Raw genomic sequence first — 57671 nt, 5'->3', positions numbered from 1 at the left:
AAAAGCTCCAAAAGATAATAATGAGAGAGATATAGTAATACTTGAAATTAAATCGAAAATCCAATTATTATTTCTCATGTAATTTTTTCTTTGATACGGATTTAAAAACCAATCCGAGACAAGCGTCATTCCAACAGCAAATGCTAATGACCAGGACAATGCTTGTGTATTAGCTAAAAGTCCTATACAAAGAGCGAAAGGTATGTATGTAGTACGTCTTAAATGATAAATAGAGCAAAAAATAAATATTATTAATTCCGCAATTACATAATGCCGACACACAAAAAAATATTCCCAGAAAGGATAATAACCAAAAGTAAATAATGCTTTGGTTGTTAGATTAAAAGGACTAAATCTCCAAAAAATCAAGATCGCTGAGCTACCTAAAAGCCAATGCATCAGTTGCATGCTTACTGGTGTTCCAGTAATATTTTTCGAAAAATAAATTAATAATGACCAGAGAATAGGATGTCCAGATGGTGCGTTATTTTTCCATAAATCTATTAAGTTATTGCTTTGCCAAGCCACGAGCCATCCTTGCATCTCATCTCTCCAAAGAGCATGATTAAATGCACCAAATAAACCTATTATAATAAATAAAATAGGTAAAAATATCTCATAAAAACGCTGACCCGGTAATTGTATTTGACTGATTCTTTTTAATTCCATTTTAATTGATGCAGAATGTCGATCTATATAATTTGAATTAATTAAAATTGTACTGTTAATTTGTACTCAAAATTGATGCAAGCCCAAAAAAACATAACAAGAAAAATAATATGAAGTCAACTCTCTTTCATTAGCAAAACTGTTGGAGGCTTAACAAAGTTTTTAAAGGAAACTGAGTAAGGGCAAACTGCAATCAGCAAGGTCCTTACCAATTTGTAGAAATTCCAATCTCCTTGAAACGCATTTATAAAGTCCTTCAATATCCAGTCCTGAATCTGATAATTGAAATTTTTTTAATCTACCTAATGCTTCTCCGTAAAGTATCGTCGCCCCATTTATATTGCTATTTTCTAAATGAACTTGAGCAACAGCTACTTGCAAAATACCCTGTAATAACTGCCTTTCTGGCCCGCCAGTCTCATGCCATATTTCTTCAAAAACATCATGAGATTTATACCACTGACCAGAATTAAATAGTTTCATTCCTATTTCAAAACGATAGTCATTTATAAATAAATCATCTTGTTTATCTATAAAAGTCATTATTTTTTCATATTTTTCTTTGCATTAATTTTTCTCAGCCTTATAGATTCAGGAGTAACTTCCAACATCTCTCCTGGTCCAATGTATTCAAGAGCTCTTTCTAATGTCATTTCAATTGGAGATTGCAATTGATCTAGCTCATCTGCACCAGCTGATCGCATATTGGTCAGTTGTTTTGCCTTACAAATATTTAATTCAAGATCTTGTGGGCGATTATTCTCCCCAATAATCATCCCTTTATAAACTTTAGCTCCAGGAGTAATAAAAAATTGTCCGCGGTCTTCTGCATTTTTTAAGGAATAAAAAGTAGCGACACCCTCTTCAAATGAAATAAGGACTCCATTTCTCCTTTGTTCAAAATCTCCTACAGATGGTCTGTATTCGAAAAACGAATGACTCATAATCCCTTCACCTCTTGTTGCACGAATAAATTCCCCTCTGAATCCAATCAAGCCTCTTGATGGGATGACAAATTCAAGTTGAGTTCGATGATCAGTACCCGTTTCCATATTTTGCATCTCACCTTTTCTTACACCAAGACTTTCAATACAAGCACCAATAGAAGCTTCAGGGACATCAAGGACTAGGGTCTCAACGGGTTCGCATTTGATTTCATCAATGGTCCTAAAAATGACTTGTGGTTGAGAAACTTGAAATTCATACCCCTCTCTTCTCATTGTCTCAATAAGAATTCCTAGATGTAACTCTCCTCTACCGCTTACAGAAAAACGATCAGGTGAATCTGTATCCTCAACTCTTAATGCAACATTCGTAAGAAGTTCTTTATTTAAACGATCCTTCAACTGACGACTGGTTACAAACTTGCCCTCTTTCCCTGCAAATGGGGAATCATTTACGACAAAAGTCATCTGCAATGTAGGTTCATCTACCTTTATTAGAGGTAAAGGCTTCGGTTCATCAGGGCAAGCTACGGTTTCTCCAATAGAAACATCTTCAAATCCAGCCAAGGCAACTATATCTCCAGCATTTGCTTCATCTATTTCAATTCTTTTTAATCCCTTAAATCCTAATAATTTATTAATCCTTCCTTTTTTTAAACTCCCATCTTCTTTTATTAAACAAGTCCTTTGACCATTTTTTATTACACCATTATGTACTCTTCCAATAATAATCGTTCCTAGGAAATCAGAATAATCAAGAGTGGTGACTTGTAATTGTAAAGGCTTATTTTGATCGCCAACTGGAGGAGGAACTTGCCTAATAATTGATTCAAATAACGGTTTCATGTTATCACTTTCGCTTTTTACTTCAGTCTTTGCGAAACCACCTAATCCACTCCCAAATAGATAAGGAAAGTCACATTGATCATCATCAGCTCCTAATTCCAAAAATAGATCTAAAACTTTGTCTACCGCAGTTTCAGGTTCAACTCTTGCACGATCAATTTTATTAACAAAAACGATAGGTCTTAAACCCTGCTCTAAAGCTTTTTTTAAAACGAATCGAGTTTGTGGCATTGGTCCCTCGTTAGCATCAACAACAAGAAGACATCCATCTACCATTCCCAAAACCCTCTCGACTTCGCCTCCAAAATCAGCATGCCCTGGTGTGTCAACAATGTTTATTCTTGTGTCGTTATATGTAACAGCTGTGTTTTTCGAAAGAATTGTTATTCCTCTTTCACGTTCCAAATCATTTGAATCCATTGCACAAGTCGGGACCTCCTCGTTATCTCGAAAAGTCCCAGATTGATTTAAAAGTGCATCAACCAAAGTTGTCTTGCCATGATCAACGTGAGCAATTATTGCGATATTCCTTATGGCTTGTATATCAAAACTCATAATTTAAAAAATTAAAATTTCTTTGTTTAATAGAATTACAAACATTATCTCACCATGACTTCATTTAACTGTTTTAAATGCCAATTAAAATATCGAATAAAAAATCAGAAGTGAAAGAAATCAAGTCAAAATTATTTGAATTTTATAATTTTATTAGCATCCTCAAATTTTCTTAAAGCATTAACAGTCCCTTCAAATCTCCAATGCCAAGGCTCATAAGTTACACCTTGTTTATTATTGGGTGGAAAAGAAAGAACAAAATGATATTTAGGGGCATGCCTCTTCATCCATTTAAAAGCAGGTGTTTGTTCAAAATCAACCTCAAAATGAGTATCTGGATAATTCCCATCGCCAACATCGATTGCATATCCTGTGCTGTGTTCGGAATAGCCAGGAGGAGCTGAGACCATAGAACGCTCAACAGCAGTTTGATTTCTAATAGATTTATTTTCATAAAAAATATCTCTTTGCAAATCAATTGATCTATAACCACTTAACAGTTGTAAAGAAATTCCTCTTTGGGAAGCCATAAATTGCATTTCCTTAAAACTTTCATAAATTTCTTTATGAACGTAAATACCAGGAGAGAAAAGAATTAACTCATTTTTTGAAGCCTCAGGATAAGGAAGATGGCCTAACAAACTTTTATTTTGATTTATCTCAGTAGAATTAATCGAATCATCTAAAGATTTTGTTTGGCGAAAATTTGATTTATTAGCTAAAAACGTCAACGATATACCAAGTCCAAAAAAAAGAATTCCAAACCGTAAAAAAGACCTGCTAGTAAGGGTTTTAATGGACCTAATCCTTTTGGCCAAAGGGATGTCATCATGATAATTCATACGATCTGCTTATGGTCAAAACAATTGAAATTCACAAAAATGATGTTTCGATAGTAACGAGTATCTCCAATCTTTATACTTTCTATGAGATAAGGATGTAAGTTTTATATATAGAGAACTAAATTTTTCATCCAAAGATGTTAAGAGTTGCTGTTATTGGTGGTGGTCCAAGTGGATCATGCGCTGCAGAAATTTTGGCCAAAGCGGGAATTAAAACTTGGATATTCGAGAGAAAGCTAGATAATGCAAAACCATGTGGAGGAGCGATTCCATTGTGTATGGTTTCTGAGTTTGATCTTCCTGAATCAATAATTGATAGGAAAGTCAGGAACATGAAAATGATATCCCCTTCAAATAGAGAAGTAGACATTATTTTGGATGATATTTATCCAGGAAGCGACAAAGAATATATAGGCATGTTGAGGCGTGAAGTGATGGATTCATTTATGAGAAATCGTGCTGCAGAACTTGGTGCCACATTAGTAAACGGATTGGTATCAAAAATAGAAACTGGTAGTAATAGACAAGGTCCATACACACTTCATTACACCGAAGTCCTTAACGACCAATCTGAAGAGAAAGGTAAACAACTTGAGGTGGATCTAATTGTTGGGGCAGATGGTGCAACAAGCAGAGTTGCTAAAGCAATGGATGCTGGTGATTACAACTATGCAGTAGCAATTCAAGAAAGGATAAAGCTTCCTAAAGAGGAAATGAAATATTACGAGGACAGGGCAGAAATGTATGTAGGCACAGATGTATCACCAGATTTCTATGGTTGGGTCTTTCCAAAATACGACCATGTAGCAGCTGGAACAGGAACAATGAAACAAAATGGTGGTTTAATAAAAAGCCTTCAGATTGGTGTCAGAGAAAGAGCTAAGAAGAGACTCGTAAATGGAGAAGTCATCAAAGTAGAAGCTCATCCAATTCCTGAACATCCAAGGCCAAGAAGAGTTGTTGGAAGAATGGCTCTGGTTGGAGATGCCGCGGGTTATGTAACCAAAAGCTCAGGAGAGGGGATTTATTTCGCTGCCAAAAGTGGAAGGATGTGTGCCGAGCAAATTGTCGAATCAAGTCAAAATGGAAAAATAATACCTACAGAAAATGATCTCAAAAAATACTTAAAAAAATGGGATAAAAAGTATGGAACTACTTATACCGTATTAGATATTCTCCAAAGAATTTTCTATACCAGTGATGGAGCAAGGGAAGCTTTTGTAGAGATGTGTGGTGACATGGATGTGCAAAGACTTACATTTGATAGTTATCTCTACAAAACTGTAGTTGCCATGAAGCCACTTCAACAATTAAAGCTTACCCTATTAACAATTGGTTCTGTTTTAAGAGGAAAGGCATTAGCACCAAGCACATACAAGCCAGTGCCAAGTGCAGTTAGAGATGATAAAGAAGTAAATAAAATGTTAGCTGTTAGTTCAATCAAAGGTGGTATAAAAACCAGTAAAAAATAATACCAACAACAGTTAAAATAATTAAGTAAGTTTGCTGAAATCAGCGAGCTTTAAAGACTGATTTCTGAGGACTGTCAATAGATTAAGCCTGTTATTTCTTAAATTAATATCATCCGTCATAACCATTACACTTCCTTCTCCATCAAAAAAGTTGGCTAAAGTTTCTGCACTTGAGACTAAGCCATCAGCCAACAACTTATATTTAACACGATCACCATTTATAGCTAGAGGCTTTAATTTCTCCAAAACATTAAACATTTCACTTTCACAACCCTTTTCAAATAGTGACTTATCAACAAAAGTGGAAGGATCTATAATATCGTTTGATATAGAACTTTTAGCTGCCAACTTTGAGGCTCGAGTTACTACAGCTTGCAACAAATCAAGTGTATTATTTTTCCTCATATCCATTAATAATGAAGAGCGAAAATCAACATCTGTTGGATCATCTAATAGTTTTGATGTTGAGGTTGTATTTCCCGCAATTGCATTAATAATATCAAAATCTATACCTTTTTCTTCTAATAAACTAATAATTCTTTGACGGAAAAACTCCATCAACTCGCTCGAAAGACTGCTTATATCAAAAGGAAGAGAAGGGAAAATTTGCTGCCAATAAGTTAAAGAATAATTTAGTATTTCATTGATATTTAATTTCCAATCTTTTTTCCATAAAATTAGAAGTATTCCATTAGCAGCCCTTCTCAAAGCATATGGATCAGATGAACCAGAGGGTCTTTCTCCCTTTGCAAAAATACTGAAAAGCAATTCAAAACGTTCAGCTAATGATACTGCATTACCAAAGTTGTTTGAGGGAAGAGAATCTGCAGAGCCTTTGGGCTTGTAATGTTCCAAAACTCCTAGGCATACATCTTTTTCTTCACCCTCATGAAGTAAGTATTTTGATCCAACAATTCCTTGCAACTCTGGAAATTCGTCAACCATATTGCTGACCAAGTCATGTTTTGAAAAATGTGCAACTTTCAAAGATTTTTCAATATCCGCTTGGTCAAATTTAAGTTTTGATGTTAATAATTTAGTAAGCCATTCAATCCGATTTACACGGTCATATAGAGAACCTAATCCTTCAGCAAAGGTTACATCTTTTAATTTATTAATACGTGAAGCGCTAGTGATTAATAAATCTGACTTTATAAAAAATTTAGCATCAGAGAACCTTGCTTTTAATACTTTTTCATTTCCTAAAATAATATTTTCCTTTGCTGAAGATAATCCATTACTAATACACAAAAAACTAGGAAGTAGAATATTTCGAGAATCAAGTGATAAAGGATCAAAATCAACGTTATCTTTATATAAAGGTATGTACCTTTGATGGACCTTCATCACAGTGGACAAAACCTCTGGGGGTAAATCGAGGAATGCTTCATCAAAATTCCCAGTTACGAGTAAAGGAGACTCAACTAAATCTGTCAGCTCATTTAAAAGTGGTTCAGTCAGATCTGGCTTAACTTTTTTATTTTTTTCATGATTAAGAACTAAATCGTTTATGCATGAAAGGCGACTATTCCTATCAACTGTTACTCCGACATCCTGCAATTGATCAAAATAAGTTTTTGCATTCTTTATTTCTAATTTTGATCCATGCAACCTATGAGGTCTTGAGAGATTGCTAATTTGAATTTCTGGATCGCACCCTGAAATTCTAAAAGGTAAAATTTCTGAATCAATCAAAGAAACAATCCATCGTATAGGTCTCGAAAAGCGAAAATCACCTTTGCCCCATCTCATAAACCTTCTTCCTTGAATTTTGTTGATCCATCCAGGTAAATGATCAGCCAATAAACTCTCAACGGGCCTGCCTTTCTCAACTGATTTAGCGAAAACGAATGAGCCCTTTACCGTTTCACGGATCTCTAATTTTTCAGGAGAAAGATTGAATCTTTTAGCAAAACCAATTGCTGCTTTTGTAGGTTTTCCATCATGAAAAGCTTGATCGACAGGAGGGCCTTTTCTTTCTGAGATATTGTCTTCAGAAAATGGAGCAATTCCTTCAATCTTTAAGGCAATTCTTCTTGGGGTAGTAGAAACTTTAATTTCACTAAATTTTATGTGAGAAGAATTCAAGTCATTATTTACGTTTAACTCAAGTTGGGAAATAACAGATTCAGCCAAATCAGCTGGTAATTCCTCAGTGCCGATTTCTAAAAGGTAAGTAGACAAAAAAATTTCCTTATGTTCTATACAAGATTAGATCTAAAATAGAATTACTTCTACATTCTGTGTCCTAGAAAAAATTTAAAATGAAAGGAACGCATCTTTTATTACTCATGGCTTGATTTGAACAATTAAGCACCAACTAACAAGAAAAATGATACAGTGTAGGTACCAGTGTAGGTACCATTGCCCAAGATCATAGAAATACCTGGAAGATCTGGTTTTTACCTCAGGGTTGCTGTACCAAGAGGTAAATTAAGGGATGCTTTTGGAACATGTGATGTTGTAAAAAAAATAGGTAACACAAAAGAAGAAGCCGAAAAGAATATAAGCTCAGCAGAAATAGCTATTCAACAAAAATTCGATGAAAAGCTCAGAGAAGAAGAAGCAGACCAGATCAATGAATCATTACCTAAAGGAATAAGACTCGAGGCGATTAAAAAAAGTAATTCAATAGAAGCTCCTAAAAATATAGAAAAAGATTTAAAAGATGCTGGATTCAGTAATGCAGCTATTGAAGCTTTGATGAATTTTGAAGAAAATGAAAGTAAAAATTCCTTAGAAAAAGAAGAGACTGTTCCTTCACCTTGCATCGCTAACAATTCCCCTCGAGCGAAATTTGAACAATTTAAAGCCGATAGTAATTACTTAAGTCAGCCTCTTCAAAGTGAATTGATAAACGACAGCGATCACTTTACAAACGATGCAGTACAACTACTAAAATTTCATGGTAGTTATCAACAAGATGATCGGGAACATAGAAAAAGAGGTGGCACAGGTAAAGATTGGCAAATGATGCTGAGGCTAAGAAATCCAGCTGGTTTAGTCCCAGGCCCCCTTTTTATAGCATTAGATGATCTATCTGATCGACTAGGCAATAAAACGCTTAGAGCGACCACACGTCAATGTTTCCAAATGCATGGCATAAAAAAAGACAATATTAAAGAAGTAATAGGAACAATCGTCAAGTCGATGGGATCTACCCTAGCGGCTTGTGGAGACGTCAATAGAAATGTAATGGCTCCAGCGGCCCCTTACGAAAAAGGATCTTATCCCGCTGCGAGAAAATTAGCTAATGATATTGCCGATGTTTTATCACCCCAAAAAGCAGAGAAAACATACATTGATTTATGGGTTGATGGCGAGATGAAATATGCTATTAAGCCATCGCCTGAAGTAAAAAAAAGCAGAAAGCTGCAACGAAATCATGGTGTATTTAGTGGGGACAAAAACGAACCTTTGTATGGTGCAACCTACTTGCCAAGAAAATTCAAATGCGCAACTACAGTACCAGGAGATAACTCTGTAGATATCCTTACTCATGACATAGGTCTAGTGACTTTCACGAATGCAAAAGGAGTTCTAGAAGGATGTAATGTCTACGTAGGAGGAGGTATGGGTAGAACACACAACTTAGATACGACATTCGCGAGGGTCGCAGATCCCATTGGTTTTGTAGAAGGTAAATACATATTAGAGCTTGTTCAATCTATTCTCGCTCTTCAAAGAGATTATGGAGATAGAAAAACGAGAAGACACTCAAGACTTAAATATGTTTTGCATGACATGGGTGTGGATTGGTTTAAGAAGCAGTTAACAACTAAATATTTTACAAAACGAATTGACACTCTTAAGCACGAAGGGGATACAATACTTGAAGATTATTTAGGCTGGCATCGACAATCTGACAAATTATGGTTTGTTGGGCTACCAGTATTATCAGGCAGGCTTACAGGGAAGGTAAAGAAAGGACTTAGAAATATAGTTGAAAAATATGCCTTGGATGTACGCTTAACTCCTAACCAAGATCTTTTATTGTGCAACATCGGAAATTATCAAAAAGCCAGTGTAAAGAATGCACTAATTAAAATAGGTTTTAATGAACCAGGAAGTCCTGATCCATTGGCCAGACATGCCATGGCATGTCCAGCTCTTCCTTTATGTGGACTTGCCATGACAGAAGCAGAGAGATTCTTACCAGAGCTTTTAGAACGGATTAACAATCAATTAAAAATCCTAGAGATAAATAAATCAATCTTAATAAGAGTTACAGGTTGTCCCAATGGATGTGCCCGCCCATATATGGCAGAATTAGCTCTTGTTGGTAGTGGTTTAAATCAATACCAACTATGGCTTGGTGGTAGCACTGATTTACAAAGGTTGGCAACGCCATATTTACAAAAGATGTCTATTAATGAATTAGAGAAAACATTAGAACCATTATTTCTTAGCTGGAAAAATACTGGGGGTTCATCAAGCCTTGGAGATCATGTAACTAAACTTGGATCTAAAAGTGTAATGTCCTTACTTACCTCAAGTGCTGCTCCATAAATAGGATTACCTTTCTTACTTAACCAAGACCATAATTGATCTCCATAGCTAAAATGCCACCATTCGTTTGGGTGTTGAACAAATCCAGCCTGTGACATTGCTGAATATAAAAGGGATCTTCTTTTTTGAAAAACTTGATATTTTGAGCTAGGCGTCATGGAATAGTCTTTCTTATAAAAATCAGGAGTTGATTCAGCGCCAATAAAATCAATTTCTCCGCCAAGATCTAATGGATTACCACTCATATCGGCAAGAGTCAAATCAATAGCTGAACCTGTGCTGTGAGGAGGAGGCGTAAGAGGATTAGATGATGGTTTTGCCCAGAAACGACCAACCTCTTCAATTACATCAGTAATGTCTCTATTAGCAGAGGGATCATTTATCTCAATCCCCTTCAATCTACAATTTTCCTTGATAGTGTGATTAAACATGAATTTTTGGACAGCTATTGGTCTCCAGGCATCAAACAAAGCCAACTGTAATTGAGGATTAATCTCGGAAAGATATTGCTGCGCTTGAATTAATCTTTTCAAAACACTCCTGCGTAAAACCCATGGATCTGCTCCATTAGAATATGGAGCACCTAACGACATATAAGGATGTGGTTTTAATCGAAATATGGTTTCTGGAATTGAAATCAAAGGCTCATTACATTCATTTATTTTTATATTGTTCCAAGGTCTCAACTTCATGATTTATAGAAAAAATGAGTATAAAATTTCAAACGTAAAAAATATTTATTAAATTTTAACCGTAAAAATAAATGAGTTCAATAGTGATAAATAATAAAAAATTAATTTAATTTATTACCAATTTTAAATTTCTCCCACTGTTCTTTTATGAGCAAACGAAGCTTTGAGTTATTTGTAAGCATAGGATCGGAATCTAAAATATTTCGAGCCTCATTCCTTGCAAGTTCAAGTAGGTCAGCATCATCAGCTAGTGATGCCAGAGCAAAATCAGGTAAGCCTGATTGTTTTGTACCTAAAACTTGTCCAGGTCCACGAAAACGCAAATCAATTTCAGAAATTTCAAAACCATCATTAGAATTCACCAAGACTTCCAATCTTTGTCGAGATAATTTATTTTTATTCTGATGACTTAGGAGACAGTAAGACTTGGAGGCTCCCCTTCCCACTCGTCCCCTTAATTGATGCAATTGAGCAAGACCAAAACGATCAGAATCCTCTATTAGCATCACACTGGCATTTGGAACATCTACACCAACTTCTATAACTGTGGTAGAGACAAGTATATCGCTTTTTTTATTGAGAAAATTCTTAATAACTTCTTGTTTTTCTACGCTCTTCATTTTGCCATGAAGTAATTCAACAGTAAAATCTGAAAAAATTTCAGTAGACAAATGATGATGTACGTCAATAGCTGCACTAAGTTCAAGTTTCTCGGATTCTTCAATTAAAGGTAGAACAACATAAATTTGATGTCCTTTATTAATTTCACTTCTGATTAAATCATATGCATAAGTTTTTTCTTTTGGTGATATCAGCTGAGTATTGATAGGAGTTCGGCCAGGTGGAAGCTCATCTAATTGACTAACATCTAGATCACCATGCAAAGTAAGCGCCAAGGTTCTAGGTATGGGTGTAGCAGTCATCGTTAGCAAGTGGGGTTGTAATCCTTTGTTCAAAAGCTTGTTCCTCTGCTTAACCCCAAAACGATGTTGCTCATCTACAACTACAAGTCCAAGTCGCTCAAAGACAACTGGATCTTCAAATAATGCATGAGTTCCCACAAGAATTTTTGTAGAGCCATTTGCTAAATCAGTTAGAATTTGTTTACGACGAGACTTGGGTGTAGAACCAGTTAACAGATCTACATTCAACTCAATCTGTGGAATCCATTTACTGAGTGTTTGATAATGTTGTGTAGCAAGGACCTCAGTTGGGGCCATAAAAGCACCCTGCCATCCTGATTGAACTGCAGTGAGGAGTGCTGAAATAGCAATAACAGTTTTTCCGCTACCAACATCACCTTGTAATAATCTAGACATTGGTTCAGCTTTGACTATGTCTGATTTAATTTCCTTTAAAACTCTTTTTTGAGCATCTGTTAGAGAGAAAGGAAGAGTGCTTAAGAATTTTCCAACTAGGCTATCAATACTTGGCTCGATACTTAATTTAGGGGAATCACTTTTCTTATGTAAATCGCGTCTTAAAAGAAGACTAAGTTGCAATAGTAAGAATTCATCGAATACAATTCTTCTTTTTGCTCTAGCCAAAGTTTTTGAATCCTCAGGATTATGAATATGAAAAAAAGCTTCCTTCTTAGTAGGTAGATCTAGTCTTTTTAAGGTGCCTTGAGGGAGTGGATCATTTATCTCAGACGTCAAATGGAGAATCGATTGTATTAGATCTCTGAATTTATCCGCAGTAATACCTTCGGTTAAAGAATAAACCGGGAAAATTTGACCAATAGTTCTAGACTTTAAAAAACTATTGGGACTATCAATAATTTCTATTAATGGATCATTTAATGATTTTCCATATTTACTTTCCTTAACTAACCCGCTTACAGCAACAGTTGCACCAACAGCATACAAACTTTGTTGAGATTTTACATAGGCAATACTGCTACGACGACGACCTGCAAAAAATTTAGTAACTTTCATTCCTCCTGTTCTATCTTTTATAAATAACTCCAGAATTGAAAGATTTGGGTTTTTAGGGCTTTTAAAAGAACTGCATCGTCTCACTTTTGCGACGATTGTCACATTCTGACCTGCTTGAGTTTTATCTATTGTTTTCAATGAAGTGTAATCAACATAATCACGTGGGAAATAATTTATGAGATCACGAATTAATATAAGACCCAATACAGACAATCTCTCTGCTTGTTTTGGGCCCACCCCTTTAATAGCGGAAATAGAGCTTCCTAAACTTAATATATTTGTCAAAGAACTTCTTTGATAAATAATAGAATCATGTGCTCTTCTTATCTTTAATTTTTTTGACTCTGTTTTCTCTACACCTTCGTCATATTTGTATAGATCATGAAGAGTCTGCCTCGTCTGAACTATTAGTCTACGTCTATCGTCTGTAGACATAGTTGAATATTCCTCATAACGGATAGCCAAATCCTTTAATTTAGAAAAATCAGACTCTTGAAAAAGTGTGGAAGGACCGCGTAATAAATATCCACTTACAAAATAAGAAAATTTGTTTGTTCTCCCTTTAATATCAGTAAACCCGTGATCGACCTCAACTGTTAAAGCTTGTTGTAAAGATCGAATCCAAGCTATTAGTTCACTTCGTTGGCTATAAGGAGTAGATTTTGAATCAGTGTTGCTTATATTTTTGTTGTATCCTTCCACCATTCTTTTTTAACCTCTTCCGCTATTGAGCGACCTTGCCAGTAACGTTGTTGTTTGATCATACCCAATAGTACGTTTTGATAATGTTTAATATTAGTTCTAATTTTTCTTAGTCTGGGATTATCAAATTCCATATCAGAAGGAGTGATTAGCAAGCAATCAATCTCTAACCCTCCAGAGGCTAATGGATTATTCGTTGGTAATTTAAAAGTTAGAATATTGGATATAGACTTAGAGGATATTAATTGACCTGATAAAGCAGCATCTAAAATATTAATTGGAACAAGTGTATTTACCAAGCCAGATTTTAAAAGCTCAGTATTAATAGAATGCGAAAGATCACGCAATCTTCTTACCAAAGCTGTATCGATAGAAATCATCCACTCATATAATCCAATTGGTGATTGTGGTAAAAATCGATTGTTTTTTACATCCTCATAAGAGCTAGGCTCATGAGATGAGTCTTCTGTTTTGGAATCTAAGTCACTTGAAATAGATTCATCTGTCAATGCAAATATAGACTGTAAAATCTCAATATCTTTACTTTTCAAATTAAAAGTATCGGAACTCTTAACATCATCTTTTAATGAATCAAATTCATTAGTTATATCCTTAATTATATCGTCACTTTCTGATATTTTACTTTTCAGATAAGGTTCTTTAACATCTATTGAATATGGAGCTTTTAACTCTCCAGTCCATCCTTCAGTAATTGATAAATTATCCAAAGGCGGCATGAAACTTATATTAACTGAATTAGCATTACTAAATGATTCTGATTTTTCAGAATCATTTTTCATATGTAGTGCATTTGACATTTCATCTTTTACATTATTTAATTGTTGAATATTTTCTTCATCAATTTTCTTAGCCAGTTCATTTAAATGTTCAATTGTTATTAGTGACATATTATCTGAAACTAATTTATCTATTTTCAACTGAAATGTTTTTCTAGAGCTGACTGTTGAAAAGCCAAAATCATCTCCAAGCCTTTCTGTGATGAGCGAGAATAATGAAGTTTTTATAGTTTGAGGTAGGAAGTTTCTTAGTTCATCTAGATAAAAAGAATTTGCCCTATATAAATAAGGAGATATATTATTACATTTTTGTTTAAGTAAACTTATTTGATCTAAAGGATCAAAATCAGATTCAATTGAATAGTTTTTTTCAGACAAGATCAACTTGAAGTCATAGATGCGACCTCTTCTGCAAAGTCAGATCCTTGAACCTCAATCCCCTCTCCGAGAGTATATCTCGTAAACCTACGAACCTTTACATTTTCTCCTATTTTACCGGCGACTTGTTTTACCAACTCTTCAACGTTTATTGAACTATCCTTTATAAATGGTTGTTCTAAGAGAGCCATTTCTTTTAATCTCTTACCTATTCTTCCTTCAACAATTTTAGCTTTTATTTGATCAGGCTTACCGGATAGATCATCTCTTCCCATCTCTATTTCTTTCTCCTTGTTCGCAATTGATTCTGGGATTTGGTCAACGCTTACATACTCGACACTTGGGCAAGCGGCTACTTGCATAGATAAGTCTCTCAAAAGGCCTTGGAATAAATCTCCTCTAGCAACAAAATCAGTCTCGCAATTCAATTCAAGAAGTACACCTACACGAGAACCTGTATGGATGTAACTACCTACAGCGCCCTCAGCAGCAACTCTTCCTGATTTCTTTTCAGCGCTGGCAATACCTTTTTGTCTTAACCATTCAATAGACTTTTCCATATCTCCCTTATTTTCGATAAGGGCTTTTTTGCAATCCATCATTCCTGCGGATGTCTTGTCTCGCAGTTGCTTAACGATTTTAGCTGTTATTTCCGCCATTTTATTTTGTGATAGTGAGAAAAAGTAAATAAGAATTCTATTAAATAAATATACTAACTACTCATTAGGGCCATGTCTGCCTTCATTAATGGCATCAGCTAATCTACCCAAAACTAGTTGAACAGATCGGACAGCATCATCATTACAAGGTATTGGAATTTCACAGAGATCTGGATCGCAATTAGTGTCAAGCATTGACACTAATGGAATATCAAGTTTTCTTGCCTCTAGAACAGCGTTTGTTTCTCGCCTTTGATCTACTAAAACTACTACATCAGGCAAACGTCTCATACCTTTAAGTCCACCCAGATATTTTTGCAATCGCTCTAATTCTCTACGTAAAACAGCACCTTCCTTCTTTGGGCGCATTGCAATAGCACCACTTGATTCCATTCTTTCAAGATCTTTTAATCGATCAATTCTTGCTTTCATTGTTGTCCAATTTGTAAGCATCCCACCTAACCATCTTTGATTGACATAGGAGGCTCCGCACCTAATAGCCTCTTGAGCAACTACTTCTGAAGCTTGTTTTTTAGTACCTACGAAAAGAAATCTTTTACCACTTCTTGCAGCCCCTCTTGTCCATTTGTAGGCGCTGTTCATACAAACAGCAGTTTTTACTAGATCAATAATATGAACCCCATTACGAGCAGAATAGATGTATCGAGACATCTTGGGATTCCATCTTCTTGTCTGGTGTCCAAAGTGAGCACCAGCTTCCATCATCTCTGAGAGAGAAACTACAGCCATGTTTTTTTGTGGGTTCCGGGTTCGCCTCCACCCAACAGGGATAACATAAAAGATGATTAAATAATCAAATTTTATTTATCACCCGAAACAGTCAGGTGTGCGGTTTTAAATTGCTTTATTAATCTAACAAACTATGGATCACCGAAGGCCGATTAATGATGCTTCTCTAAAAATTTGTCTCACTCCAATCAAATTAAGAGGAAGTCTTAACAATTCCATAGCCAAAGCGGATTGACCATTTTTTATTAGAAAAGACAAGAGAGGTCTAAGTGTCTTTGTATTAATAAGTCCACCAAAAGTTAAAAATTCCCAAAGAAAACGATGAAACAAAGTGAATTGGATTATGAATTTTACCCTTAAAGTGGGGTGCTTACGATAAAAAACTAATCCCATCTTTGCTCTCTCTTTTTCAATTTGAATCAACTGAGGAATTTGATCAAGAGCTAATGCTGGATGCCAATGATATCCAATAGCTCTTGGACATTTGACAAGCTTAACTCCCATGTTTCTTAGTCTTTCGCCCAATTCCAAATCTTCCCAACCATATAGACGAAAAGAGGGATCAAAAAGGCCTGATATTTCTAAAATATTTTTATCAATAGCAACATTTCCAGTTGCAAAGTAAGCCCAAGACAAGTCTTGAAGTTTAAAAGGTTCAGAATTTGGATTATTAAAATTGGAAGTATTTATAACAGATCCATAGGTAAAACATTTTCTATTTCCGAGCTTTTTCCAAGCCATGCCCAAGGAGTCAACGTGATTCATTAGGAAATATCTATCTACAACTAGATCACTATCTATAAAAACAATTAGATCACCTTTTGACTTTTCTACTCCAAGATTTCTTCCTAGAGCAGGACCGCCATGGGTTTGTTCAAAAAGTCTTAAATGAGGATAAGACTCAATATTATTCTTTAGCCAATCAACTGTTCCATCTGTTGATCCGTCATCGACAATTACAATTTCGAAATTGTAAATTTCACCATTAAGAATTTGATTTTCCAGTGCATTTAGACACTTTATTAGTATCGGAAGTCTGTTATAAGTTGGTATAACAACGCTAATTAACATCCTTAATTAAAAATAAAATCAAAAGGTTGGTTCAAACACTTTAAATTAAAGGATTTAAAAAGAATATTTCTTAATTTGAATAGCGAATTATTAATCGGCAGCTCCACCATTATTTGCAGTGCCTGTAACACCATTACCTGCACCTTCTCCCCTGCCATCATTGCGAAGCTTGCGTTTTTTAAATTTCCTTGCATAAGCTCGGTTTCTCTCTTGCTTCTCTTTCTTAAGATTTCGTCTTTTGGACATACTAAATTCCTAAAATTTTTGATATATATCTAATTTACTAAACAGAAGGCAATATTTGGCCATCTTCCATTCGCAAGAGACGATCTGCCACATCCAATATTCTTGGATCATGAGTAACCATCAACACTGAACAGGATTGCTCTAAAGCTAGTTTTTTTAACAAATCAACAATTTCTCTACCAGTTGAACTATCTAATGCAGATGTTGGTTCATCAGCTAATAATAATTTTGGTCTGGCTGCAAGAGCTCTTGCAATAGCAACTCGCTGTTTTTGCCCACCTGATAAATCATGTGGCAGCTTAGACAAATGGTCTTCTAACCCAACAGCTCTAAGCCATTCTCTAGATTGGGCCCTTCGAGCCTTATAAGAAAAACCATCTAAAAGGTCAGCACCCATTTGAACATTTTGTTCAGCGGTAAGACATCTCAAAAGATTATGCCCCTGAAAAATCATTCCAATATTTTTTCTAAGATTCTGTCTAGTTTTTCTGCTGGCTCCAAAAAGTTGTTTACCAAAGACTCTAAGATCACCGTCTTGAACTTTACGAAGAGCCCCAATCAGAGTTAAAAGAGTAGTTTTTCCACATCCAGAAGGTCCCGTTAGTAAAACAACCTCGCCACGGGAAATTTCCATTGAGACAGACTGAAGAACATGCCTTTTCATTTCTCCATGCCCATACCAATGATTCAATGAACCAATATTTAAAGTATTATTAATTTTATTTTTCATAGGTTATGTAAATCTAAAACATTCGATTTATTGATCAAAATATTTCTGCAGGATCCGCATCTGCCAATTTTTTCATTGCCGCTAAAGCTGATCCCATACACATAAAAAGTATCAAACAAAATATAATTGATGCTCTACTAAAACTCATTTCAACAGGTAATTTAGTTGAAGATCTAACTAAAGCATATAAAGCTTGTCCTGAAACATAAGCAGGTATATATCCCATAATCGATAAAATAAATCCTTCTCTAGCTACAACTCCTAATAAGCTTCTTAAGTTATAACCCATAGCCATTAAGGTCGCATATTCAGGTAAATGATCACTGACATCACTATAAAGAATTTGATAAACAATAACGCAACCAACAATAAATCCCATTGCAGCACCCAAGGTAAAAATAAAACCAATCGATGTACTACTTTTCCAGTAATTTTTTTCAAATTCTATAAAAGATTTCAAAGACATAACCCTGACATCACTAGGTAAACTAAAATTTAAAGAACGTACAACTTTCTCAATATCAGATCCATTCTTTAGCCTTACTAAACCAATTTCAATACTTCCGTTAGGATTACCTGGAGATAATTCTAAGTATGTCTCACTGCTAGTTATTAAATTCCCATCTGCTCCAAAGGAAGGACCTAAACTAACTATCCCTGAAACTCTTACTCGTTTACCTGCGACTTCAGTTTCAACTAAACGCCCTAATTCAAACCAGGAAGATATAGGCCCAAATTCATCTCTGGAAAGATCATCGAACAAAACTCTTCCTTTATTTTTTAAAGTTTTAGCCTTTCTCTCAAAGTCAGAATCAATTAATAATGGCTTATTCGGCTCAAATCCTAAAGCAAGAATAGATCTTGTAGATAAATTTTCAGGGTTTCTCCAAAGCAGAAAATTCCAATTGACAGCAGTTGTTCCAATAACATCCCTGTGCGCCATTGCTTGAACTAATCTTCTTCGTGGAAACCCACTCATACTTATTGAACTTTTTGAGCGAGGACTAATTAATACCAAATCTGCGTCAAATAACTTATGAACAGTAACACTTGCATCAAACAAACCATCTCTGAAGCCTAATTGCATAAACATCAAGATTCCAGCAAATGCTATTCCTGCAATAGCTACAAATATTCTTAAGGGTTGTCTTGTCAGCAAAAGCCAAGCAAGGGGAATTTTTCTTTTTTTAAAAAAATTATTTAATTCCACTACGGCTGAAAACGAGCAATAACTTTCATTCCAGTTAGGTGAGAAACTTTTTTAGCCGATGAATTATCAAGCTTGACTCTAACCTCAACAATCCTTGAATCAGCATCGCCGGTTGGATCAGTTGAAAGCACTCTTCTTTGCCTGACTTGAGGGCTAATCAAACTCACTTGTCCACTTAAAGACCCAATAAATCCTCCATTCTCACTAATCAAATCAACAGTTTGGTCCAATTGAACTCTATCGATATCGGATTCATATACCTCAATAAGCGCTTCCATTGATTGATTAGCGCCAACATTAATTACACCAGACGAATTTGGTCTCTCTCCCTCCCGAACTAAGATTTGAAGAACAATTCCATCAATTGGACTTTTTAATTGTGTTTGTTCTAAATCAACGTTAATTGCATCGATAGCTGATTTAAGCTTTAAAATCCTGGTCTGTGAAATAAACAAATCGTCTTTCATCTTGTCTAAAACAATTGCAGCGACTGCTCCTTTATCAACAAGGATTTGATATCTATTAATTTCTCTTTTTTTTATACTGATTTCACTCATTAATATATTTAAATTAGCTTCCGCAGATTTCAAATTAGCTTCAAGTTTAGGACGGTTATCAAAAACAGCTAAGATTTGGTCCTTGTTAATAGAGTCCCCTTCTCGAATTAATAATTTAGACAACCTTGGAGTACCGCCCTTTCCACTAGTGGGTGCTGCTAATTTCCTTACTTCGCCGAAAGGATTTAATTGGCCCAAAGCAGCAACACCTTCAATCCTATCGACAACTTCAATATCCTTGAGAGTTTGATTTACTTCTAAATCTTTATTATTACATCCACTAATAAATACTAGGCATAATGGTGTAATACCTAGAAGGAATAAAAATTTTAAAGATGAAAGCTTTGACATAATTAACATTCAAAAAGAATTTTATTGATATATTCATCTGCCCAACGCGAACCAAAAAATTTGGTTAAAATCCCCCTGGTTTTATCATTTCGTTTTTGATTCAAACAATATCGTTTTTGATAATTAAGTCTTTCCATTGAATCCAACGAATTAATTTCGTCTGCATCTACCCTAACTAGTAAAGATAATAGTAGTGACAAATATTGATCAATGAGTTCTAAAAATAATTTTTCTTCGAGAACATCAACTGGACGAATAAAGCATACATACGGAGAAAAGATAAACCCCCATTCTGGCAACTTCCCAGGTTCATTGAATTTAGGGACTTTTAATGATCTCATTTGAGGAATCAGGGAATCAGGCAAATGTTTCCCAACAGGTGACAAATCAACTATGGCAGCGGAAATATTATTTGAATTAACTACCAAATCAGCACCAAATATAGGAAGCTCATAACAAGGATCAGGGAAAAAGACGCAATGGAGTATTTCCAATGATTTTCCAAGCTTTGCAACTTCTAAATGAATTTTTCTAAAGCCTTTTGCTTGAAAAAACTCATTGATAATAAATAATTCCTCCTCATTTAAATTGCTGTAAATCTTGCTCGACTTAGGGTCAATGTATAGAGGTTTTACATCAGTCAACGAATTGATTCTATTCTTGATAATCTCGAAAGCCTCAAGCAAAAGAGGATTCAATTTACTTTGAGTGCAAAAACCTGACTCCAAAACTAATAACTCAAGCTAAACGGATTTGGTTAAGATTCATAGGAAATGTTTATTTATAACTATGCTTACACAATATTATATTATTATTAAGGCTAAAAAGAAATAAATAAGAAATTTTTATCTAAAGACAACTGAATAAGCAAAAGGAATTCAAATATAGAATTCAGAAAAAGAAAAAAACATTATACTAAGAACAAAGCAAGTAAATAAAGAAAACTTAAATATGAAAAAATATAGATATAAAAATTAGATAAATATTAAATGAAATGATTTTAAATATTATCATAGATTAATATAGCACAAAGATTTAACGTGCTTTAAGATATTTAGAATGAAAGTAAATCATTGGTCATTACCTAATGGCACTACATGTGTAGTAGCTGATATAGAACAATCAACTTTGACATGTATTGACTTTTGGTGCAAAGGGGGAAGTCTTTATGAATTGAAAGATGAAGAAGGGATGGCACATTTTTTAGAGCATATGATATTTAAAGGGAGCAAAAACCTTAAAGAGGGTGAATTCGATCTAAAAATTGAATCTCTTGGTGGAAGTAGTAATGCAGCAACTGGGTTAGACGATGTTCACTATCACGTTCTAGTACCCCCAGAAAAAATAGAAGACGGACTAAAATTGATATTAGAATTACTATTATTTCCTAAAATTGAACAAGATGCCTTTGAAATTGAGAAAAAAGTTGTTTTAGAAGAAATCGCACAAAATATTGAGCAACCAGATGAAATTATTTATATGAAATTATTAAATGAATGTTTGTCGCCTCATAGATATTCTAAACCAATACTTGGTAATGAAAAAACTGTTAAAAGCCTTAATCCTAAACAAATGAAATTATTCCACAAAAATCATTATGTAGGTAAAAACTGTACGCTATGTATAGCCGGAGATTTACCTAACGAAATTAATTCGATAATTAACAATAGTAAAATCAAGGAATTAAGAACAATCTCAGAAAAGACCGCTATAACTAACAAAATTATATTTAATAAAGGCTATAAAAAAGAAACTATTCCAAGGCTTGAGGGAGGAAGGATATTGAAAGCCTGGAAACTTCCACCTGCAAAAGAACAGGTCTTAATTTTAGGCGCCGAAATAGTTGCCACAATGCTATGCGAAGGAAAAAGTAGTCTTATTGTTAAGGAATTAAGAGAAGAAAAACGTATTATTGAATCAATAGATATTGATTTACAAATTCTTGAAGAAGGTGGATTAATTCTTTTAGATGTCAGTTGCCCACAGGAAAATCTTAAAATTGCCGAAAGTGAAATTAATTACATTCTTAAAAAATCAATTAGAGAGTTAGTTACTAATAAAAATTTAGAACGTGCGAAAAAATTAGTTATAAATAATATTTATTTTGGTCTAGAGTTGAGTACTCAAATTGCCTCAACATTAGGCAATCAAGCTCTATGGGGTCGACACCAAGCAATATTAAAATCAATAGATGACATCTCTTATTGGACAACTTCCCGCTTAAATGAATTAATTCTTCCATTATTTAATCCAGAAAATGCATTTACATTAATTGCTGAACCTGAGAAGTAAATATGAATATAATTCTAGACAAACTTAATAGCAAAAATATAATGTCCGCAAAACTATGGATAGAAGAAGGTAGCAGAAATGATCCCAAAAATAAAAAAGGAATCCATCAACTTTTAAGCTCAACAATGCTTAGAGGTTGCGGACCATACAATAATAGACAAATTTCTGAAATTGTAGAAAATAGTGGAGCAAATTTAAACTGTGATACCTGCGAAGATGGTCTTCTAATCAGTCTTAAATGTATCGAAAGTGATGCTTATAAACTTCTCCCTATAATTGGTTGGATGATTACAAAACCTGTACTTCAAATAGACCAAATTGAATTAGAAAAAGATTTAACTATAAAAGCCATTAAAAGACAAAAAGAGAGTACATATCAACTAGCTTTTGATGGCTGGAGAAAAATTGTATATGGTGATGGACCATATGGACATGATCCACTGGGGTCCATCAGTGATGTAAAGAAAATCACTAAAGAAGATATATTGCCATTGGCAGATTCATTAATTTATAGAAAAAAAAACTTAGTAATTTCTGGAAAATTTCCAATTAACTTAGAAAGTTATATAGAAAATTCAATTGCATTTAAGGGTATTAGTAAAAACCTTAATGATCAAAATATAAAGTCTAAAAGAAATTATGACATTGATTTAAAAAACAAACAAGAAACCAGTATTTACACACGAGAATTAAATACAAAACAAGTAATTCTTCTACTAGGTAAAGCAACAATTAGATATGATAATAAATCGGATATTTTTCTTAGATTATTATCGTGTTACTTAGGTTGTGGAATGTCAAGTTTATTATTTAAGCTACTTAGGGAAAAGTATGGAGTAGTTTATGAAGCAGGAGTTTATCATCCTATTAGAGAAAATCAAACCCCATTTATTATGCATGCTTCTACAACTGAAGAAAAAGCAATCCTTACTCTTAAATTACTAAAAGAGTGTTGGGGAAAAATTATTAATAGTGAAATCTCTCCTGAGGAATTAGATCTTGTAAAGATAAAATTTCGTGGTCAAATGGCACATTCTTTGCAGAGTATTAGTCAAAGAGCTGAGCATAAAGCTCATCTTTTAGGAATTGGTCTAACAAAGGATCACGATAAAGAAATTCTTCTAAGACTTGAAAGTATAACCAGTAAAGAAATCAAGAATGCTGCTAATAAATATTTAAGGAACCCATTTCTAAGCGTTTGTAGTAACAAAGAAGTTATTCCGAAAATCATTGAAAACTGGAAAACCTAATCAAGTCTCATTTGATTTTCTTCAGTTGTCTTTACCCGAAATCTTAAGTCTTTCAGAAGGAATCAAAAAATTGCCCATTCTAAATTTCACTTCTAGTAAATCATTTGGTCTTATTCCAATAATCATGCCTACCTCATCGAGAGAAACTAGATCTGGCGGTCTCAGCATTGATATTGAATCTGCTGTCTTCAAATATGGCAAAGGAACTTGTAAGGATACTTTTTCTCCAACTGAAAATTTCATTATTACTAAGTAGCTTTAAATGATCTTATTGACATATCAATCAATTTGTAAATAATAATGTATAAGATATGCTAATTAAATTCATTGCATAAATTTAGTAGCGGAGTAAAAGCAATAACAGGCGTAATGTTAATCATAATATGCGCAATGATACCATCATCAATAATTTTTCCTCAAGAAGACCTATCTCTCTCAAATATCCCACTTAATAGCACTTGGCAAATCCAGGGGCTTCTTTTGACGTCATTGGTTTGTGGACCCGAAATAGGAACAATTTCTGCAATTTCGTATTTGATTATAGGTTTATTTTATTTACCTGTTTTTCATGGAGGAGGAAGTGTAGGTTATATCTTAACTCATGAATTTGGGTACTTACTAGGATTTATTCCTGCTGCTTGGACATGTGGTTTTCTAGCTAAAAATACCTCAAAACCTAATTTAATTAATTATTCATTTTATACTGCAATATCATTGTGCATTATACATATTATAGGTATTTTTTATCTTGTTTTTGGTAAAATATTTGGTAATTGGTTAGAATCTTTATCCGATCTTATCTTGGTAAATACTTTAATACCTTTTCCAAATCAATTATTACTATGCATATCAATAAGTCTATTATCAATACTATTAAAACGTGTATTAATAGTAAAATGATTACATTTAATAGTAGAAGTATGAAAATATTAACTTACTCTCTTTTTATTATTTTATTAGATCAATTTAGTAAGTTCTCAGTATTAAGTACACTAGGATTTGAAAGATCTAAAAGTATTATTCCTAATCTATTAAATTTCACCCTAGTAAAAAACAAAGGCGCTGCTTTTAGTCTTTTTATTAACTCAACAAACTCTCTTACTGTTATAAGTATTATTGCCTCATTATTATTAATTACTATTATTTTAAAATCCCCACCAAAATCCTATTGGAATTGTATTGGGCTTGCATATCTTTTAGGTGGTACTGTAGGCAATGGAATTGATAGGTTATTCAAAGGTTATGTTCTAGATTTTTTAGAGCTAGTTCCAATTAATTTTCCTATTTTCAATGTAGCAGATATATCAATAAATATTGCTATAATATGTTTTATAATCGATATGATTAAAGACAATCCAAAAACGAATTATTAAACAGATTTAGTTATTATATGAAAATCTACAATTCAAAAAAAATATTATTTTATATATTTATAATTTTTTTTGGCTTGATATTTGTAGGCTTAGTTGGAGCAATCATTAGATTAATAAATATACCTGCAGTATTAATCACGGTTTTATTAATAGGCGGTTTAGTTTATTCAAAGAAAATAGATTGGTTGCAAAACTTTCTACAATCTATATTTAAAACAAAGGGTAAAAAGAAATTATTAGATTTTTCATTGACAACCAAAAAGGAAGCTGCAGATAAATCATTAAAAAGTATTGATCAGTTAATCAAATTGATTAATGATAAAGTCAAGGCCAAGGCCCTAAAGGATGAAAAGGATAGAGTTTCGTTAGAGTTAGATAGAGGGGATATTATTTTAGTAGTTTTTGGAATTGGCTCTAGCGGTAAAACCTCACTAATAAGAGCTCTTTTAAAAAGAATAGTTGGTAAAGTTAGTCCCGAAATGGGCTCAACACGAGGGAAAGAAACCTTCCGGCTGAAACTTAAAGGACTTCCAAGAGGAATAAGAATCATTGATACACCTGGAATATTAGAAGCTGGGAAAGCAGGCAGAGAAAGAGAAAAGAGTGCGTTAATAGAAGCTCGCAAAGCTGATTTAATGTTAGTAGTAATAGAAGGAGATTTACGTTCTGAAGAAATAAGAACAATTATGAGTTTATCTAAATTGGGCAAAAGACTTTTACTTGTTCTTAATAAAATAGATTTAAGAGGAGAAAATGAAGAAAGAAGATTAATCGAAATTCTAAATTCTAGATGTAATGATTTTATTGAACCAAAAGATATTATCTGTACATCCGCATCCCCTCAGTCAATTGCAATCCCTGGCAAAAAGCCCTTTCAACCAGACCCTGAAATAAACAATCTAATTAGAAGATTAGCAAAAATCCTGCATGAAGAAGGTGAGGAGTTAATAGCAGATAATATATTGCTTCAATGTAGCAATCTTGGGAAAGAAGGTAAGAAATTATTAGTTAAGCAAAGAAGTCAATCAGCTAAAAAATGTGTTGACAAGTATGGTTGGCTCAGTAGCGGAGCATTAATGCTAACACCATTACCTGTTATCGATATGATCGCTGCTGCGGCTGTGAATGCACAAATGGTAATTGAAATAGCAAAAATCTATGGTGTTGAAATAACAAAAGAGAGAGCCAAGAATTTAGCAATTTCAGTAGGAAAAACACTTGCAACTATGGGTTTAGTTCAAGGTGGAGTTTCACTGATAAGCTCAACATTAAGTCTTTCACTTCCAACATTAGTTGTTAGCAAAGTAATTCAGGCTATAAGTGTATCTTGGCTTACTAGAATTTCAGGAGCAAGTTTTATAACTTATTTCCAACAAGACCAAGATTGGGGAGACGGTGGAATCCAAGAAGTTGTTGAATATCATTACAACTTAAATAAAAGAGATGAGTATTTCAAAAGTTTTATTCGAAAGGCTTATGAGAGAGTTATTGATCCTTTAGTTGAAAAAAAATTCAAAAAACTACCACCGAGAGCATGGCCTCCGAGGGAGGAGGGATCATAGGACCTCTAAAATCTAAAATAAAAACTAAAGCCAAATAAATCAGGCCAATCAAAATTGATATTGAAGCTGTTACAAAAGCCAATATATTTTTTTTATTAAAAAAATTCTTATTCATTTTAAATCAAATAATTGAATGGTTAATAAGATTAGCTAAAATTTTTAAATCCTCAAATTTAGTATTAGGGTTTCCCATAACTGCCTTTAAATAATATCTATCTCCATAAATTGGTCTTGAAAGCATAAAATTATTGACTAATAAAGAGTTTCTCGTTTTTATAGACCAATCGGAGGCTTGAGAATAAGTATAATTGATGGGTGTTAAAGCTAGAAGATGAAGGGGTCCTGATATTATTTTAAATTTTGATGAATCAATTATTGATTCTAAATAACATCTTCTTTTGATAGACTCCAAAAGTATTTTTTCAATACCTTCTTCACCTAATTGCCTTAAACCAATCCACAACTTTAATGACTCAGCGGATCTAGTACCTTGAATTCCAAGTTCTCCTCCATGAAAGTCATTGCCTGCAATTGGTTCGGCATAAGGTAGTCCAGTTGAGAAGGTAGAAGAAAGATGGTTTTTATTAGCTACCAGTAATAAAGAGGATGTTTTTGCAATACCCAATAATTTCTGTGGATTAACAGTTATGGAGTCTGCTGAATCTAAGCCTTGAACAATTTCTGAAGTTATTGTTGACAAACCATAAATTCCACCAATTGCGCCATCAACATGAAGCCATATTTTCTCTTTTTTGCATAATTGAGAGATTTCAGAGAGTGGATCAATAGCTCCTCTTACAGTAGTTCCGGCAGTAGCTACTACAGCAAAACATTTCTTCCCTTGAGATTTTATTTTTTTTAAATTTGAGGACAGATAAGAAATATCTAATTTACCTTTTTCATCAGTAGGAACTTTTTGCAAAGATTCTTGTTTAAGTCCCATAATCTTTAGAGATTTTAAAAATGAGACATGACAATCATCACTTGCAAAAAATACTGCACTTGGATCATTTTCTAGACCAGAAATATTTCTTGCAATTACTAAAGCCATTAAATTACTTAAACTTCCCCCGCTAGCAGCCACCCCTCCAGACAAATCACCAAGACCTAATTTCTGACAAAACCATTTACAAAGGTTTCTTTCTAGGCATGTCAAGCTAGGTGATAATTCTTCAGCCAAAAGATTATTATTTAAACCTGCACAAATAAGCTCTCCTACTATTGATGCTGACAGAGGAGGAGGATCTAAATGAGCAAGAGCCCTTGGATGAGATGGTCGGTAAGAGCCATTCATTAATAATTGAAGATCATTCAATAAAACCTTATTGGATACACCTTTTTCATCAGGAAAGGCCTTAGGCAAATCAAATGAATCAGGCATTGGACCTTGACTGCCTGATTCAGCAAACCAATCACAAAGATTACTTGAGGCTTCAGCAAGTAAAGAATGCAGTTCTCTATCTAAATTGTGAGGTGATGCAAAAGGTTCCAATGAAAATAAGTCTCTATTTGTAGTATTTGATGATCCAGTTCAAACCAAAAAAAAAATGATTAATCTCTAGGTAAACATTTTATTTGATAATTCTCCAAACATCTAAAAAATTGTCAAAACCAATCTCACTTAGTCAGGAAGAAAAAATAAAATGGATGACAAGATTGTTATCCAAAGCAAAACTTGTAGGCGAGAGAGGGGAAGTCCCCATCGCTGCAGTTATTCTCGACAAAAGAGGCAGATGTATTGGCTATGGAGGAAATAGAAGGGAAGGAATGAAAGATCCTTTAGGTCATGCTGAGTTAGTAGCGCTAAGACAAGCTTCTTGGATAAATAATGATTGGAGATTTAATGACTGTACATTGATTGTAAATCTGGAGCCATGTCCAATGTGTGCAGGCGCTTTAATACAAGCAAGGATGGGGAGAATTATCTATGGATCGAAAGACCCAAAAAGAGGCGCACTAGGTGGAACAATTAATCTCGCAGAACATAAAAGTGCTCATCATAATCTTCTCATTGAAAAAGGAATAATGGAAGAAGAATCTAGAAAACTAATCGTAGATTGGTTCAAAGACAAAAGACTTTTATCAAGAAAAAGTTTATTATCTAAACTTAGGTAATTCAGTTTCAAAAATATTTATTATCTTATCTACATTAGTAGGGGTTGAGTTATAACCCATCAAACCAATTCTCCAAACTTTACCCGCCAAATCACCAAGGCCACCTCCAATCTCAACTCCAAAATTATTTAGTAGATGCTTAGTAAATGACTTACCATCAATGCCCTCTGGTATTTTTACTGTCGTTAGAGTTGGCAAGCGTAATTCTTCTTTAACGTGTAATTCTAAACCAATATTTTCCAAAGAATTCCAAAGTGATTCCGCATTTTTTCTATGTCTATCCCATGAGACTTCTAATCCTTCTTCTGCTAACAATCTAAGCGCTTCTCTAATGCCAAAATTCATATTTACAGGGGCGGTATGATGATATACGCGATCACTACCCCAATATTTATTTAATAAAGAAACGTCTAGATACCAGTTTGGAACCTTATCTTTTCTATTAGACATTTTATTTTCAGCTCTCTCATTCATTGAGAAAGGACCTAATCCGGGAGGACAACTTAATCCTTTTTGACTGCAACTGTAAGCTAGATCAATTTTCCACTCATCCAAATAAAGAGGAACGCCTCCCAAAGATGTCACTGTGTCTACAAGAAGTAAACAATTATATTTTCTGCACAAATCACCAATTCCATCCATAGGTTGACAAACACCTGTTGAGGTTTCTGCATGAACAATTGCTAATACAGCTGGGTTATGTTCCTTCAGCCCATCTTCTATTTCTTCGAGAGAGAATGCATTCCCCCAATCTTTCTGAATAGTTTCAACATTTGCTTTATATCTTCCTGCCATATCGGCAAGTCGATGTCCAAAATATCCTTTTATTGCAACTAAAACCGTATCTCCTGGTTCAACAACATTTGCCAACGTTGCCTCCATTGCAGCACTTCCGGTACCACTCATTGGAAGCGTTAATCGATTGCTAGTTTGCCATGCATATCTGAGTAACTCTTGGACCTCACTCATCAAGTCCACATAAAAAGGATCCAAGTGACCAATGGGGGGCTGAGAGAGAGCTTTCAACACAGCAGGATCTGCGTTTGATGGGCCTGGCCCAAGCAATAACCTTTCAGGAGAAACAGTTGGACCAAAATCTTTACGATGTTGATTATCAACAGAAGGAAGAATTTGAGTGGCCAAGAAAACAGATCGTTTTGTATATCTACCGAGCCTAAAAGGCAATAGGCAAAGTCGGGGAGTTTTTTTTAGGGATTGCAATAGGAATTAGCTAGATTTCTCCAATAAGACAGCAAATATTCATATTTTTCTGTTAAAAGTCTAAAAAAAGTGCGTGTCGATACATAAAGAGATGCAAACACTTATTACGTTCATAATGAGTATCTAAGTTGCAAATCAAATTCATCATGAGCAAGACCTCTCAAGATGTTCTTCGTCAAATTAAGGATGAGGGCATTGAGCTAATAGATCTAAAATTCACTGACCTACATGGTAAATGGCAACACTTAACTGTAGCTTCAGATCTCATTGAAGAAAGCTCTTTCACAGAAGGACTTGCCTTTGATGGCTCTTCCATCCGCGGTTGGAAAGCAATAAACGAATCCGACATGGCGATGGTCCCAGATCCATCAACAAGTTGGATAGACCCCTTTTACCATCACAAGACTCTTAGCTTGATTTGTTCAATTCAGGAGCCAAGAAGCGGAGAGCCATATGCCAGGTGTCCAAGAGCATTGGCACAAAAAGCATTGGATTATTTAGGCAGCACAAGTGTTGCAGATTCTGCATTCTTCGGGCCTGAACCTGAATTCTTTATTTTTGATGATGTCAGATATAACTCAGGCGAAGGTGGAAGTTTTTACAGCGTTGATACCATCGAGGCTCCTTGGAATACAGGGAGAGTTGAAGAAGGAGGAAACCTTGGATACAAAATTCAACTAAAAGAAGGATATTTTCCAGTCTCTCCTAATGACACCGCTCAAGACATGAGGTCTGAGATGCTTCTACTTATGGGTGAATTGGGAATACCAATTGAGAAACATCACCATGAGGTAGCTGGAGCTGGCCAACATGAATTAGGGATGAAATTTGCCCCCCTAATTAACGCAGCTGATAATGTGATGATTTACAAATACATTGTTAGAAATGTAGCCAAGAAATATGGAAAAACTGCGACTTTTATGCCTAAGCCAGTCTTTAATGACAATGGGACAGGAATGCATGTTCACCAAAGTTTGTGGAAAAGTGGTGAGCCCTTATTTTATGGAGAAGGCACATATGCAAATCTATCTCAAACAGCTAAATGGTACATAGGTGGAATTCTCAAGCATGCTCCTTCTTTCCTAGCATTTACAAATCCAACGACTAACAGCTACAAAAGATTAGTCCCAGGTTTCGAAGCACCCGTCAATTTAGTTTATTCACAAGGTAATAGATCAGCGGCGGTAAGGATTCCATTAACAGGACCAAGTCCTAAAGCAAAGAGACTTGAATTCCGTTCTGGTGATGCATTGGCTAACCCTTATATTGCTTTTTCAGCAATGATGATGGCTGGTATTGATGGAATCAACAATCAAATTGATCCTGGAGATGGTGTTGATGTTGACCTCTTCGAGCTTCCTTCTGAGGAATTATCAAAAATAGACACTGTTCCCTCCTCATTGAATGATGCATTGGAGGCATTAAAAAGTGACAACAAATATTTAACGGAAGGAGGTGTATTTACTGAAGACTTTATTAATAACTGGATAGAGCTGAAATACGAAGAAGTTCAACAGCTAAGACAAAGGCCTCATCCACATGAATTCACTATGTACTATGACGCCTAAAATTTAAATTTCTTTATTAATTTTTAGAATACAAAATTAAGGTCTATGTACAAATATGCATAGACCTTAATTTTTTTTTAGTTAACTCGTCACTAATCAATCAAATCTGTTAGATAATACATAAATTAAATAATGGTTCATGGCAGCGCCAAGCCTTGAAAAAATTGCATATCGTACTCTTCAACAAGGAAAAACACTTGCTGGGTTAGCTCATAAAGAGTTGAGTTCAAAGTTGATGGAAGTGTTTGCACCTGAAGCAGCTCCAGGCAAATTTCCAATAAATCAAGACTTAATAAAAGAAGTTAGAAGATCAATGAAAAATCTAGAAACCATTGATTGGAAAGAAGCAGAGGAAGGAATTTACCCTAAATCACAACTATTCGAAGCTCCATGGTTGGAATGGGCTAAGAAATATCCCTTGGTTTGGCTAGATATGCCCCAAACTTGGCAGAGGCGAAAAAAAAATAAAACCAGAGAAATCCCTAGAAATATAAATGAGAAAGATTACCCTGCTTACTATTTGCAAAATTTTCATCATCAAACAGACGGGTATCTAAGTAAACATTCCGCTGAAATTTATGACATACAAGTTGAGATTCTTTTCAATGGGACAGCCGATTCCATGAGAAGAAGGGTTTTATCTCCATTGAAAAGAGGTCTTAAAAAATATTTATCTGAAGAGTCAAAGAAAGTAAAAATTTTAGATATCGCTACAGGAACTGGAAGAACACTCCAGCAAATACAAAGTGCATTACCTCAAGTTGAACTTTATGGTCTTGATTTATCAAGTTCATACCTAAAGCAAGCAAGTAAATACCTCAGTTCCAGAAATGGTGATCTTGTTCAACTAACTAAAGGAAATGCAGAGAAAATGCCATATGCATCGGAGAGTTTTCAGGCTTTAACCTGTGTTTTTCTATTTCACGAACTTCCTAGAGATGCGCGCCAGAATGTTTTGAACGAGTGTTTTAGGTTGCTAGAACCTGGAGGAACTCTTGTTCTTGCCGACTCCATTCAGATAGAAGATTCTCCAAAATTCATTACAATAATGGAAAACTTTCACAAAATTTTTCACGAACCTTATTACAGAGATTACATAGTTGATAACATAAATTTAAGATTAGAAGAATGTGGTTTTTCCGCAATAACTTCTGAATCTCATTTCATGACTAAAGTATGGAAAGCGAACAAGCCAGCTTAATTTTATTGAAAGGATTTCTTCAAAAAAATCACAAATAAGTATCAAATCATGCTAAAAAAAAATAAATACATATGGCCTGAAAAAGTTCATATACTTACAAAAGAGCTCCATAATGAAATCAGTCTTAATAACCACAACTGGCATAAATTCAGGGGAAATAAACAACGAAGAAGCGCAGAATTAATTATTTCGGCAATTTCACAATTAATTAATGATGGAGATGATGCAGAAATAGAAGACTTACTTAATCAAGCAATATTATGGATAAATGAGGGAATCAAAGATACAGGATGTAAAAGTCATTAAATACTTATTTCTTTAGTGATAACTGAAGTCTATTTCCTTTCCTACTCCATCTAACATCATCAAAACACTTATGAATTAAATAAATTCCTCTCCCACTATCAACATCAATTTTCAAAGGTAATGAACTTAGCCTTTTATTTTTAACTATACCTAATCCTTCATCTTGAATTTGCCAAACAAACCAGTTTGGAGTAAGAATTCTTCTAACACGAATAACTTTTTTAGGATTAGATAAGTTCCCATGTACTACTGCATTAACAAGCGCCTCGTGCAAACCTAATTCAATTTTTTTTGCAGTTTCTTTACATATAACAGGCTCTAAAAGGGTTTCAATAAATGCTGATAATTTTAAAGTAGAGGGATGAATAAATACAGCCCAATTTTTAGAATTCTCCACAATTAATTAAAACATTCTTTGTAAATTGCTCATCTGATCAAAGAATTAGACTATAAATTATTTTAACTTAAGTCATAAAAACTGTTCTAAGAGAAAAAATTAAGCATTAATAATTAAATGTTTAGCTTTTAGCTTTAAATCCTTGATGGTTCAACAACGCGTCCATCAATCGAACACCCCTCAGCTGATTAACCAACGGCATATGTCCATTTGGTGCTTCAATAGACCAATTAAATGCTTTTGGATATCTAGTCCATATTCCATCTTTTTTCCAACCTATTCGAGGCCAAAGCTTGTCATATCTTCCACCTAAGGAATCTAATATTTTTGCTTGAACAGTAAAGCCAAATTTCCCTCTTGAATAAACAACCCATAACTTGTCCAAAGTTGATAAGTCAATGGAAGGTATTGATTCAACCTCAGAAAAATAAACATATCCTCTTTTTACTGCCTTTTCTCCTGCCAGCTCTCTAAGTTTTGAGCTGGTGAAGCGGTCAGCATCCTCATAGCATTCATTCAATAAATACCTCTGAAGAGGTGAGTAATCAAAACCAACATCTGATGGGGCATCAAACCAAGAAAGATCATCACACTTGAGTGTATTTCTTATGAAGTTTTCATCTGTTTTATGAATGAGCTGCAAAATGAAGCCAGGAGTCCAGTCGCAAATACGAGGATCAAAACCAGACATTAGATTTACACCTAGGCTAAGAAGCTCCTCAGCCCTTTCTTCTAAACCATCTAAAAGCCCTAGTCGTTTCCTTTCTGAAGCCATCTTAAAAGACTCCAAAAAAACCTCTATGCTCTCTTTATTTGGATGTGATTTTTCTTCAGTCATAATCTACCGCAGGCCTAAAATGACCTAAGCACTAATACTATGTCAGAGAAACCTACCAATTCGAGCTATCACGTAACGGATTTTCGGAATTTAACAAGTCCAATTGTTGATGTAAGAAGTCCAAACGAATTTCGCCAAGGACATTGGCCGGGTGCTATCAATATTCCTTTATTTTCTGATAGCGAAAGAGAGACTATTGGTAAAAGCTATAAAAAAGAAAGTCGCTTAACAGCAATACTTAAGGGTTTAAAAGTAACCATTCCTAACACCACAAAACTATTACAAAAAATCGTTCAAACAACTAATTTAGAAAAAAGTGTTAATAAGTCATTACGAATATATTGCTGGAGAGGTGGCATGAGATCTAGTTCTTTTGCCTGGCTTGCTAGAACAATTGGCATTGAGACATCTTTATTAAAAGGTGGCTATAAAAGCTATCGAAAATGGGTTTTAAATCAATTTGAGGCTGATTTACCAATAAGACTGATAGGAGGTAAAACGGGTACAAGAAAAACAGATTTACTAAATTACATCAATAAAGAAAATATATATGTAATTGATCTAGAGGGGATTGCTAATCATAGGGGTAGCAGTTTTGGTTCATTAGGTATGGGCAATCAACCTACAACACAACAATTTGAAAATATTTTAGCAGAATCTGTTTATAACTTTTACAGAAATAATGCCGTTGAGATATGGCTTGAAGCTGAAAGTTCTAATCTAGGAAAATGTCGCATACCAAATAATTTGTATACAAAAATGAAAAAAGCACCAATCCTTGAAATATTAAAAACAAGAAATGAACGTGTGGAAAATCTAGTCAATCTTTATAGTCGAAACTCTCAAACTGAATTAAAAGACGCTGTAAATAGAATAAGCAAAAGGTTAGGACCACAAAAAACAAAAGAGGCATTAACTGCAATTGAGAAGAAAGAATGGTCAAAAGCCTGTGAAGCGATGCTCGATTATTATGATAAGTGTTATGAATTCGAACTTAAAAAAACAACTAATATAAATTCAATTAATCTTAGTGGTCTAAACCTAAAATCATCTTTAGATAAAATCTTAAAAGAAAAGCTCAATCCTTTATAGTTTTTACAAAGGATATTTCTATTAATTAAATTCAAGCAAAAGATGACTAAAATGAATGAGAATGTATCTATTCAATTTGTAAAAGGGGAAAACGAAAAAGATCATCCCGAAATACGTTTATTTAGAAATCTAGATGGCAAAAAAGGTAAAGCAGTATATAAATTTTATAAACCTACAACAATAACCTCAAAGAATTTCAAATCGATACAACAAATGTATCTAATTGATTCAGAGGGTGAGCTTACAACTAAAAAAATAGATTTAACTATTTCAGAAAATAATGTTAAGGAAGTAAAGTCTACTTATAATTGGAATTCAGAACAGGAATTCGAGAGATTTATGCGTTTCGCTTCAAGGTATGCAAATTCTCTGTCTCACAATTAATCAAATTGAAACCTACTAGTTTTCTATCAATCACAGCATTAATTGTTTCTATATTAATTATATGGGGCTTAAAAGAAATAATCATACTTTTTTTTGCTTCGATAATTATATCCATGGCCCTTTGCACTATTACTGGGAGAATAAGAGATTTATTTAAATTCCCTAGGTGGATATCATTAGTAATAACAATAATTTCTATATTACTAATTTCAAGCATTTCAATAGTAATAATAATACCACAATTCACTAGCGAATTTCAAGAGCTAATCAATCAAATACCATCAGCAGTAAGCAAATTATGGGAGCTATCAATAAATACCTTTTTTAATTTTGCTGAGATTATATATAAAGATAATATTCCAAACATAGCCGATAGAACAATATTAACAAATAAACTTAGCATGATTCCAGATGGTGCGACTCTTGCTAGTGGAGTAACAGATAGCATCAAAAAATTGGTTAACCTGGTTAGTAATGTTGGTATAGGTATTCTTCAATTATTTTTTATACTTTCAGTTGGTTTAATGATAACTTTACAGCCTAACTCCTATAGAGAAGTCGCTATATTATTAGTCCCATCATTTTATAGAAGACGAGCAAGAACTATTCTACTTAGATGCGGTGATGCCTTAAGTAGTTGGATGGCTGGAGTTTTACTAAGCTCAATATTTGTAGCAATACTTGCTTCTATTGGTCTTTATTTACTAGGAATAAAACTTGTAATAGCAAATGCTTTAATAGCTGGTATTTTAAATGTAATCCCAAATGTAGGACCAACAATAAGCACTATTTTTCCTCTTTCTGTTGCATTGCTAGATACTCCATGGAAATCACTTGCTGTTCTGGGCTTATATGTGGTAATTCAAAATATTGAGAGCTATGTAATAACTCCTTCAATAATGCATAAACAAGTCAAATTACTTCCAGGTTTAACAATTACTGCACAATTTATATTCACTATTCTTTTTGGACCACTTGGTTTACTTTTGGCAATTCCAATGGCAGTAGTAATTCAAGTCTTTGTTAAAGAAATAATTATTCATGACTTATTAGAGAGAAATTACTTTTCAACAAAAATATAACTAGTTAAAGAGACGAATAACACCCTTAAAAAGGAAGGTTCCAAGAAGAAACATCGATTGCAGAAGTTTAGACAAATACAGTTTTATTAATCCCTCAAAAGGTTTCAAATTTTAATCAACGAGTATTTAATGATATCAATCATCAAACTCGGGCTTAGGTTTCTTTTTAACTTTACCCGAAAGTAATTGATGAAGAGCATCTAATGAGTTATAGACCTCTTTAAGCTCTGACAACTCAGGCAATAAGCCATATTGGCCAAGCATTTGATCCAAGTCTCGAAGTTCTTGCCTGATATAACGCAGATGAGAACTAACTTCTTCTCTCTTACTTGTGGACATTATAAAATAGATTGATTGCTACGAGGAATTAATTTTAGCCTAATATTAGTATCTACAGCATCTACAAATTCACAAAGTTTATAAACCCACAAGTTATCTCCAAACTTTTCAGCTAATTAATTACATAAAAAATATAAAGCTATTAATTACTAGAAAAGTAAAGATTTTTACTTAAAAAAATGCAGATCATTAAATTGAATAGCATATCCAAAAAACTTAGTGCTTTGTAAAAAAATAAGAAATATACAGTGCCATATCCTAGATATCGATAAAAATATATATATGGATCAACAAAAAAGGAAAGACCTCAACTTGAGGCTAGGCAATCTAATACTCGCAATATTTCTTGCTACTGTTCCAACAGCCATAACATATGGAACGCTCAGTATTCATGGACTAAATATTTGTAGGAACTTAAGCAGCAAAGTAAATCCTTCAAATAAAATAAAAGAAAAATGTGATGAAGCTGCTTGGGACACAACAAAAAGTTATATTATATTAATTGGATTTTTTATTACATTACCAACTTGGATGTGGTTCTACTTATCAATGAAAAACAAAGAAATTAATAAAAAATAACTATTTTTTTTATTAAGATAAAAAACTGGAGAAGGGGAAGTCGAATGTTCTCTTTTGCTTGATGGCTTTATTTGATTGTTTATATGAAGATGCTAGGGATGGAACTGAGGACTCTTTGTTAAAAATTGATTTAAAAAATTCAGGATTCGATTTGGAAATTTTTTTAATTAAGTAATCAGCCGAGAACATACCTGGTCCTAATAAAATTATTGAAAAAGCAGAAGCAAAATAAAGTAATAAAAGTTCCAATAAATAGATATTAAAACCCGAAGTAACTATTGCATGATAAATAGCTACACTCATAGTTCCAAGTATTGCAGATGCTCCTAATCTGGTACCAAGGCCAAGTATTAACAACCAACTACCGCCTATTTCAGAGCCCGCTGCTATGTAAGAAAGGGTGACGGGGAATGGCAAGTGAAGAGGGCGTACAAATGCATCAGCAAAATTATTAATGTCATTTAACTTTTCAAATCCATGATGTATTAACAGTGCTCCCGTAAATACTCTTAATACAAGAAAAGCAAAATCTTTAAATACTGATTTATAGAAGATTGAATTAAGCAATTTAACCTAGTCAATTTTGAATAAACTTTAGATATGTCAAGCCACAAAGCGTGGAAACAAGAAGACCAGCTTACAACGATAAGTATTAATACCCATCGTTGTAAGCTGGTCTTAGAGACTTCTGAATATAAAGAGAAGGATTCACTTGCTGGTTAAGCTTAAATTTGGATCAATTAAAATTTAATATCTTTAACCAAACGGAAGGAGAGTACAAAGTCACCTATCAATAGTAATAAAACTAACAAAAGGTAGCAAATCGATTATGTATACTAAATTAAAATTTTTTACAGGCTGTGAGCACATCATTACTTACTGCAACGGCTGCTGTGGGTTTAATAGCAGTGGCAATACCAGCACTAATTGCATCACTAGGGTAAAATGCGGATATTTTATGTATAGTTTTCAAAGGTAATGAGACAAAAAACTTATAAAAATCGTTTGGATTTGCTAGCTTCTTAAAACGATAGATTTTCCTGCAACCCAGCCACTTGTCCAGCAATGTTGAAAATTAAAGCCACCAGTAACACCATCAATATCTAATACCTCGCCAGCGAAGAATAGCCCCTTACATATTTTACTTTCCATAGTCTTAAAATTAATTTCCTTAAGTGATACTCCACCAGCGGTTACAAATTCATCACCAAAAGGGCCACGACCATTTATTAAGTAGTTTTTCATTATTAGATATTTTACCAAAGACTCTTTTTGATAATTAGATATGTCAGCCCACTTCATTTGACTATCAAAATTTAAGCTTGAGAGAATAGCTTTCCATAAGCTTCTTGGTAGTTTATCAAAAGGTTTATTGTTAATTACTTTTTTCCTAGCATGTTCTAATTTATATAGATCAATACTTGATCTAGCTTCTATTTCAGTCATACAAATCCAGTTTATTCTTAAATCAGCCTTATATTTATTTGCATATAAATTTCTGGCACTAAATGCTGAGAGTTTGAGTATTACTGGACCACTAAATCCCTTATGTGTTATTAGCAAAGATCCTTTTTCAGTATATTTCTTTTTATTTATAGTAAGTTTAATTTGAACATCTAAAGTTATTCCAGAACAAGATTTCAATAACTTTTCATCAGTAGAAAAAGAAAAAAGAGACGGAACAGGATGAACAATAGAGTGTCCAAGACTCTTTGCTAGTCTACGTCCACTAGGATGACCACCAGTACAAATCAAAATATTTTTTGTTTCAAAGAAATTATTACCTTTAACTAATAACTTAAAGCCCTCTTTTATTATGCTTATCTGCTTTACATGAGAATTAGTTAGTATCTTTACACCAGAGTTTTTTGCAACATCGGTCAAACATTTAATAACATCTTCAGAAGAATCAGAACAGGGAAATACTCGACCATCTTTTTCTACTTTAAGACTAAGTCCTTTCTTCTGAAACCAATTAAAAGCCTCAGTAGTAGAAAATCTATTAAACAAACCTATTAATTGTTTTTCTCCTCTGGGATAATTATTTACTAAATCAGAGATCTCATAACATGAATTAGTTAAATTACATCTACCACCACCACTAATCCTAACTTTTTCAAGCACTTTTGATGTACCTTCTAGTATGACAACAGATCTAAGTCCACTACTAATCGCTGTGATTGCACCCATAAAACCAGCGGCACCACCTCCAATAATAACAAGATCTGAAATCATCAAATGATAAAATTTGAATTACTTTTATTTTAATAAAATCATATATAAATTATTTATTTATTACTTTTATTTATAGATACAAAGCTCTATTTAAAAAAATAGTGAGTATTTATATTTAAAATTTAAATTAAAAGAAAAGAATATTGCTTAGAAACACATTGTCTTGATACGCAGTTGAAATCTTAATTCAGTTGATTTTTGTTGTATGTTTTTTTAAAAAAATTAAAAAAAATATGGCTGGTCCAAAAAGAGATGAAGCAAAATCAATTCTTTCCTATGTGAGACAAGAGCTCAGATATATGGATGAAGACCTTAGGAACGACGGTTTACTGCCAGAATTATCATCACTCAGATCAGTATATGAACAACTTTCAACTTTACTAGAGCTTTCAGACGGCAGAAGAAAAAAGAAGGAGAAACCAGAATTTCCTGAAGACAAAAAACACTGAAAACTCTTTATTAAACTAATAAATTTGAAAACCAACTAATAGTAATCCTTAATCACTTAAGATTTTATTTCACTATATTGTTCAATTTTTATAGAGGCGTGAGTCAATAGTCTATTCTGGAATTATAAATAACTAATTAATTCAAATTAAGAAATAACTCTCTGGAGAAAACTTATGCCTAAAAAAAGTACCAATTCCAGTAGTGAATCTAATCTTCTAAGTCCTATAAATCACATTCGTTTTTGGGAAAAAGGAGAAATGGCGTATTCAGCTCTAAAAAAGATAAATGAGCTCAAGGCCAAGAATGAAATGAAAAAAGCAAAAATAATTTTGGCTGAATGGTTTTTTTAAAAATATTAGGTCAAGAAATAAATAAAATATTTGAAATTCAACCAAAAGATAAAGTAAATTTAATTTCTATAAGAAAAGTTATGTATGCCCTCCACAAGAAAAAGGATTGGCTATCTTCCATCAATAAATGCTCAAGAGACGATAACCAAAATTGCAAATAAAGAAAAACTTAGCCAATCAAAAGTAGTAGGTATATTAGTCGAAGAGGCATTGATAGCTAGAGAGGGAATCGATCTTAAAAACTCTAATGAACTAATTAGAGAAAAGCTTTATAGCAGGGAAAATAATGCCGATAATTCAACTTTCAGCCATAATGATCTTGATGAATTAATTTCAGATAAAGGTATAACCTATAACACAAAAAAATATAACTATACTAAAAAGGTTAATTCATCCGAGCCCAGAGAAAATTTTAACGAAGAGTTATTTGAGCAGTTTAAACAATTTATTGTTTTTCAAAAAATGATGCAAGATAAATAATAATCTAATTTTTTAAATTTTTAAATAAAAATCTCTCCAGCTAATAAATGATTAAAAGGGTTATAAGCATTAAGGATGCAGAGATCAACACTAATGACGCATAAAACAATCCAATGCATTAGAAAGTGGACGTATATGTTCTTCTAAGGATCACTAAACAAGTTTTTTTTATAAGAAATCTTAAATATAAACATGACTTCAACAGCAACTCGGCCCAAATCAAACTCATCAAATCTTCTTGAAGAAGCCTTAAATCAGCCTCCTATTGGAGAAACAGCTAATTTTGCATGGAACGCAACCCCATTAGGTATTGCAGCAATTTACAAAGGTAATTCTCCTTCAAAGCCTCCTTATGAACAAGCTATTAAAGAAGGTGAAGAATTAGCAATGGATTTAAGTAGAGAAGAGAAAGAATTCTATCTAACTAAAAAAGGTCTCGCACTTATTTTTTACTCATAAAATTATTCCTAACTTCAAAACCAACGAATGGTTAAATATTTATTATTTGTCCTCAACGGAAGAGTCTATTACCCACTCATCACATATTCCAAGAAGGATAAGAGCCTTATCCTCCCAATCTGTATCTATTGACCAGTCATAAGGCACGTCGAAAGATAATAGAATCTCATTTTGATTCTTTTTGTAAGATTTATTTTTTGGGATTAATTTGTTAGATATGTTGTTGTTTATTAGATACATATCATCAGAATTAAAGTATTCAACATAACCAAGTCTCTTTATCTCATCCTCAAATTTGATTTCCAATCTTACATTAAAGCAATGTGCATCATCCCAATCGGAATAATGAGCAAAATATTTATCCCAAGAATTTGTCATCTAATCATATGTAACTGTAAACTTTAGATTACTAAAGGAAGAGTTTTTAAACTAAGAACTTTAAAAAATAAAAATCTAATAAATAAATTCTGGATGCGTTAAAATACAAAGAAAATAAGAATCAAAACCGACTTTGTTAATTTGTAAAAGTAAGAAAATTAAAATCGTTAAGCACCCAAGTACCTAATGTTAGCAAGCCAAAACCAGCTACGAACATCATCAAAGCAGCGACTTTGTATCTAGTAGCTTCGGAGCCTCTTCTTAGTAGAAAGGTATCGGCAGCAAAAGAACTTGACAGAGGAGCAGATTTTTGTGGTGTTTTTTTCCTTGATGAAAACATTAGTCAGTTATTCACATACTTTAAATTAATAGAATTTTTAATGGACCGCGAAAAATAGATGGACATAAATCAAACAAGCAACTATATAAACGAGCAGAGGGTGTCACACTAAAATCAAACGAGGCTTAATATAATCAACACTTGTAAGAATAAAAAAATAAGTACTTCGTTCAAAAAAAAATCAACCTAACACAGCCAGATAAACTGGTATGAATAAGAAAGTAGAAACTCTTATAGGCCAAAAAGAAAAAAGTTGCCTAAAATAAAGAAAATTGAAATACAAGTTGATTTACATAAATTTACAACCCCTTTACAATAGTTAGCAATAGAAAATGCTCATTTCTAGTCAACTGCTAAACCTCCATTCAGGAGCCATCTCAAACCAAACTAACGTAAATTTTTAAATACAAAAAATGGAATGAATCCCTTCAAACCATTTGTTCAGTTCTGTGAAGAGCTCTATAAAAAAATTTATATTTAAAATTAAAATAACAATTTGAATTAAAAAAATATTTTATTAAAAAAATATACATTAACTTTTAAATTCATATGATAGTAAATAATTTGATTAATAAGTTAAAGTAGTTCAAAAGAAATACGAATAAATAGAAATCTATGTTTATAAAATAAGAGTCTTTTTTAATCTATTCAAATGATCATCTTTAGATATATTAGTTTCAATTATAGGGCAAATGTTATACTCTTTGTAGGTTAATAATAATTGCGAAATTAGCTTATTAGCAAGATCTACCGATTCTAAAAATTCACTAGAGCAATAAACACCTTTCCATGGCCTAAATTTAAATCTAGCTAGAAATTGCTTGGATGGAATTAAGATACTACCAAAAAAAATAATATTTGAAATTTTAGAATTATTTTTCATAGTCGAGGATATGATATTTTTAAGTATTTTAATCCTGCTTTTGAGAAGTTTATAATCAGTACCAAATTGAATCCAGATAGATCCGACTAAACCTGATTGAAGTTTCTTTTCCAATCTTAAAAGCTCCTCATCAAACAAAAATCCAGGTAAATAAGGATTAAAGGCTACACCGATAGAAATATCTTGATTAAAACAAAGAGGATTATCTTTGAGCATAGACAAAGCGTAAACAGAGTCTAATGTAGACCTTTTTTGAGAACCGGAAACTAGAAGTATCTGTTCGCAACCTAAAGTTTTTACAGTTTTAAGAAAGTTAAGGAATGAATCTTGAGTATTTATCTTATCTCTTTTAAATTCATGTAGGATACTAAAGTGAGGAATAATATCGATATTTGGAAATTCCTCTTTTGAAATTCTAATCGACTCCAATAAGAAATCTTTCTTTAAACTATTTTTACAGGGAATATTAATTTTATAAAGATTATTTCTCTGATAAAAATATAGAATCTTACGAAGTTCATCAAAAGATTTAAAAGATATTTCAATCCTTATATCACTCAAGTGAAATAGATTATCTTTCATATATCATATATAAAAAGAAAGATAATATAATTTTTGTATATACGAAGCGATAAAGAACATATCCATTTAATTTCTCAACCATTTATAAATAGCCTTCTTTTTACAATCAATTTCATCAAAAGCAGAATAATAGTAATCATTCCATGAATCAGCTGGAATCCCTGAGAAAATCATTAAATTAAGGGGGTATTCATCTGAATCAGTACATTTACGAAAATCATCTCTAAATAAAAATGTTGGTTTTCCTAAAGCAACCGCGATCCCAATCTCAACCATGACACCTTCATCAGGAGGGGTGCCATTAACTATTGCGAATAAACCATCAGCTTGCTTCAAATCATTAAAATTTGAACTAGATACTTTATTAGCCCAACCAGGACTTAAAGTATCAATGCTACTATTTCGAGCAAAAGGTTCCCAAACCCTTGCGCCCATAGACTCAAGTTTAGTAATAAATTCAGGTAAAAGCTTTAAACTCCAATGCTTAGAAAACCCATATGGAGAAGCAAGGTAAAGTGTTTTATTAGACAATTTTATTAATCTGGTTTTGGATTATTTAATCGAATTATGTCTTAGTTTTCGTCAGAAAAACGTTGATTTGCATCTTTTACCAATAAAAGTGATAGATCCTTGACATTAACAACAAAATTTTTTTGATTCAAATACATTTTAGTAATTAGTTCCTTAATCTCTAAATCAAATGTTGTATTAGATAATAAAATAATTGAAGTCCAACCAGTAATCACCGCAGAGAATATAAAAACTAGTTTAAGAAGTTTATTGGAAATATTTAGCAATTTTTTAAATCATAAATACATGATTTATAATAACTATTTAAAATAAGAATGCACATTAAATTAAAACACTTATCAGGCGGTAATATGCTTATCAAAGTCAAATTCGACCCAATTTGAAGAAAGCAGTTGATTCCAAGTCTTTAATGACTCTTCTTTTGTAACCTTTCTTCTACTCTTAAATTTCATAGGTTTACCGCTTGGAACGACACCCCACATATCAATTGTAAAATCCGTAGACATCTTTTCATGGGTTAACCTCTTAAAATCAAAATGGATAGCCCATTTATCGTGAGGATCTTTCAGCCAACCAGTAGGGGCATCTAAGTTGTCTACTTTTGACATTACAAAAATAAGTCTTTTTTTTGTTTTTAATTAAAAAAGCAGTCGTCGTCAAGTCTCAAATCTAAAGTGAAGTTAAAGAAATAATAATTTAAAAAAAGTTAGAGAAAATTAATCAATTAAAAGAATAGATATAATAAATTTATACCAACAACTCAAAGAAAGATGTCCTCTGAAGCTGGTAGTCCTCAATGTCGAGGTTTGATAGAGGCGAAAGAAAGCCTTATAAAAGCCATGAACTCGCTTGGAACGATCGAGAATTTAGATCACATACAAAAAACACTACGTGACGTCTACAACGAATTAGAGAAACTACATGAATCAAGGAGGATAAAAGAATCTAACAATCTTAATTAATAGGAATTAAATTCAATCAAATAATAGAATAGAATTTATTATGAAAACAAGCTGAAAAATAATATTAATCTATTTGAGAAATTTTTCTAATTTTATTATTGGTAAATATATTTTTGTTTTTTTAATTTTAATACACTCATTAAAGGTATCTAAAAATCGATTACTAAAAAGTAAATACTAGGATAAAATTACTCTAACTGATAACATAAAAAAACAATTAAGATTTAAATGTCTAAAAAAACAATTGATATCAACAAATTAGAAGACCTCGACAAATTTAGATCTGCCCCTAAAATAAATAAAATTCAATCAAAAATACTTTTAAATGAATTAAGTTTTATTCTTCGTAAATCTGATTGGATAACCGTAGGAGTAATGTCACCTTCATTAAAAAAAGGAATTCATGTAATTAGAAAAATAGAAGAAAAATTTGAATATGAAGAAATGAAATGTATCACAATACCTAATTCTGATGGTCCAATATTCTTAAAGGCAAATCAAAAAACTGGTGAGATTCATGCTAGAATTGAATTTGGCCTGGGAGAGGGTATATTGATCAGTTGTCAATATAATGATAATTTATTGATCTCAAAAACTTATGGTCCCTTACCATTAGATTTCTTTGATTAAAAATAATATTTAATAGGTTATAAAAAATATTATAATTTCCAATAAATAAATACTAAGTCTAAAAACAACCAAAAAAGTAGAAAAATTTAAAAATAAATGCTATTCTAAAAATAGCAAACAAAATTCAATATTTTACTAAACTCTAAGTTAGTGATTAACAAATAGAATCAAATGCTTTACCACTGCAAACCTCATATACAAGATTTAATACTTTCACATTTTGATATAAATGGATAAAGATAGAGGAAAGTTTTATCAATCTGGCGATGGCTCGTATTTTTACTCGGCCGATGACGCATCAAAATGGGATCTTCTAGATAGAATTGGTCAGCTCAATCTTCTACACGTTTTAAAAAAAGAATGGGAGCCAGAGGAATCTAGTCAAAGTAAATTAAGAAAAGTTCTTCAGGAGATAAATATTGATGAGTTTGAAGATTTTATGGCAGATATTCTTGGAATATGCGATTCATTTGAGGAAATGGTTTATGAATATGAAGGAAATATAAATTTAAGTCCAGAATATTTAGAGAGGGTTTATCCAGAAGAAAAAGAGAGCTTGGAAAAGTTAAAAAAACAGATAAAAGAGCATAAAGAGTGGAAACAAAAACATCAAGCTTCATATTCTTTTTTGACTAAAAAGCTATTAGAAAAGAATGAAACAGACAATAATGAAAACAACATTTAATTTTTTCTATCTACTTTCTTATTTAAATATCAAGGAAGGAAATAAAAATTTAATTATATAAAATTATATTTGAAAAAAAAATTTAGGTCTTTTATCTTATTTTATTTGATCTTGTCAAAAATAGTATGAAAATACCAATTTAAATTCTAATTTTCTCAATGATGATATATTTCTATTATTAGAGTTTAATATTAATCTAAAGAAAAAATGTAAGCAGATGCATTTACTGATATCAAGAATTTTCTAAAATAATTAATTAAGAAATAAAAAATATACCAAGCACAAAATTAATATTACATACACTTTGGCTGGATTTATCTTTAGATGGAATAGAAATCTGGGGATGCGCATTCTTGAATAACAAACTTCGGAAAGTCAGAATATGAAAAAGACTGCTTAATAATTTGACGAAAATTCATATTAAAGTGATTTTACCTACACAACTAACAGAAAAATCCTTTATAATCTTAACAAATATTTACATAGGATCCATTTTTTGTTTCAGCCACTAATCCACTTGCCTTCTAGTAAGTCGGGCTAGAAAGGCATCACTGCTTTATTTAGCAAACTCACTCTCAAATTGAATTTGCTTAAACATTGATTTATCAAACGATCTAAAAGCATCAAATTTACATAAAACAAATGACATCTACCAATCCAAAATCTAAAAATCTAATAAATAGAGAAGACGTAAATGAAATGATAGAAAATGCTATTAGACGACACAACAGAAGGTCTACTATAATCTCAGCGATATTAGGATGGATACTTATAGGTGGATATTCATTCGGATTATTTCACGTGGTTAATAATATTTAAGTCTGCTGTCAATGTTAACCATTTAATCTTTGCAAAGAAATTTTTAAAATATTTACCTAACTAATTCTGCTCCATTTGTCTTGATAGGGAAGCTGATAATCTTCTTTATTCATGGGGATCCAACTCCAATCTATACATATAGATAATTGGTAACCAATCACATACAGAGCAAGCATTGCGTTAAATAAATTTATGTGAGTAATAGGGGTATCCATAATTAAAAGAAATATAGATAATCCTAACCAACAAAACACCCAAATAAAACTCCCAATCAATAAAGTGACCATTTCATCTAAAAAGATATGGGTTAAAAATTTTCAGAATCTAACTCTTTAATTCTTTTACAAAAAAGTTATAGAGGTAACGCTTAAAATTAGATTTTCAAAGTCAATATTTACTGATTATTAATTATTGGAACTGTAGGGTGATCAGAAGGATCATCATTTAATATGGGTGCACATACTTGGCGACATGATTTTCCTTGCTCATCTTCAATACAAACTTCTAAACATTCAAAATATCTATCTTGTGCAGTTTTCATATTTGTAAATTTAGTAGTAACTAAACATACTGTTTAACGATTATATTTTCCAATAAATTAACAAAACTTTTTTAGGTAAATGCACTTATCAAAGATCTTAGAAATGAAATAGTTTATCTGATTTCTTTATCCACATGCTATTTCTCATTGTATGGATTGCTTCTTATCAAGAAGATATACAAATCCTCATTGTTAATAGAAGAGAGTTCAACATAAGCACTATCAATTTATTAGTAGCTATTATTTAATTTAATATCTTGAAAAAATACTATATACTAGAAATTAAAACAAATTTTTTTTACAAAATACTTTTTTGGTTATAATTTCTTTAGAAAGTTTATTATAAATGATGCAAGGGTTTAAATCAAAAAATTAATTGACGGATGACAAAAAATTGAATTGATTGATCTCTAATTTCTGACTTTTATTTTTTATATTTTTCAATTTTAAATCTTTTATATAAAACTTTGCAAATTGTTGGGTTTTGTTTTTTGTCATGGTTGGCTAATGTATTTAATTTATTAGAGTTTTCTTGAAGAATCCTCTTTAAACAGTAATTCAAGTACAAGATAGCGAAAAGAAAAGGAAATCGCGGGTGAAAACCAAAAAAACCTATGAAATGGTTTGAATTAACTATCAACTCATTTTTTTAAGATTACTTATAAATATAAAAGGTGCTGAATATAATATGTTGAGAAATACTTTAATATAAATAATATTTAGTTAGAAAGTATAACTTATCTTGTGAGCACTTTTAATTTCGAAATAAATTATAATTAAAGCTAAATCTTATTTTTATTTTTCTAGTTAGTTGATCTAGTCCAATTTTTTGTAACTTTTGATTTTTTCTCTCCTTTCAATATAAATAGCATTAGCAAAGGAGCAATTCCCATTAATGGAACTATCAAGTTCATAGCATAGTTATGGTTTCCTTCCATTTAAATAAAAACAATATATTTAATTTTAATTAAATTTTTCCATGTGTTAATGCGTAAAAATCCTCATTAATAGCCAATAAACCCTTTAGTTAAAAGCTTAAAAAAATAGGTTTTTAGAAAAATAATCTATTACTTCATTTTCTATTTATTGCAGATAAGATTAAAAAATAGTATTTTTATCGAATGCAGATGAGAAGTAGTTCTTTTAACATCGAATACTTGTCTCCTACAGGTTTAATTGGTTTTTGGGTGCTCTTCATAGGATTAATTTTTACAGGGGTTATGTTCTATTTTGTCTTTTTCAGGCTTAATGAGGGTGACGCTTCATACAAGGATTATAAAAGGAAAAAATCAGAACAAGAGAATCAAAAGCAGAAAATAGCGAGACTTTATCCAAAAGGGAAATATTATTAGTCCTATTTTTTTAATATCTTGCTAATTGATCTGAAAATCTGGACTTCTTCAAAGTTGGGAAAAAATCAACCTAAGTGGAATGAGCTTTTTTCAAAACCATCATCTCTCTATTACATCTCGTTTTTCTTCAGCAGATTTTGATTTATTAAGCAAAAAAAAGGAGATAATAGAAATATAAAAAAAAAGGCTTCGAATAAAGCAAGCCTATTTTAATTAAAACTATGGCTTCGAATCAAGCAAACACTGGTATTAGTCTTAACGAACAATCCTCTTTTTCAGCTAGTGGGAAACAAGTGCCAGCAGCATTGTCAATGATGGTTGACTCAATGACGAGCATGGTAGAAAGAGCAAAAATCAATATAGAAAACGTTGATCAAAGAGCTAGAGCAGATCTAGAGAACATCGATCAAAGGGCAAGAAAAGATGTTGCACTACTAGACCAAAGAGCAAGGGAAGATATTCAAAAAGTTGATAAAAAAGCCAGAAAGGACATAGCCATTCTTGACAAAAGAGCAAGAGAGGATCATGAGCTACTTCGAAAGGTCCGAAATTCCAGAGGATTAACCTCTTGATATAAATTGTTTGTAAATTTAAAAAGTAAGGATTAAAAATCAATAAATATAAATATTAAAAAATTAAATTATGAACATTTGAATATTTGTGAAATACATAAATTAAAAGTAAGTACCACTTTGCCGTAAGGCCCAAGAAGCATCGACCTGGAAGAACCAGAGGGGGATTCAAAGTGAAGCTTCGTTTCCAGAGCAAGCTGGTATACGTTACTTTCACGACAGCTTCCCCATATCGAAAGAGAGTCAGATCAGAGCACTTGAGAAGGCCAATACCAACAGAGCAGTACTAAATTCAATTTAAACAAAATATCATCATGAGGTAGGCCAAATAGATCTTATGGTTTTTAAAATGTCCAACGCTTCCTTTTTTCTAGATAAAGGATCTTTATTATTCAAAAGATAAGTAACGTGACCAAGCTTCCTACCTTTTTTTTCTTCTTCTTTCTCATACCAATACACATTCAAGCCAGGAATACTCCTTAAATCGTCCAACCTCTGGGTAAGTGTTAATGGATAGTCATTTTGCAAACCAAGCAAGTTTGCCATTAAAGCTCCATCAACAAGCATTTCTGGAATGGGGACCTCCATACCAGATGTGATACATATTTGTTGGTCAAACTGACTACTGCTACAAGCATCTATGGAAAAATGACCTGAATTATGAGTCCTTGGAGCTATTTCATTTACAAGTAATCCTTCAGATCCATAGAAAAATTCAATAGCAATAACTCCAACATAGTCCAACTCAGCAAGCAATGAAGATACAATATTTCTCACCATAAGATCAACGTCATGATTGATATCAGCAGGAGCAAGGACCCAGTCACAAACTTGTTCAGATTGGTAGGTTTCCACGATTGGTAAACTACGAACAATTCCTTTTGAATCCCTACTGGAAACGATGGATAATTCCTTATCGAAAGAGACCCATTTCTCCATCATCCATTGCTCTTCAGTTTTAATTACTAGAAATTCTTGAAGTTGTTTTAAATTTTTAATGATTTTAGTGCCTTTACCGTCATACCCACCTTTTGAAGCCTTTGCCATCAATGGGAATCCCCAGTCGGCAGGAAGTTCAAATTCTGATGATTTTGTTAACGGTATAGGCAACCACTCAGGGCATGGAATATCAAGACTATTCAATAGCTCTCTTTGAGTTATTTTATTAATTAAAGGTCCTATTGATTGAAGCTTAGGTACAAAAGAAACTCCATTATTTTGAAGAGAAAGTAAACTTTTAATATCAACCCATTCATTCTCAAAAGTAATAAAGCGGGACTTTTCAGCAAGAAGTTTTGTACCTACTGGATTCGTAGGGTCTTGCAAAATAACTTGATTAGTTTTTTTTGCAGCAGGATCAGTCTGTGCTGCCGTCTGAACAACCACATCAACATCTCTTTTCTTTCCAGCCTCTACCAAAAGCATGGCAAGCTGTCCTCCACCCACGACCCCAATCATTAGTTAAAGACCTCTTTTTTTAGGTTTTGCGTACTTGCAGCTAAACAACAAAGATTTCGGACAAACAAATAAAAAAAATCAAAGAATGGTGATTTTAATAAAAACATCCTTAATTCACAAGCCAAAGAAGATTCCACTAGGAGATTATTTTGATCCTGAAATAAATACCGAAATTATACGAACAGAAATCATTTGCGTATGAAATGAGTGCGTCAGCAATATAATTACTGTTATATCTTGATGATTTAACGTCATAAACCATCAAAAATCTTATAACCTTACAACTGTGAATAAAGACAACCTCCATATTAAAGTCTCTTTAACTAACAACCCATACGAAATTATTATAGGAAAAAACAGTCTTGAATACATAGGAGATGAGCTATGTAAGATTGGTTTTCGACAAGGACTAAAAGTACTAGTCGTATCTAACAAGGAAGTCTCCGAACATTATGGTGATTGCATAATTAAAAGTCTGATTAAAAGTAAATACAATCCAAAACTTTTAATATTAAAAGCAGGAGAAGATCAAAAGAATCAATCTTCTATAGATTTAATCCACGATGCGGCATATGAGGCGAGATTAGAAAGAGGATCATTAATGATTGCCCTTGGAGGTGGCGTGATTGGTGACATGACTGGTTTTGCAGCAGCTACTTGGTTGCGTGGAATTCATGTAGTCCAAATTCCTACAACATTACTTGCCATGGTTGATGCTTCTATTGGTGGTAAAACAGGTATAAATCATTCGAAAGGTAAAAATCTTATAGGTGCTTTTCATCAACCTAAATTGGTATTAATAGACCCTAAAACATTATTTACTCTCCCCTCAAGAGAGTTCAAAGCAGGTATGGCTGAAATAATAAAGTATGGAGTTATATCAGACATAGAACTATTCGAACTTCTTGAGAGGGAGGATAATATTTCTGATCTTTCAAAAATAAAAGAGAAGCTACTAATAGAAATAATTAAGCGCTCTGCTAAATCTAAAGCAGATATTGTTGTAAAAGATGAAAAGGAAAGTGGAGTTAGAGCTTTTTTAAATTATGGACATACACTTGGCCACGTTATAGAAACTCTATGTGGGTATGGTAAATGGCTTCATGGTGAGGCAGTAGCAATGGGTATGGTTGCAGTCGGTCAACTAGCGGTTCAGAAAGGACTTTGGAGAGAAATTGACGCAAAAAGACAGGAAAATTTAATAGAGAAAGCAGGTTTACCATCAAAGTGGCCAGAGCTTGAAATAGAAAGTGTTCTTAGCGCACTTCAAGGAGACAAAAAAGTGAAAAACGGCAAAGTGACTTTCGTTATGCCCTTAAAAATTGGTGATGTGAAATTATTTAATAATATTTCTAATAAAGAAATAAATGAATGCTTGCAAAAACTTAGCTAATTGGCTCCTTAAGAAAACGATTCCCTAAAACCAGATCATCACTATTATCCTTCTGGAAAGCCAACCACCTAAATTCCCCCAGTCCCATGGGATCTACAAGTCTCAATAAAGACTCTCTTCGATTTAATGCTGCTGATAGATTATTAGTGCTTGGATTTTGAAGAGAATAAAGAAAACTTGAAAGTCCTAATGCCAAGAGAGCTTGTCCCTGCCTAGTCTCACCGATAAACTTCCATCCATTAGTCAGGGCATAGTTAATGGTTGATTCGATACATAAATGAGCTGTTAAATCACACAAGCCAGCATCTTTTAAAACATTAGGATTTGCTTCTTGATTTCTATAGGATATAAGCGTACCGTCTTTTCTCATTACGTTGTAATAGCGATTCGATTCCATCGCATAGTCGACAACTAGTAATGAGCCATTTATTAAAACCTTAGACAATTTTTCAAACCAACTAGGAAGATCACAATGCCACTCAGTTATCCATCTATTACAAATATCTTTTGGTGGGAAATCAATATTTAAAAGACTTTTAGATTCTTTTAAAAAATTAATAATCTCAGAATTGAGCTTGAGGTCAACAAACTCTAAAAAATATTCATTATTAATTTTTCTCAAAGTAACTCCTTGTCTAAAAACCTCACTTTCGGTAAAGACCAATCTCTCTACTGGGAAAGCATCTAAAACTTCATTAGCAATAACTACACCTGTTACTGGCCTTAAAATAAGATCTTCTATGTTACTCCAGCGATAATTAACTCCCTCCAAATTATTAACTACTTTTTCTTGTCGTTCTCTCATCCCTATATTTAATTCAACTAAAACAAGCTCTATTTTAGTGATTAAAGCAGGTGCTAATTCAGCAATAGCCAATACCAAATCTCTTGCTAAAGTACCCTCTCCTGGCCCAATCTCAACAAGAGAAAATAATTCGAATTTAATTCCTGATTTTTCTAAATCAAGAAGCCAATCAACAACTTGAATAGCTAATAAACGTGCAAAATCATTTCCCAATGATGGAGAGGTACAAAAGTCTCCATCCTTCCCAATATTCAATCTTCCTGTTGAGTAAAATCCATTTTCACAATCATTTAAAACCAAATCCATATATTTGTGGAAACTAATTGAACCGCCACTGTTAATGATTCGATCAACCAACCATTCAGGACATCTCGCGGTCGGGTCAATCATGATGGAGAATAGCTTCAGAGAAAATCAAGCACATGCTGAAGAAATCATTTAAAAGAGCCATGATTTTTTGTCTGGGACTCGTAATAATGTTTTCAATGGTAGGGAGAGCATATGCTTACGATAATCCTGAACTATTACCAAAAGAACAAACACCCATAATCGATCTTGCAAAAACTCTGAGTGAGAAACAAAAATCAGACTTGGAGAACTCACTAAATTCTTATGAAAAAGAAACCGGTTGGAAAATAAGGGTTTTGTCGCAATATGAAAAAACCCCTGGTTTAGCAGTCAAAGAATATTGGAATCTTGATGAAACAAGTTTACTTATAATCGCTGATCCAAGAGGCGGAAATTTACTGAGTTTTAATGTTGGAGATGCTTATTTTGCACTAATGCCAAGAATTTTTTGGGTGGAATTACAAACCAGGTTTGGCAACCAATTTTACGTAAGAGATAATGGAGAAGACGGTTCAATCTTAGCTTCAATACAAGCTGTAGAGACCTGTTTAGATCGTGGTGGTTGTGAAGTTGTACCTGGCTTACCCCAAGAACAATGGCAATGGACTTTATTGACCTCTTTGTTGGGAGGGATTATTGCAGGTTTCGCAGCGTCACCAAGAAAAGAAAATGAATCATTTTCAATAGGATGGCTTTTGCTCCTTTCCCCACTTTGGATAATGTTATTTGGAATTTTTGGCATTGCTCCTGTCGTAACTAGAACTAATGACATTTTGCCTTTAATGAGAAACATTTTGGGATTTATAGGCTCTGCCATTGGTGCTTATTTGATTGCAGAAAGAAAATTTAAGGATACTGATTTAAACAAGCAAAGTTAGAATCTATTGAGTATTAGGACAATAAAAGTCAAACTTATACTAGTTATTTTGGTTTAATAAAATCTCTTTATAGGCAATTGATGCATCATTCCTAAACCATCTGTGAGATACATGAACAAGTTTGCCATTAGAGAACTCAACCCAAGAGAAATGACATAAATTCTCACCTGCAGAATCAATACCTCTTCTTGGAACACACGCTGCATTCAAATATGAAGTTCCCCATAGATCTTGAGCAAAAGTTTTTCTAGTTCGATTCCCCCCAATTCTTAATTGATGATGAGTGTGGCCAAAAACGACTAATTCTGGAACCCTAAATTTACGAATTTGATCAATTGCGATACCAAGATCTTTATCGCCCCAATCCATAGATGGCAATTTCCAATCTCTTCCACAAAGGCTAGAAGATTCTGATCCAAGGCCAACTGGCCCGGAATGAGCAAGTATTAATAAAGGACAATCTAATGGTGCAGACTTGGCGGCAGAAACGATCCTAAAGACAGATTCATCAAGGCTGACCTCCCCGAATACAGATTTAACTTCTGATGTTAAGAAAAATCCTCCCCCACCACTGCAAGGTCTAGCTCCAACAACAGAAAGTTCATTTAATCCCCATTTTGATAAATTCCATGCACAATTTTTTTCACCTAACAAATCCAATTGAGCTCTTAAAACATCGCCTGATCCATCTCTCCCTCTATCATGATTTCCAAGTATTACTGAAGTGGGAATAGAGATTTTATTTATTGCCCGAACAATTCTTAAATCACCATCTGACAAGTCGCCAACAAATAAAACACCATCAGGATTAAGTTCCAAAAGCAAATCCAGATCATCCTGACTCCATGACCCATGTAAATCCCCAGCGATAGCAATTCGGATATCTGTCAGATTTTTTTGGAAATTACCCTCTATACTGCCCCAACACGTTGAGATGGAAACTAATTACTACTGTTTCCTATTACAAGACTGACATAACAGTCTCAAATAAAAGAAAAACTCTCATAGATGAGATCAATTTTTTGCGTAAAAAAAGAAACGCAATAATTCTTGCTCATTACTACCAAGAGCCTGCGATTCAGGATGTTGCTGATTTTATTGGAGATTCACTTGAATTATCCCGAAAAGCCTCTGAGACAAATGCAGACGTAATTGTTTTTTGTGGCGTTCATTTCATGGCTGAGACAGCAAAGATCTTATGCCCAAATAAGACTGTTCTTCTTCCTGATTTTGATGCTGGTTGCACACTCGCAGATGATTGCCAACCAGAGGACTTCCAAAAATTCTTAGACAAACATCCCGATCACTTTGCTATCAGCTATATAAATTGCAGTGCAGCAGTAAAAGCAAAAAGTGACTTAATTTGTACAAGTAGTAATGCAGTTGATCTGGTAAACAAATTACCCAAAGATCTACCAATTTTATTTTCACCAGATAGGAATCTTGGTAGATGGGTTGAACGTCAGAGCGGTCGAAAATTAACTTTATGGCCTGGGAGATGTTTAGTACATGAGACTTTTAATGAAGAATCTCTTATACAGTTAAAGATAAAGAACCCAACCGCTGAAGTTCTTGCTCATCCAGAATGTCAGGAGAATCTATTAGATTTAGCAGATTTCATAGGTTCAACAAGCAAATTGCTTAATTACTCTCAAAGTAGTGAGAATGATAAATTTATAGTTCTTACTGAACCAGGCATAATACATCAAATGAGATTAACAGACCCTTTAAAGACATATATCGAAGTACCTGGACTAGATGGATGTAGTTGCAATGAATGTCCATACATGAGAATGAATACATTAGAAAAAGTATTAAATTGTCTAAAAGAAATGAATCCGGAGTTACACATGGACGAACAAATTAGATCAATGGCCTACAAGCCGCTAAAAAAAATGTTGGATATGAGCAATTAACATTACTTATGACTGTATCCCTTTTTGTTGTAGTATTAGGGGGAAGAAGTTTAAAAAGTAATATAGAAATACACGATGTAAGATGGGTCTTAGGTGAAACAATTGAGGATACATTTCCTGATCTTAGGAAACAATGGTTAGGGAAAAAGAGAGGGCTTCATATTGATAGTTATAAGTGTATTAAATATGTTGATGGATATGAAATAGTTATATCTAAATCCAATAAAGATAGTTTAATTAGTCCACGAATAGAAGATTTATCACTTTGGTTTGTTAATTTAGGCGGGTACAATCCAAAAAAGATGTACGAAGAACACGAATTCAATCTAGTTGTTGCAAGACAAGCTATTGAAGCAAAGAAAAAAGCCAAAGAAAGTTGGGAATCAAATCTAAAAAAAATACATAATGATGACTACTCAGGTATTAATCATTTGGAACAAGTTGATGATTTGCATCCTATAAAAATAAAGAATTGGGAAATAAATTTAATACCAGATCCAGAAGAAAGAAGTGAGAAACTTATTCCTGACTGGTATGGATATAGGAGAATTGATAAGTTTTAACTATTTTTTTAGGGCGTAACCTAAATTAGATTTCAAGGGGTTATAAGAATTTTTATCACCTTCAACTTTAAACTTTTTCAGTAATATATTTTCAGCCGCAACATATTGACTATCTTTTAAAGTTCCTAGATCTGAATTTGTTAACCTATTCTTGTCATTTAACAAAAGATCTACTCTAATATCAGGTTCTATTCCATTCTTATTAATATCTTTACCACTTGGTGTTAGATATTTAGCGACTGTAACTGTTAGGCCTGATCCATCAGAAAGAGACCTGACAGACTGAACCAGTCCTTTACCAAAAGTCTTTGCCCCAACCAATACTCCTCTTTTATTATCTTTAATTGCTCCAGAGAGAATCTCACTAGCACTTGCAGATCCTTCATCAATTAAGACAACAACTGGTCTGTTAGTTAGTGCTCTACTTGTTGCTTTCCTAATATCAGTAATACCATCTTTTGTTTTAGTACTAACAATTATTCCTGTATTTATCCATTGTCTAGCTATTTCAATGCTTGCCTCAAGCAAACCACCAGGGTTACTTC

64 protein-coding genes and 1 other RNA gene (2 of these 65 cut by a window edge) are annotated in these 57671 nt (G+C 33.1%); 28 read left to right on the top strand and 37 right to left on the bottom strand.

Translation table 11 applies throughout. The features are described from left to right. The 4 genes from O5640_RS00885 to O5640_RS00870 form a co-directional block, all read right to left on the bottom strand. On the bottom strand, positions 1–669 hold the 5' end (the start) of the coding sequence (locus tag O5640_RS00885; protein ID WP_269612680.1) for a hypothetical protein. 888 nt of this gene lie to the left of the window's left edge; only the first 669 of its 1557 coding nucleotides appear in the window; the start codon lies at positions 667–669; its stop codon lies beyond the left edge, outside the window. 162 nt (positions 670–831) lie between these two features. Continuing rightward, the gene (locus O5640_RS00880; RefSeq protein WP_269612678.1) at positions 832–1212 is read right to left on the bottom strand and encodes a DUF309 domain-containing protein; all 381 of its coding nucleotides are present in this window, start codon (positions 1210–1212) and stop codon (positions 832–834) included. Then, the gene (typA, locus tag O5640_RS00875) at positions 1212–3014 is read right to left on the bottom strand and encodes a translational GTPase TypA (RefSeq protein ID WP_269612677.1); all 1803 of its coding nucleotides are present in this window, start codon (positions 3012–3014) and stop codon (positions 1212–1214) included. The genes O5640_RS00880 and typA overlap by 1 nt, the downstream gene beginning before the upstream one ends. Positions 3015–3145: 131 nt before the next feature. Further along, a complete protein-coding gene (locus tag O5640_RS00870) occupies positions 3146–3856 on the bottom strand; it encodes a M15 family metallopeptidase (RefSeq protein ID WP_269612676.1) in 711 nt (236 codons plus the stop codon). A gap of 137 nt (positions 3857–3993) precedes the next feature. On the opposite strand from O5640_RS00870, the gene chlP reads away from it, so the two are divergent. Beyond that, positions 3994–5328: a geranylgeranyl reductase gene (gene chlP, locus O5640_RS00865; RefSeq protein WP_269612674.1), complete on the top strand. Its 1335-nt coding sequence runs from the start codon at positions 3994–3996 to the stop codon at positions 5326–5328. A gap of 21 nt (positions 5329–5349) precedes the next feature. Here chlP and glyS read toward each other — a convergent pair whose 3' ends face one another. Further along, positions 5350–7512: a glycine--tRNA ligase subunit beta gene (gene glyS, locus O5640_RS00860; RefSeq protein WP_269612673.1), complete on the bottom strand. Its 2163-nt coding sequence runs from the start codon at positions 7510–7512 to the stop codon at positions 5350–5352. Positions 7513–8031: 519 nt separating this feature from the next. Between glyS and O5640_RS00855 the strand changes: the two genes are divergently transcribed. Beyond that, complete coding sequence (locus O5640_RS00855) at positions 8032–9837, top strand: NADPH-dependent assimilatory sulfite reductase hemoprotein subunit (protein WP_269613768.1); 1806 nt, start codon at positions 8032–8034, stop codon at positions 9835–9837. Here the strand turns inward: O5640_RS00855 and O5640_RS00850 are convergent. The 11 genes from O5640_RS00850 to O5640_RS00800 form a co-directional block, all read right to left on the bottom strand. After that, on the bottom strand, positions 9774–10529 hold the full coding sequence (locus O5640_RS00850; protein WP_269612672.1) for a M15 family metallopeptidase: 756 nt from the start codon (positions 10527–10529) through the stop codon (positions 9774–9776). The genes O5640_RS00855 and O5640_RS00850 overlap by 64 nt on opposite strands. A gap of 101 nt (positions 10530–10630) precedes the next feature. Next, on the bottom strand, positions 10631–13171 hold the full coding sequence (gene recG, locus O5640_RS00845) for an ATP-dependent DNA helicase RecG (protein ID WP_269612671.1): 2541 nt from the start codon (positions 13169–13171) through the stop codon (positions 10631–10633). After that, entirely contained in the window at positions 13144–14343 is a 1200-nt protein-coding gene (locus tag O5640_RS00840) for an adenylate cyclase (protein ID WP_269612670.1), read from the bottom strand. The genes recG and O5640_RS00840 overlap by 28 nt, the downstream gene beginning before the upstream one ends. Before the next feature lie 2 nt (positions 14344–14345). Continuing rightward, entirely contained in the window at positions 14346–15002 is a 657-nt protein-coding gene (gene tsf / locus O5640_RS00835; protein WP_269612668.1) for a translation elongation factor Ts, read from the bottom strand. Between the two features lie 57 nt (positions 15003–15059). After that, a complete protein-coding gene (rpsB, locus tag O5640_RS00830; protein WP_011293691.1) occupies positions 15060–15752 on the bottom strand; it encodes a 30S ribosomal protein S2 in 693 nt (230 codons plus the stop codon). A 138-nt stretch (positions 15753–15890) separates the two neighbouring features. Beyond that, complete coding sequence (locus O5640_RS00825; RefSeq protein ID WP_269612667.1) at positions 15891–16823, bottom strand: glycosyltransferase family 2 protein; 933 nt, start codon at positions 16821–16823, stop codon at positions 15891–15893. Between the two features lie 90 nt (positions 16824–16913). Beyond that, entirely contained in the window at positions 16914–17069 is a 156-nt protein-coding gene (locus O5640_RS00820; RefSeq protein ID WP_011293689.1) for a hypothetical protein, read from the bottom strand. 37 nt (positions 17070–17106) lie between these two features. Continuing rightward, positions 17107–17799: a DevA family ABC transporter ATP-binding protein gene (locus O5640_RS00815; protein WP_269612666.1), complete on the bottom strand. Its 693-nt coding sequence runs from the start codon at positions 17797–17799 to the stop codon at positions 17107–17109. Positions 17800–17833: 34 nt separating this feature from the next. After that, a complete protein-coding gene (devC, locus tag O5640_RS00810; protein ID WP_269612665.1) occupies positions 17834–19009 on the bottom strand; it encodes an ABC transporter permease DevC in 1176 nt (391 codons plus the stop codon). Next, positions 19009–19926: an efflux RND transporter periplasmic adaptor subunit gene (locus O5640_RS00805; RefSeq protein WP_420063692.1), complete on the bottom strand. Its 918-nt coding sequence runs from the start codon at positions 19924–19926 to the stop codon at positions 19009–19011. The genes devC and O5640_RS00805 overlap by 1 nt, the downstream gene beginning before the upstream one ends. Beyond that, entirely contained in the window at positions 19920–20645 is a 726-nt protein-coding gene (locus tag O5640_RS00800; protein WP_269612663.1) for a phycocyanobilin:ferredoxin oxidoreductase, read from the bottom strand. The genes O5640_RS00805 and O5640_RS00800 overlap by 7 nt, the downstream gene beginning before the upstream one ends. 331 nt (positions 20646–20976) lie before the next feature. Between O5640_RS00800 and O5640_RS00795 the strand changes: the two genes are divergently transcribed. Further along, a complete protein-coding gene (locus O5640_RS00795) occupies positions 20977–22209 on the top strand; it encodes a M16 family metallopeptidase (RefSeq protein ID WP_269612662.1) in 1233 nt (410 codons plus the stop codon). 2 nt (positions 22210–22211) lie between these two features. Continuing rightward, a complete protein-coding gene (locus O5640_RS00790) occupies positions 22212–23459 on the top strand; it encodes a M16 family metallopeptidase (RefSeq protein WP_269612661.1) in 1248 nt (415 codons plus the stop codon). A 21-nt stretch (positions 23460–23480) separates the two neighbouring features. On the opposite strand, the gene O5640_RS00785 is transcribed toward O5640_RS00790, so the two are convergent. Then, a complete protein-coding gene (locus tag O5640_RS00785) occupies positions 23481–23702 on the bottom strand; it encodes an NAD(P)H dehydrogenase assembly family protein (RefSeq protein WP_269612659.1) in 222 nt (73 codons plus the stop codon). Between the two features lie 84 nt (positions 23703–23786). On the opposite strand from O5640_RS00785, the gene O5640_RS00780 reads away from it, so the two are divergent. From O5640_RS00780 to O5640_RS00770, 3 genes are read left to right on the top strand one after another with little or no spacing between them, the layout of a single operon-like run. Further along, entirely contained in the window at positions 23787–24359 is a 573-nt protein-coding gene (locus tag O5640_RS00780; RefSeq protein WP_269612658.1) for a biotin transporter BioY, read from the top strand. Between the two features lie 20 nt (positions 24360–24379). After that, on the top strand, positions 24380–24832 hold the full coding sequence (gene lspA / locus O5640_RS00775; RefSeq protein ID WP_269612657.1) for a signal peptidase II: 453 nt from the start codon (positions 24380–24382) through the stop codon (positions 24830–24832). 17 nt (positions 24833–24849) lie between these two features. Continuing rightward, positions 24850–26394, top strand: coding sequence for a DUF697 domain-containing protein (locus O5640_RS00770; protein WP_269612656.1), 1545 nt, complete (start codon positions 24850–24852; stop codon positions 26392–26394). Between the two features lie 121 nt (positions 26395–26515). Here O5640_RS00770 and O5640_RS00765 read toward each other — a convergent pair whose 3' ends face one another. Beyond that, positions 26516–27886, bottom strand: coding sequence for a pyridoxal phosphate-dependent decarboxylase family protein (locus O5640_RS00765; RefSeq protein WP_269612655.1), 1371 nt, complete (start codon positions 27884–27886; stop codon positions 26516–26518). A 110-nt stretch (positions 27887–27996) separates the two neighbouring features. Between O5640_RS00765 and O5640_RS00760 the strand changes: the two genes are divergently transcribed. Continuing rightward, positions 27997–28509, top strand: coding sequence for a nucleoside deaminase (locus O5640_RS00760; RefSeq protein WP_269612654.1), 513 nt, complete (start codon positions 27997–27999; stop codon positions 28507–28509). Here O5640_RS00760 and O5640_RS00755 read toward each other — a convergent pair. Then, positions 28492–29652, bottom strand: coding sequence for a pyridoxal-phosphate-dependent aminotransferase family protein (locus tag O5640_RS00755; protein WP_269612653.1), 1161 nt, complete (start codon positions 29650–29652; stop codon positions 28492–28494). The genes O5640_RS00760 and O5640_RS00755 overlap by 18 nt on opposite strands. A 224-nt stretch (positions 29653–29876) precedes the next feature. On the opposite strand from O5640_RS00755, the gene glnA reads away from it, so the two are divergent. The 3 genes from glnA (at position 29877) to O5640_RS00740 (ending at position 32805) form a co-directional block, all read left to right on the top strand. Next, the gene (gene glnA / locus O5640_RS00750; protein WP_269612652.1) at positions 29877–31298 is read left to right on the top strand and encodes a type I glutamate--ammonia ligase; all 1422 of its coding nucleotides are present in this window, start codon (positions 29877–29879) and stop codon (positions 31296–31298) included. A 139-nt stretch (positions 31299–31437) separates the two neighbouring features. Beyond that, the gene (locus tag O5640_RS00745; RefSeq protein ID WP_269612651.1) at positions 31438–32499 is read left to right on the top strand and encodes a class I SAM-dependent methyltransferase; all 1062 of its coding nucleotides are present in this window, start codon (positions 31438–31440) and stop codon (positions 32497–32499) included. 48 nt (positions 32500–32547) lie between these two features. Continuing rightward, complete coding sequence (locus O5640_RS00740; protein ID WP_269612650.1) at positions 32548–32805, top strand: DUF6439 family protein; 258 nt, start codon at positions 32548–32550, stop codon at positions 32803–32805. Between the two features lie 4 nt (positions 32806–32809). Here O5640_RS00740 and O5640_RS00735 read toward each other — a convergent pair whose 3' ends face one another. Beyond that, positions 32810–33202, bottom strand: coding sequence for an ATP-binding protein (locus O5640_RS00735; protein WP_269612649.1), 393 nt, complete (start codon positions 33200–33202; stop codon positions 32810–32812). Positions 33203–33323: 121 nt separating this feature from the next. Beyond that, positions 33324–34040 carry a GUN4 domain-containing protein gene (locus O5640_RS00730; protein ID WP_269612648.1) on the bottom strand — a complete coding sequence of 239 codons (717 nt, stop codon included), beginning with the start codon at positions 34038–34040 and terminating at the stop codon, positions 33324–33326. Positions 34041–34079: 39 nt separating this feature from the next. Between O5640_RS00730 and mnmH the strand changes: the two genes are divergently transcribed. The 3 genes from mnmH to O5640_RS00715 are packed head-to-tail and all read left to right on the top strand — an operon-like array spanning position 34080 to position 36598. Then, positions 34080–35132 (top strand): tRNA 2-selenouridine(34) synthase MnmH, encoded by a 1053-nt coding sequence (gene mnmH / locus O5640_RS00725; protein WP_269612647.1) that lies wholly within the window; start codon positions 34080–34082, stop codon positions 35130–35132. A 42-nt stretch (positions 35133–35174) separates the two neighbouring features. Then, the gene (gene psb28, locus O5640_RS00720) at positions 35175–35516 is read left to right on the top strand and encodes a photosystem II reaction center protein Psb28 (RefSeq protein ID WP_269612646.1); all 342 of its coding nucleotides are present in this window, start codon (positions 35175–35177) and stop codon (positions 35514–35516) included. Between the two features lie 5 nt (positions 35517–35521). Next, positions 35522–36598 carry an AI-2E family transporter gene (locus O5640_RS00715; protein ID WP_269612645.1) on the top strand — a complete coding sequence of 359 codons (1077 nt, stop codon included), beginning with the start codon at positions 35522–35524 and terminating at the stop codon, positions 36596–36598. A gap of 135 nt (positions 36599–36733) precedes the next feature. On the opposite strand, the gene O5640_RS00710 is transcribed toward O5640_RS00715, so the two are convergent. Further along, positions 36734–36937, bottom strand: coding sequence for a hypothetical protein (locus O5640_RS00710; RefSeq protein WP_011293667.1), 204 nt, complete (start codon positions 36935–36937; stop codon positions 36734–36736). 282 nt (positions 36938–37219) lie between these two features. Here O5640_RS00710 and O5640_RS00705 point away from each other — a divergent pair, with 282 nt between their 5' ends. Beyond that, on the top strand, positions 37220–37516 hold the full coding sequence (locus O5640_RS00705; protein WP_269612644.1) for a hypothetical protein: 297 nt from the start codon (positions 37220–37222) through the stop codon (positions 37514–37516). A gap of 12 nt (positions 37517–37528) precedes the next feature. On the opposite strand, the gene O5640_RS00700 is transcribed toward O5640_RS00705, so the two are convergent. The 3 genes from O5640_RS00700 to O5640_RS00690 form a co-directional block, all read right to left on the bottom strand. Further along, positions 37529–38083 (bottom strand): DoxX family protein, encoded by a 555-nt coding sequence (locus tag O5640_RS00700; protein WP_269612643.1) that lies wholly within the window; start codon positions 38081–38083, stop codon positions 37529–37531. Positions 38084–38357: 274 nt separating this feature from the next. Continuing rightward, positions 38358–38489, bottom strand: a complete 132-nt coding sequence (locus O5640_RS00695) for a hypothetical protein (protein ID WP_269612642.1) — start codon at positions 38487–38489, stop codon at positions 38358–38360. Between the two features lie 41 nt (positions 38490–38530). Then, on the bottom strand, positions 38531–39751 hold the full coding sequence (locus O5640_RS00690) for an NAD(P)/FAD-dependent oxidoreductase (RefSeq protein WP_269612640.1): 1221 nt from the start codon (positions 39749–39751) through the stop codon (positions 38531–38533). A gap of 233 nt (positions 39752–39984) precedes the next feature. On the opposite strand from O5640_RS00690, the gene O5640_RS00685 reads away from it, so the two are divergent. From O5640_RS00685 to O5640_RS00670, 4 genes are all read left to right on the top strand, one after another. Further along, positions 39985–40200, top strand: a complete 216-nt coding sequence (locus O5640_RS00685; RefSeq protein ID WP_269612639.1) for a hypothetical protein — start codon at positions 39985–39987, stop codon at positions 40198–40200. 174 nt (positions 40201–40374) lie between these two features. Next, positions 40375–40551: a hypothetical protein gene (locus O5640_RS00680; protein WP_269612637.1), complete on the top strand. Its 177-nt coding sequence runs from the start codon at positions 40375–40377 to the stop codon at positions 40549–40551. Positions 40552–40635: 84 nt separating this feature from the next. Further along, positions 40636–41031: a hypothetical protein gene (locus tag O5640_RS00675; protein WP_269612636.1), complete on the top strand. Its 396-nt coding sequence runs from the start codon at positions 40636–40638 to the stop codon at positions 41029–41031. 192 nt (positions 41032–41223) lie between these two features. Continuing rightward, positions 41224–41490, top strand: a complete 267-nt coding sequence (locus tag O5640_RS00670) for a hypothetical protein (RefSeq protein WP_269612635.1) — start codon at positions 41224–41226, stop codon at positions 41488–41490. Positions 41491–41532: 42 nt separating this feature from the next. On the opposite strand, the gene O5640_RS00665 is transcribed toward O5640_RS00670, so the two are convergent. From O5640_RS00665 to O5640_RS00645, 5 genes are all read right to left on the bottom strand, one after another. After that, entirely contained in the window at positions 41533–41868 is a 336-nt protein-coding gene (locus O5640_RS00665) for a hypothetical protein (RefSeq protein WP_269612632.1), read from the bottom strand. A 136-nt stretch (positions 41869–42004) separates the two neighbouring features. Beyond that, a complete protein-coding gene (locus O5640_RS00660) occupies positions 42005–42208 on the bottom strand; it encodes a hypothetical protein (RefSeq protein WP_269612631.1) in 204 nt (67 codons plus the stop codon). A gap of 619 nt (positions 42209–42827) precedes the next feature. Then, positions 42828–43673 (bottom strand): hypothetical protein, encoded by an 846-nt coding sequence (locus O5640_RS00655; RefSeq protein ID WP_269612629.1) that lies wholly within the window; start codon positions 43671–43673, stop codon positions 42828–42830. Between the two features lie 66 nt (positions 43674–43739). Next, positions 43740–44204: a nucleoside 2-deoxyribosyltransferase gene (locus O5640_RS00650; protein WP_269612627.1), complete on the bottom strand. Its 465-nt coding sequence runs from the start codon at positions 44202–44204 to the stop codon at positions 43740–43742. A 338-nt stretch (positions 44205–44542) separates the two neighbouring features. Beyond that, positions 44543–44812, bottom strand: coding sequence for a DUF1651 domain-containing protein (locus O5640_RS00645; RefSeq protein ID WP_269612626.1), 270 nt, complete (start codon positions 44810–44812; stop codon positions 44543–44545). 162 nt (positions 44813–44974) lie between these two features. Here O5640_RS00645 and O5640_RS00640 point away from each other — a divergent pair, with 162 nt between their 5' ends. The 4 genes from O5640_RS00640 to O5640_RS00625 all read left to right on the top strand — a co-directional run bounded on the left by O5640_RS00640 (position 44975) and on the right by O5640_RS00625 (position 47300). After that, on the top strand, positions 44975–45166 hold the full coding sequence (locus tag O5640_RS00640; protein WP_269612625.1) for a hypothetical protein: 192 nt from the start codon (positions 44975–44977) through the stop codon (positions 45164–45166). 228 nt (positions 45167–45394) lie between these two features. Continuing rightward, complete coding sequence (locus tag O5640_RS00635; RefSeq protein ID WP_269612624.1) at positions 45395–45796, top strand: DUF1824 family protein; 402 nt, start codon at positions 45395–45397, stop codon at positions 45794–45796. Between the two features lie 229 nt (positions 45797–46025). Beyond that, a complete protein-coding gene (locus tag O5640_RS00630) occupies positions 46026–46481 on the top strand; it encodes a hypothetical protein (protein WP_269612623.1) in 456 nt (151 codons plus the stop codon). A gap of 642 nt (positions 46482–47123) precedes the next feature. Beyond that, the gene (locus O5640_RS00625) at positions 47124–47300 is read left to right on the top strand and encodes a hypothetical protein (RefSeq protein WP_269612622.1); all 177 of its coding nucleotides are present in this window, start codon (positions 47124–47126) and stop codon (positions 47298–47300) included. A 56-nt stretch (positions 47301–47356) separates the two neighbouring features. Here O5640_RS00625 and O5640_RS00620 read toward each other — a convergent pair whose 3' ends face one another. Together O5640_RS00620 and O5640_RS00615 are read right to left on the bottom strand one after the other, a co-directional pair. Further along, on the bottom strand, positions 47357–47587 hold the full coding sequence (locus O5640_RS00620) for a hypothetical protein (RefSeq protein WP_269612620.1): 231 nt from the start codon (positions 47585–47587) through the stop codon (positions 47357–47359). Between the two features lie 107 nt (positions 47588–47694). Continuing rightward, the gene (locus O5640_RS00615; RefSeq protein ID WP_269612618.1) at positions 47695–47841 is read right to left on the bottom strand and encodes a hypothetical protein; all 147 of its coding nucleotides are present in this window, start codon (positions 47839–47841) and stop codon (positions 47695–47697) included. 1573 nt (positions 47842–49414) lie between these two features. On the opposite strand from O5640_RS00615, the gene O5640_RS00610 reads away from it, so the two are divergent. Continuing rightward, on the top strand, positions 49415–49765 hold the full coding sequence (locus O5640_RS00610) for a hypothetical protein (RefSeq protein WP_269612617.1): 351 nt from the start codon (positions 49415–49417) through the stop codon (positions 49763–49765). A gap of 108 nt (positions 49766–49873) precedes the next feature. Here O5640_RS00610 and ssrS read toward each other — a convergent pair. Together ssrS and O5640_RS00600 are read right to left on the bottom strand one after the other, a co-directional pair. Then, positions 49874–50055: non-coding RNA, 6S RNA (gene ssrS / locus O5640_RS00605), on the bottom strand. Positions 50056–50077: 22 nt separating this feature from the next. Further along, positions 50078–51223 (bottom strand): 5-(carboxyamino)imidazole ribonucleotide synthase, encoded by a 1146-nt coding sequence (locus O5640_RS00600; RefSeq protein ID WP_269612616.1) that lies wholly within the window; start codon positions 51221–51223, stop codon positions 50078–50080. A gap of 286 nt (positions 51224–51509) precedes the next feature. Between O5640_RS00600 and aroB the strand changes: the two genes are divergently transcribed. Further along, positions 51510–52616, top strand: a complete 1107-nt coding sequence (gene aroB, locus O5640_RS00595) for a 3-dehydroquinate synthase (protein WP_269612615.1) — start codon at positions 51510–51512, stop codon at positions 52614–52616. Here the strand turns inward: aroB and O5640_RS00590 are convergent. Next, complete coding sequence (locus O5640_RS00590) at positions 52609–53811, bottom strand: class I SAM-dependent methyltransferase (protein WP_269612614.1); 1203 nt, start codon at positions 53809–53811, stop codon at positions 52609–52611. The two genes, aroB and O5640_RS00590, sit on opposite strands and share 8 nt — an antisense overlap. A gap of 86 nt (positions 53812–53897) precedes the next feature. Between O5640_RS00590 and O5640_RS00585 the strand changes: the two genes are divergently transcribed. Further along, complete coding sequence (locus O5640_RS00585) at positions 53898–54647, top strand: TPM domain-containing protein (protein ID WP_269612613.1); 750 nt, start codon at positions 53898–53900, stop codon at positions 54645–54647. A 39-nt stretch (positions 54648–54686) separates the two neighbouring features. Here the strand turns inward: O5640_RS00585 and O5640_RS00580 are convergent, their stop codons facing one another. Further along, entirely contained in the window at positions 54687–55529 is an 843-nt protein-coding gene (locus tag O5640_RS00580) for a TIGR04168 family protein (protein WP_269613863.1), read from the bottom strand. A 92-nt stretch (positions 55530–55621) separates the two neighbouring features. On the opposite strand from O5640_RS00580, the gene nadA reads away from it, so the two are divergent. Together nadA and O5640_RS00570 are read left to right on the top strand one after the other, a co-directional pair. Then, the gene (nadA, locus tag O5640_RS00575) at positions 55622–56563 is read left to right on the top strand and encodes a quinolinate synthase NadA (RefSeq protein ID WP_269613862.1); all 942 of its coding nucleotides are present in this window, start codon (positions 55622–55624) and stop codon (positions 56561–56563) included. A gap of 8 nt (positions 56564–56571) precedes the next feature. Further along, a complete protein-coding gene (locus O5640_RS00570) occupies positions 56572–57126 on the top strand; it encodes a DUF1543 domain-containing protein (RefSeq protein WP_269612612.1) in 555 nt (184 codons plus the stop codon). Here the strand turns inward: O5640_RS00570 and O5640_RS00565 are convergent, their stop codons facing one another. Next, positions 57127–57671, bottom strand: the final stretch of a protein-coding gene (locus tag O5640_RS00565; RefSeq protein ID WP_269612611.1) for a S41 family peptidase. Its footprint extends 760 nt past the window's final position; the window shows 545 of its 1305 coding nt (coding positions 761–1305); the start codon falls outside the window, past its right edge; the stop codon is at positions 57127–57129.

The sequence above is a fragment of the Prochlorococcus marinus str. MIT 0912 genome (assembly GCF_027359595.1).
Taxonomy (GTDB): domain Bacteria; phylum Cyanobacteriota; class Cyanobacteriia; order PCC-6307; family Cyanobiaceae; genus Prochlorococcus_B; species Prochlorococcus_B marinus_C.
This window is presented reverse-complemented; position numbering and strand designations above follow the sequence as displayed.

Bases quoted from the DNA above. Each gene is read 5' to 3' on its own strand.
- O5640_RS00745 (WP_269612651.1), top strand. From the start codon at position 31,438: ATGGCAGCGCCAAGCCTTGAAAAAATTGCATATCGTACTCTTCAACAA.
- O5640_RS00820 (WP_011293689.1), bottom strand. From the start codon at position 17,069: ATGTCCAAAAGACGAAATCTTAAGAAAGAGAAGCAAGAGAGAAACCGA.
- O5640_RS00655 (WP_269612629.1), bottom strand. From the start codon at position 43,673: ATGAAAGATAATCTATTTCACTTGAGTGATATAAGGATTGAAATATCT.
- glnA (WP_269612652.1), top strand. From the start codon at position 29,877: ATGAGCAAGACCTCTCAAGATGTTCTTCGTCAAATTAAGGATGAGGGC.
- mnmH (WP_269612647.1), top strand. From the start codon at position 34,080: ATGTCAGAGAAACCTACCAATTCGAGCTATCACGTAACGGATTTTCGG.
- O5640_RS00740 (WP_269612650.1), top strand. From the start codon at position 32,548: ATGCTAAAAAAAAATAAATACATATGGCCTGAAAAAGTTCATATACTT.
- O5640_RS00850 (WP_269612672.1), bottom strand. From the start codon at position 10,529: ATGAAGTTGAGACCTTGGAACAATATAAAAATAAATGAATGTAATGAG.
- O5640_RS00585 (WP_269612613.1), top strand. From the start codon at position 53,898: ATGTTTTCAATGGTAGGGAGAGCATATGCTTACGATAATCCTGAACTA.
- O5640_RS00600 (WP_269612616.1), bottom strand. From the start codon at position 51,223: ATGATTGGGGTCGTGGGTGGAGGACAGCTTGCCATGCTTTTGGTAGAG.
- O5640_RS00730 (WP_269612648.1), bottom strand. From the start codon at position 34,040: ATGACTGAAGAAAAATCACATCCAAATAAAGAGAGCATAGAGGTTTTT.
- O5640_RS00880 (WP_269612678.1), bottom strand. From the start codon at position 1,212: ATGACTTTTATAGATAAACAAGATGATTTATTTATAAATGACTATCGT.
- O5640_RS00785 (WP_269612659.1), bottom strand. From the start codon at position 23,702: ATGAAATTTTCAGTTGGAGAAAAAGTATCCTTACAAGTTCCTTTGCCA.
- O5640_RS00855 (WP_269613768.1), top strand. From the start codon at position 8,032: ATGAATTTTGAAGAAAATGAAAGTAAAAATTCCTTAGAAAAAGAAGAG.
- psb28 (WP_269612646.1), top strand. From the start codon at position 35,175: ATGACTAAAATGAATGAGAATGTATCTATTCAATTTGTAAAAGGGGAA.
- O5640_RS00825 (WP_269612667.1), bottom strand. From the start codon at position 16,823: ATGTTAATTAGCGTTGTTATACCAACTTATAACAGACTTCCGATACTA.
- O5640_RS00675 (WP_269612636.1), top strand. From the start codon at position 40,636: ATGCCCTCCACAAGAAAAAGGATTGGCTATCTTCCATCAATAAATGCT.
- O5640_RS00870 (WP_269612676.1), bottom strand. From the start codon at position 3,856: ATGAATTATCATGATGACATCCCTTTGGCCAAAAGGATTAGGTCCATT.
- O5640_RS00705 (WP_269612644.1), top strand. From the start codon at position 37,220: ATGGATCAACAAAAAAGGAAAGACCTCAACTTGAGGCTAGGCAATCTA.
- O5640_RS00690 (WP_269612640.1), bottom strand. From the start codon at position 39,751: ATGATTTCAGATCTTGTTATTATTGGAGGTGGTGCCGCTGGTTTTATG.
- O5640_RS00805 (WP_420063692.1), bottom strand. From the start codon at position 19,926: ATGTTAATTATGTCAAAGCTTTCATCTTTAAAATTTTTATTCCTTCTA.
- tsf (WP_269612668.1), bottom strand. From the start codon at position 15,002: ATGGCGGAAATAACAGCTAAAATCGTTAAGCAACTGCGAGACAAGACA.
- O5640_RS00625 (WP_269612622.1), top strand. From the start codon at position 47,124: ATGACATCTACCAATCCAAAATCTAAAAATCTAATAAATAGAGAAGAC.
- O5640_RS00635 (WP_269612624.1), top strand. From the start codon at position 45,395: ATGTCTAAAAAAACAATTGATATCAACAAATTAGAAGACCTCGACAAA.
- O5640_RS00630 (WP_269612623.1), top strand. From the start codon at position 46,026: ATGGATAAAGATAGAGGAAAGTTTTATCAATCTGGCGATGGCTCGTAT.
- O5640_RS00570 (WP_269612612.1), top strand. From the start codon at position 56,572: ATGACTGTATCCCTTTTTGTTGTAGTATTAGGGGGAAGAAGTTTAAAA.
- O5640_RS00665 (WP_269612632.1), bottom strand. From the start codon at position 41,868: ATGACAAATTCTTGGGATAAATATTTTGCTCATTATTCCGATTGGGAT.
- O5640_RS00620 (WP_269612620.1), bottom strand. From the start codon at position 47,587: ATGGTCACTTTATTGATTGGGAGTTTTATTTGGGTGTTTTGTTGGTTA.
- O5640_RS00670 (WP_269612635.1), top strand. From the start codon at position 41,224: ATGACTTCAACAGCAACTCGGCCCAAATCAAACTCATCAAATCTTCTT.
- O5640_RS00685 (WP_269612639.1), top strand. From the start codon at position 39,985: ATGGCTGGTCCAAAAAGAGATGAAGCAAAATCAATTCTTTCCTATGTG.
- O5640_RS00640 (WP_269612625.1), top strand. From the start codon at position 44,975: ATGTCCTCTGAAGCTGGTAGTCCTCAATGTCGAGGTTTGATAGAGGCG.
- O5640_RS00770 (WP_269612656.1), top strand. From the start codon at position 24,850: ATGAAAATCTACAATTCAAAAAAAATATTATTTTATATATTTATAATT.
- O5640_RS00660 (WP_269612631.1), bottom strand. From the start codon at position 42,208: ATGTTTTCATCAAGGAAAAAAACACCACAAAAATCTGCTCCTCTGTCA.
- O5640_RS00590 (WP_269612614.1), bottom strand. From the start codon at position 53,811: ATGATTGACCCGACCGCGAGATGTCCTGAATGGTTGGTTGATCGAATC.
- O5640_RS00790 (WP_269612661.1), top strand. From the start codon at position 22,212: ATGAATATAATTCTAGACAAACTTAATAGCAAAAATATAATGTCCGCA.
- O5640_RS00645 (WP_269612626.1), bottom strand. From the start codon at position 44,812: ATGTCAAAAGTAGACAACTTAGATGCCCCTACTGGTTGGCTGAAAGAT.
- O5640_RS00615 (WP_269612618.1), bottom strand. From the start codon at position 47,841: ATGAAAACTGCACAAGATAGATATTTTGAATGTTTAGAAGTTTGTATT.
- chlP (WP_269612674.1), top strand. From the start codon at position 3,994: ATGTTAAGAGTTGCTGTTATTGGTGGTGGTCCAAGTGGATCATGCGCT.
- rpsB (WP_011293691.1), bottom strand. From the start codon at position 15,752: ATGGCTGTAGTTTCTCTCTCAGAGATGATGGAAGCTGGTGCTCACTTT.
- O5640_RS00680 (WP_269612637.1), top strand. From the start codon at position 40,375: ATGCCTAAAAAAAGTACCAATTCCAGTAGTGAATCTAATCTTCTAAGT.
- lspA (WP_269612657.1), top strand. From the start codon at position 24,380: ATGAAAATATTAACTTACTCTCTTTTTATTATTTTATTAGATCAATTT.
- O5640_RS00815 (WP_269612666.1), bottom strand. From the start codon at position 17,799: ATGAAAAATAAAATTAATAATACTTTAAATATTGGTTCATTGAATCAT.
- O5640_RS00710 (WP_011293667.1), bottom strand. From the start codon at position 36,937: ATGTCCACAAGTAAGAGAGAAGAAGTTAGTTCTCATCTGCGTTATATC.
- recG (WP_269612671.1), bottom strand. From the start codon at position 13,171: ATGGTGGAAGGATACAACAAAAATATAAGCAACACTGATTCAAAATCT.
- O5640_RS00610 (WP_269612617.1), top strand. From the start codon at position 49,415: ATGGCTTCGAATCAAGCAAACACTGGTATTAGTCTTAACGAACAATCC.
- O5640_RS00795 (WP_269612662.1), top strand. From the start codon at position 20,977: ATGAAAGTAAATCATTGGTCATTACCTAATGGCACTACATGTGTAGTA.
- typA (WP_269612677.1), bottom strand. From the start codon at position 3,014: ATGAGTTTTGATATACAAGCCATAAGGAATATCGCAATAATTGCTCAC.